49 protein-coding genes, 1 tRNA gene, 4 pseudogenes and 1 riboswitch (1 of these 55 running past the window's edge) are annotated in these 57,671 nt (G+C 38.9%); of the genes and pseudogenes, 41 read left to right on the forward strand and 13 right to left on the reverse strand.

The window, feature by feature from the left end:
• Both J678_RS16500 and J678_RS16505 read left to right on the forward strand, forming a co-directional pair.
• The coding region (locus J678_RS16500) for an integrase core domain-containing protein (RefSeq protein WP_032027404.1) at positions 1-174 on the forward strand (174 nt) is incomplete at its 5' end.
• A 63-nt stretch (positions 175-237) separates the two neighbouring features.
• Positions 238-990, forward strand: a pseudogene (locus J678_RS16505) (pyrroline-5-carboxylate reductase family protein); the annotation flags it as partial.
• Between the two features lie 65 nt (positions 991-1,055).
• Here J678_RS16505 and J678_RS23205 read toward each other — a convergent pair.
• Positions 1,056-1,175, reverse strand: coding sequence for a hypothetical protein (locus J678_RS23205; RefSeq protein ID WP_002048755.1), 120 nt, complete (start codon positions 1,173-1,175; stop codon positions 1,056-1,058).
• 487 nt (positions 1,176-1,662) lie between these two features.
• Here J678_RS23205 and J678_RS16510 point away from each other — a divergent pair, with 487 nt between their 5' ends.
• The 8 genes and pseudogenes from J678_RS16510 to J678_RS16540 all read left to right on the forward strand — a co-directional run bounded on the left by J678_RS16510 (position 1,663) and on the right by J678_RS16540 (position 8,060).
• Positions 1,663-2,121 carry a hypothetical protein gene (locus J678_RS16510; protein ID WP_017393700.1) on the forward strand — a complete coding sequence of 153 codons (459 nt, stop codon included), beginning with the start codon at positions 1,663-1,665 and terminating at the stop codon, positions 2,119-2,121.
• 291 nt (positions 2,122-2,412) lie between these two features.
• Positions 2,413-2,757, forward strand: coding sequence for a hypothetical protein (locus J678_RS16515; protein ID WP_002048765.1), 345 nt, complete (start codon positions 2,413-2,415; stop codon positions 2,755-2,757).
• Positions 2,758-2,842: 85 nt separating this feature from the next.
• Positions 2,843-3,949 carry a minor capsid protein gene (locus tag J678_RS16520; RefSeq protein ID WP_017393701.1) on the forward strand — a complete coding sequence of 369 codons (1,107 nt, stop codon included), beginning with the start codon at positions 2,843-2,845 and terminating at the stop codon, positions 3,947-3,949.
• 48 nt (positions 3,950-3,997) lie between these two features.
• The gene (locus J678_RS16525) at positions 3,998-4,321 is read left to right on the forward strand and encodes a hypothetical protein (RefSeq protein ID WP_004709761.1); all 324 of its coding nucleotides are present in this window, start codon (positions 3,998-4,000) and stop codon (positions 4,319-4,321) included.
• 346 nt (positions 4,322-4,667) lie between these two features.
• A complete protein-coding gene (locus tag J678_RS16530) occupies positions 4,668-5,429 on the forward strand; it encodes a membrane protein (protein WP_017393702.1) in 762 nt (253 codons plus the stop codon).
• A gap of 354 nt (positions 5,430-5,783) precedes the next feature.
• Positions 5,784-5,930 (forward strand): annotated as a pseudogene (locus J678_RS23210) (putative peptidoglycan-binding domain-containing protein); the annotation flags it as partial.
• A gap of 524 nt (positions 5,931-6,454) precedes the next feature.
• A complete protein-coding gene (locus tag J678_RS16535) occupies positions 6,455-7,048 on the forward strand; it encodes a DUF4142 domain-containing protein (protein WP_017393703.1) in 594 nt (197 codons plus the stop codon).
• Between the two features lie 382 nt (positions 7,049-7,430).
• A complete protein-coding gene (locus J678_RS16540; protein ID WP_017393704.1) occupies positions 7,431-8,060 on the forward strand; it encodes a hypothetical protein in 630 nt (209 codons plus the stop codon).
• Positions 8,061-8,346: 286 nt separating this feature from the next.
• Here the strand turns inward: J678_RS16540 and J678_RS23215 are convergent, their stop codons facing one another.
• Positions 8,347-8,496 (reverse strand): integrase, encoded by a 150-nt coding sequence (locus J678_RS23215; RefSeq protein WP_224272863.1) that lies wholly within the window; start codon positions 8,494-8,496, stop codon positions 8,347-8,349.
• 332 nt (positions 8,497-8,828) lie between these two features.
• Here J678_RS23215 and J678_RS16545 point away from each other — a divergent pair, with 332 nt between their 5' ends.
• Positions 8,829-9,068: a hypothetical protein gene (locus J678_RS16545; protein ID WP_000109632.1), complete on the forward strand. Its 240-nt coding sequence runs from the start codon at positions 8,829-8,831 to the stop codon at positions 9,066-9,068.
• A 29-nt stretch (positions 9,069-9,097) separates the two neighbouring features.
• On the opposite strand, the gene J678_RS16550 is transcribed toward J678_RS16545, so the two are convergent.
• Both J678_RS16550 and J678_RS16555 read right to left on the reverse strand, forming a co-directional pair.
• Complete coding sequence (locus J678_RS16550; RefSeq protein ID WP_017393705.1) at positions 9,098-9,394, reverse strand: hypothetical protein; 297 nt, start codon at positions 9,392-9,394, stop codon at positions 9,098-9,100.
• Between the two features lie 61 nt (positions 9,395-9,455).
• The gene (locus tag J678_RS16555; protein ID WP_017393706.1) at positions 9,456-10,853 is read right to left on the reverse strand and encodes a DEAD/DEAH box helicase; all 1,398 of its coding nucleotides are present in this window, start codon (positions 10,851-10,853) and stop codon (positions 9,456-9,458) included.
• On the opposite strand from J678_RS16555, the pseudogene J678_RS16560 reads away from it, so the two are divergent.
• The 11 genes and pseudogenes from J678_RS16560 to J678_RS16605 all read left to right on the forward strand — a co-directional run.
• A pseudogene (locus J678_RS16560) lies at positions 10,852-12,237 on the forward strand (hypothetical protein); the annotation flags it as partial. The gene J678_RS16555 and the pseudogene J678_RS16560 overlap by 2 nt on opposite strands.
• A complete protein-coding gene (locus tag J678_RS16565) occupies positions 12,234-12,704 on the forward strand; it encodes a phage protein Gp13 family protein (protein ID WP_001254054.1) in 471 nt (156 codons plus the stop codon). The pseudogene J678_RS16560 and the gene J678_RS16565, both read left to right, overlap by 4 nt.
• Complete coding sequence (locus tag J678_RS16570; RefSeq protein ID WP_017393708.1) at positions 12,701-13,330, forward strand: hypothetical protein; 630 nt, start codon at positions 12,701-12,703, stop codon at positions 13,328-13,330. The genes J678_RS16565 and J678_RS16570 overlap by 4 nt, the downstream gene beginning before the upstream one ends.
• A complete protein-coding gene (locus J678_RS16575; protein ID WP_017393709.1) occupies positions 13,330-15,582 on the forward strand; it encodes a transglycosylase SLT domain-containing protein in 2,253 nt (750 codons plus the stop codon). The genes J678_RS16570 and J678_RS16575 overlap by 1 nt, the downstream gene beginning before the upstream one ends.
• Positions 15,582-16,271, forward strand: a complete 690-nt coding sequence (locus J678_RS16580; RefSeq protein ID WP_001226878.1) for a hypothetical protein — start codon at positions 15,582-15,584, stop codon at positions 16,269-16,271. The genes J678_RS16575 and J678_RS16580 overlap by 1 nt, the downstream gene beginning before the upstream one ends.
• A gap of 32 nt (positions 16,272-16,303) precedes the next feature.
• On the forward strand, positions 16,304-16,756 hold the full coding sequence (locus J678_RS0104290; RefSeq protein WP_000108139.1) for a hypothetical protein: 453 nt from the start codon (positions 16,304-16,306) through the stop codon (positions 16,754-16,756).
• Between the two features lie 82 nt (positions 16,757-16,838).
• On the forward strand, positions 16,839-23,774 hold the full coding sequence (locus tag J678_RS16585) for a GNAT family N-acetyltransferase (RefSeq protein ID WP_017393710.1): 6,936 nt from the start codon (positions 16,839-16,841) through the stop codon (positions 23,772-23,774).
• A 94-nt stretch (positions 23,775-23,868) separates the two neighbouring features.
• Positions 23,869-26,343 carry a hypothetical protein gene (locus J678_RS23890; protein ID WP_017393711.1) on the forward strand — a complete coding sequence of 825 codons (2,475 nt, stop codon included), beginning with the start codon at positions 23,869-23,871 and terminating at the stop codon, positions 26,341-26,343.
• Between the two features lie 104 nt (positions 26,344-26,447).
• Positions 26,448-26,819 carry a hypothetical protein gene (locus tag J678_RS16595; protein ID WP_017393712.1) on the forward strand — a complete coding sequence of 124 codons (372 nt, stop codon included), beginning with the start codon at positions 26,448-26,450 and terminating at the stop codon, positions 26,817-26,819.
• Between the two features lie 11 nt (positions 26,820-26,830).
• Positions 26,831-27,373 (forward strand): glycoside hydrolase family 108 protein, encoded by a 543-nt coding sequence (locus J678_RS16600; protein ID WP_017393713.1) that lies wholly within the window; start codon positions 26,831-26,833, stop codon positions 27,371-27,373.
• 136 nt (positions 27,374-27,509) lie between these two features.
• Positions 27,510-27,707 carry a hypothetical protein gene (locus J678_RS16605; RefSeq protein ID WP_017393714.1) on the forward strand — a complete coding sequence of 66 codons (198 nt, stop codon included), beginning with the start codon at positions 27,510-27,512 and terminating at the stop codon, positions 27,705-27,707.
• Between the two features lie 28 nt (positions 27,708-27,735).
• Here J678_RS16605 and J678_RS16610 read toward each other — a convergent pair whose 3' ends face one another.
• The 3 genes from J678_RS16610 to cysS all read right to left on the reverse strand — a co-directional run bounded on the left by J678_RS16610 (position 27,736) and on the right by cysS (position 30,524).
• Positions 27,736-28,749, reverse strand: coding sequence for a tyrosine-type recombinase/integrase (locus J678_RS16610; RefSeq protein WP_017393715.1), 1,014 nt, complete (start codon positions 28,747-28,749; stop codon positions 27,736-27,738).
• Between the two features lie 214 nt (positions 28,750-28,963).
• Positions 28,964-29,039: transfer RNA gene (locus J678_RS16615), tRNA-Gly, on the reverse strand.
• Between the two features lie 63 nt (positions 29,040-29,102).
• Positions 29,103-30,524 carry a cysteine--tRNA ligase gene (gene cysS, locus J678_RS16620; protein ID WP_017393716.1) on the reverse strand — a complete coding sequence of 474 codons (1,422 nt, stop codon included), beginning with the start codon at positions 30,522-30,524 and terminating at the stop codon, positions 29,103-29,105.
• Between the two features lie 214 nt (positions 30,525-30,738).
• Here cysS and J678_RS16625 point away from each other — a divergent pair, with 214 nt between their 5' ends.
• The 11 genes and pseudogenes from J678_RS16625 (at position 30,739) to J678_RS16670 (ending at position 41,483) form a co-directional block, all read left to right on the forward strand.
• Positions 30,739-31,716: a KpsF/GutQ family sugar-phosphate isomerase gene (locus J678_RS16625; protein WP_002051059.1), complete on the forward strand. Its 978-nt coding sequence runs from the start codon at positions 30,739-30,741 to the stop codon at positions 31,714-31,716.
• Positions 31,717-31,719: 3 nt separating this feature from the next.
• A complete protein-coding gene (locus tag J678_RS16630; protein WP_004709751.1) occupies positions 31,720-32,259 on the forward strand; it encodes a KdsC family phosphatase in 540 nt (179 codons plus the stop codon).
• A gap of 37 nt (positions 32,260-32,296) precedes the next feature.
• The gene (gene lptC, locus J678_RS16635; protein ID WP_002051045.1) at positions 32,297-32,845 is read left to right on the forward strand and encodes an LPS export ABC transporter periplasmic protein LptC; all 549 of its coding nucleotides are present in this window, start codon (positions 32,297-32,299) and stop codon (positions 32,843-32,845) included.
• A complete protein-coding gene (lptA, locus tag J678_RS16640) occupies positions 32,829-33,377 on the forward strand; it encodes a lipopolysaccharide transport periplasmic protein LptA (protein ID WP_002051027.1) in 549 nt (182 codons plus the stop codon). The genes lptC and lptA overlap by 17 nt, the downstream gene beginning before the upstream one ends.
• A complete protein-coding gene (gene lptB, locus J678_RS16645; protein WP_002051056.1) occupies positions 33,377-34,123 on the forward strand; it encodes an LPS export ABC transporter ATP-binding protein in 747 nt (248 codons plus the stop codon). The genes lptA and lptB overlap by 1 nt, the downstream gene beginning before the upstream one ends.
• 273 nt (positions 34,124-34,396) lie before the next feature.
• Positions 34,397-35,862, forward strand: a pseudogene (locus tag J678_RS24030) (TolC family protein).
• Complete coding sequence (locus tag J678_RS16650) at positions 35,859-37,994, forward strand: type I secretion system permease/ATPase (protein ID WP_002051058.1); 2,136 nt, start codon at positions 35,859-35,861, stop codon at positions 37,992-37,994. Before J678_RS24030 ends, J678_RS16650 begins: the two are co-directional and overlap by 4 nt.
• Before the next feature lie 3 nt (positions 37,995-37,997).
• Positions 37,998-39,188, forward strand: coding sequence for an HlyD family type I secretion periplasmic adaptor subunit (locus J678_RS16655; protein WP_017393718.1), 1,191 nt, complete (start codon positions 37,998-38,000; stop codon positions 39,186-39,188).
• Between the two features lie 93 nt (positions 39,189-39,281).
• Positions 39,282-39,881, forward strand: a complete 600-nt coding sequence (locus J678_RS16660; protein ID WP_004709741.1) for an IMPACT family protein — start codon at positions 39,282-39,284, stop codon at positions 39,879-39,881.
• Complete coding sequence (locus tag J678_RS16665) at positions 39,874-40,485, forward strand: chloramphenicol acetyltransferase CAT (protein WP_017393719.1); 612 nt, start codon at positions 39,874-39,876, stop codon at positions 40,483-40,485. Before J678_RS16660 ends, J678_RS16665 begins: the two co-directional genes overlap by 8 nt.
• A 155-nt stretch (positions 40,486-40,640) precedes the next feature.
• Entirely contained in the window at positions 40,641-41,483 is an 843-nt protein-coding gene (locus tag J678_RS16670) for a universal stress protein (RefSeq protein WP_002051066.1), read from the forward strand.
• Positions 41,484-41,599: 116 nt separating this feature from the next.
• On the opposite strand, the gene J678_RS16675 is transcribed toward J678_RS16670, so the two are convergent.
• The 5 genes from J678_RS16675 to mutS form a co-directional block, all read right to left on the reverse strand.
• Positions 41,600-42,268, reverse strand: coding sequence for an O-methyltransferase (locus J678_RS16675; protein WP_002051063.1), 669 nt, complete (start codon positions 42,266-42,268; stop codon positions 41,600-41,602).
• A 199-nt stretch (positions 42,269-42,467) separates the two neighbouring features.
• Entirely contained in the window at positions 42,468-43,190 is a 723-nt protein-coding gene (locus J678_RS16680) for a D-Ala-D-Ala carboxypeptidase family metallohydrolase (protein WP_174876286.1), read from the reverse strand.
• Between the two features lie 133 nt (positions 43,191-43,323).
• A complete protein-coding gene (gene fdxA, locus J678_RS0104305; RefSeq protein WP_002051033.1) occupies positions 43,324-43,647 on the reverse strand; it encodes a ferredoxin FdxA in 324 nt (107 codons plus the stop codon).
• Positions 43,648-43,992: 345 nt separating this feature from the next.
• Positions 43,993-44,523 (reverse strand): GNAT family N-acetyltransferase, encoded by a 531-nt coding sequence (locus tag J678_RS16685; RefSeq protein WP_079378096.1) that lies wholly within the window; start codon positions 44,521-44,523, stop codon positions 43,993-43,995.
• A 64-nt stretch (positions 44,524-44,587) separates the two neighbouring features.
• On the reverse strand, positions 44,588-47,233 hold the full coding sequence (mutS, locus tag J678_RS16690; protein WP_004709731.1) for a DNA mismatch repair protein MutS: 2,646 nt from the start codon (positions 47,231-47,233) through the stop codon (positions 44,588-44,590).
• 502 nt (positions 47,234-47,735) lie between these two features.
• Between mutS and J678_RS16695 the strand changes: the two genes are divergently transcribed.
• From J678_RS16695 to J678_RS16715, 5 genes are read left to right on the forward strand one after another with little or no spacing between them, the layout of a single operon-like run.
• Entirely contained in the window at positions 47,736-48,500 is a 765-nt protein-coding gene (locus J678_RS16695; RefSeq protein ID WP_017393721.1) for an SDR family oxidoreductase, read from the forward strand.
• Between the two features lie 12 nt (positions 48,501-48,512).
• On the forward strand, positions 48,513-49,268 hold the full coding sequence (locus J678_RS16700) for an SDR family NAD(P)-dependent oxidoreductase (RefSeq protein ID WP_017393722.1): 756 nt from the start codon (positions 48,513-48,515) through the stop codon (positions 49,266-49,268).
• A 47-nt stretch (positions 49,269-49,315) separates the two neighbouring features.
• Positions 49,316-50,224, forward strand: a complete 909-nt coding sequence (locus tag J678_RS16705) for an SDR family NAD(P)-dependent oxidoreductase (RefSeq protein WP_017393723.1) — start codon at positions 49,316-49,318, stop codon at positions 50,222-50,224.
• Position 50,225: 1 nt separating this feature from the next.
• The gene (locus J678_RS16710) at positions 50,226-50,681 is read left to right on the forward strand and encodes a MaoC family dehydratase (protein WP_017398147.1); all 456 of its coding nucleotides are present in this window, start codon (positions 50,226-50,228) and stop codon (positions 50,679-50,681) included.
• Between the two features lie 13 nt (positions 50,682-50,694).
• A complete protein-coding gene (locus J678_RS16715; RefSeq protein WP_017393724.1) occupies positions 50,695-52,518 on the forward strand; it encodes an acyl-CoA dehydrogenase in 1,824 nt (607 codons plus the stop codon).
• Between the two features lie 156 nt (positions 52,519-52,674).
• On the opposite strand, the gene J678_RS16720 is transcribed toward J678_RS16715, so the two are convergent.
• Entirely contained in the window at positions 52,675-53,586 is a 912-nt protein-coding gene (locus tag J678_RS16720; protein ID WP_017393726.1) for a LysR family transcriptional regulator, read from the reverse strand.
• A gap of 102 nt (positions 53,587-53,688) precedes the next feature.
• Here J678_RS16720 and J678_RS16725 point away from each other — a divergent pair, with 102 nt between their 5' ends.
• The 3 genes from J678_RS16725 to J678_RS0104315 form a co-directional block, all read left to right on the forward strand.
• Complete coding sequence (locus J678_RS16725; protein WP_017393727.1) at positions 53,689-54,882, forward strand: MFS transporter; 1,194 nt, start codon at positions 53,689-53,691, stop codon at positions 54,880-54,882.
• A 61-nt stretch (positions 54,883-54,943) separates the two neighbouring features.
• Positions 54,944-55,139: riboswitch (yybP-ykoY riboswitch) on the forward strand.
• A complete protein-coding gene (locus J678_RS16730) occupies positions 55,102-56,148 on the forward strand; it encodes a sodium:calcium antiporter (protein ID WP_224272862.1) in 1,047 nt (348 codons plus the stop codon). (Overlaps the previous riboswitch by 38 nt.)
• A 365-nt stretch (positions 56,149-56,513) precedes the next feature.
• Positions 56,514-57,671: the 5' portion of a putative bifunctional diguanylate cyclase/phosphodiesterase gene (locus tag J678_RS0104315; RefSeq protein WP_031944661.1), read on the forward strand. Its footprint extends 216 nt past the window's final position; the window shows 1,158 of its 1,374 coding nt (coding positions 1-1,158); its start codon is at positions 56,514-56,516; the stop codon falls past the right edge of the window.

Consider the following 57,671-nt stretch of genomic DNA (forward strand, 5'->3'; position numbering starts at 1 on the left):
GTTAAATATGAAGAGGTGTATCTCAAAGCCTACAGCAATGTTTTGGATGCGAAGAAGCAATTAAACGCATATTTTGAATTTTATAATTTGAAACGACCTCATTCGAGTCTGGACAAAATGACTCCAGATGAGTTTTACTATGACCAGCTACCACAACAAAATAAGGTAGCTTAACTAGAGCAGAGTATCACTTATAAATAAGCTTTTAGTTGTTCAAACATGTGGGACCACCTCTGTTTGGTTTTAAAAGGATTTCAAAAAGAAAAAATTAATCTTATAGAGGAAGGAAAGTTTGATAATGAAATCATTCTAAAGCAAAAGCAGCATGAGGTAAAAAAGGCTGATATCGTTGTTCTATTAGTAGACCCAAAAAATCTAAAAGTCATCTTAGCACCATTAAAAAAATGGTTAGCTGATAAAACTATTGTATCGATGATGGCTGGAATTAATATCAAACAACTCATGAATATTACGGGTTCAAAAAAGGTTATAAGAATCATATCTAACCCACCGGTATTAACTTATACAGGTACTCATGTGTTGATTGGTTCAGAATATCTAGAACCTTTAGATAAAGAGTTAGTTGAGACAATTTATTCAGCCACAGGGCAGACCTATTGGGCAAATTCAGAATCAGAAAGTGATGCCATTATTGCGTTATCGGGTTCAGGCCCAGCGTACTTCTTTTATATCCTCGACAGTATGGTAAAAACTGGTGTTTCTATGGGGCTAGATAAGCAGTTTGCTTTAGATCTGGCACTTCAAGCAGCATCAGGTGCTGTAGACATGGTGCGTAAAAGTAATGTTCAGCCAAGTGAGTTATGTGGCAAGGTCACATTAGCTAATGGCATTACTGAATCTGCATTACGAATGTTTGAGCTAGGCAATCTTTCCGATGATATTCGACTGGCTTTAAAAGCAGCTTATCATCGCAGTAAAGAAATAAGTCTAGAGATTAATGCTGAAATTGCCAGACATAGCGTTAACTGATGGCTAAGTACCTTTCAATCTTGAGATAACTTAAATTTTGAAAGGTACTTTTCATGCTTAATAAATCATGGAATTTGTAGGAAATATTCCCAAATAACATAGCCTAAGCCAAACCCTAACATTGAATAGAGAGTGATAATAAATAATACAAAACTAGCTTTATTTTTCTTTCTTAAAAAATTCATGTTAGCTACCTCGTGTCTAGATAGTTGCTATCATGAAGAAATACAATGTGTAATCATAGATACAGAATTTTTTCAAAAAAATATAACAGATAGATCAGTGTTATAAATTTATCTTTAATTAAGTTTTTTTAAATTATCAACTTAAAGAAAGACAATCTCGATATTGAGTTTTATCATAGAAAAAGCAATTTAAAAAATAAGTTTCTCATTGATTTATAAAACTATTGTCTTAGAAGAGTATGTCTAAAAAATAATCATTTACAATTGAAAGAAAACATTTCTAATTAGTTAAAATTATTAAATAAAATTGTGGACCAGTTAACGTAATATGAATTTTTTTGTGGTTCATTCTGGTGCAATTTTACATAATATTGGTAATTTTTACATTGAAAGCTAATTTGATTTCACTCAATTACAATTAATTCTTCATAATCAAAATATGAATTTTTTTATTTTCAATTATTTATAAAAAATTGAGGAGGAAGAAATGCCAAAGTATTTAGCTATAGCGGATAAAGTATATAAGGAAATTAAAAAAGACAATTTATTTACGGATGATATGATTCAAAATTTGAATTGTTTAATTAGCCTGATTCGTAAAGCAATTAAAGGTACTGAGTTCAAACTTAAGTATAATTTTATAAATTTTGAAGAATGCCTAAATCAATTTAATAAAGAAAAATCAGTCCATATAGATTTAAGTTTGATGCCTAAGTTTAAAAATGAAGGCGAGTTTATTTTATGGTTGGCTGGTTTTATTGAACGAATGACGGTAGGCGGAAAGGAAAAGCTGCCTCCAATTTCAAACTATATTCCGAAAGACTTTGAAATGGATAAGACCGAGATTCCAGCTGCTGCTGAGCCAAGTAGAGAAGAAAATGCAGAGATGATTATTAATTACTTTAAATCTGAGGACTATATTAAAAATAGTAAACTGTCTTCATAAAATATAGAAGTATTCATCCACCATACTTCTATATCTCGCTGATAGAATTCAGCTACCGCCTTCTGGGGCGGTTTTTTCTGTTAAAACCGTTAATGGTACATATTTATGCCAATTAAAAATGTCAGAAAATATGGAAATGTTTTATGAGAAAATATTAATGATATAAAAAATAGTAGGTTAAGCAATGAATTGTTATTTTTATTAAAATATTTTTCACATAAAAATACGCTTAAATTACGTATAGAAACATTTACTCGTACATAATTTCCAAAAAAATAGGAAGATAACGAGATGAATGAGAATGCTGAACTCATTAAATATTTAGATATTGCTGAAAATGTATACGCCAATATTTATGAAAAGTACCAGATTACTGATAATCCGGTGACTAATCTTAATAGAGTCATGGCTGAAATTAGAAAAGAAGCTGAGCAAATCAATTTAAAACTAAAATATAGCAAAATTGATTTTGAAGAATGTTTAAGTAAGCCTCTTTCTGAAAGAGAGATAAAAGTTGACTTGAGCTTACTTCCGCGCTTTGAGTATCGTGATGAATTTATTTTATGGTTGGCCAATTTTATTGGAAACATTAGCGTTCAGAAAAAATTTATAAAACAAAATTACCAGTTTAATTAGCTTTTCAAATTTTTAGTTCCTTAAAATTTCTACAGATCAGCGATATAAAAAAAATAATAAAGTGCGCTTTTTAGAGGTAACTTTCATGAAGAATATTACTGAAAAATCGCTTTTTGATGTCTTCACACAACATCAAGCCTATCTTTATCGAGCATCTTCCAGATCGGTAAATGAGCTTTTTAGATTTTTTAATACTGAAACGATAGCTATGCTTGATCGTTTGGAGCATTTAATAAAAGAGCTTAATGATACTGAAAGGGCTGCTTTAGCAGGTGGAGAATACACAACTCGTCACCTTAAAAATATTCAACTTGTGATTTCAGATTGGTTTAATTCAATACGTGCTGTTCTACCAGAAATGTTTGCTCATTCGGCAACTAGTTTGGCTGTTTATGAATCAAATTATGTGGCTAAGTTATTTAGTAAAGTCGTTAAAGATTTAGAGAGAGAGCACCTCTATAAATTAATAAAACGAGTTCCATTAGCGGGGGGTGCCTTAGTTGATGAATCCTTAGCTCAAATTAGTGAGAACGCCTTGCAAAGAATTGAATATGCTATTCGCGATGGAATGAATACAGGTATGACACCTCAGCAAATTATTAGGCGTATTACTGGTACGAAACGCCTTAAGTATGAAGATGGATTGCTCAACAGTACCAGAATTGATATTGAACGTATTGTCAGAACCCTGCGGAGCCATATCTCAAATCAGGTCTATTTATATAACTTCAAAAAATTTAATTTTGAATATGTCAGGTTTGTGAGTGTACTTGATGGGAGGACTTCTAAAGTTTGTGCAGCCATTGACGGTTCAATTTGGAAATTGAATGATCCAGCGAAAAGGGTGCCACCTTTGCATCCCAATTGCCGGAGTATTCTGGTTCCTGTTAGTAAGGACGGAAGGCTTATTGGTAATCGGTCTTTTATTATGGATGAAAGAAGGATGCGAGACATTCCTAAAGATGAACGGGCTCAATTAATGGGTCAAATAGATGCAGATATTTCCTTTAAAGAGTTTTTTAAACTGACCGATAATTTTTTCCAAAAAGAATGGTTAGGCCCTAAACGCTATAAATTATATAAAGAAGGGCAATTTGATTTTGACAAATTCTTTGATCCTAAAGGCCGACTTTATACTTTGGATGAGCTGAGGGAGCTCGATGAGCGAACCTTTAAAATACTTGGGCTGTAATTTTAAAGGATAACTTGTTACCCTTGCGCGTGAAATTAAGGTGAGATTATGAAATTTATATTCCTCTTTATGAGCGCGATCACTCTTCCATGCTATGCTGCATCTGAAACTATGGAAACGCATTATTGTTATCTTGTGAAAAATGCTGCAAAAGGTGTTATGGATGCGAGACAACATGATGTACCAGTGATTGAACTACAAGAGATTGCTAGTCATCTTGAAGAAGCAGAGGCAAAAGAGCTTTATCAACAAATTATAGATACAGCGTATTCTTCTAAGTTATTTGAAGATCCTTTAACCAAAACAAAAGCTGTTGAAGACTTTCAAATGATATGGCATGAAAAATGTTTAGCGAAGAGTTCTATAAGCTGAGCTATATAAGTAAATAAGACCTGCTCATGGAGTAGGTTTTTTATTTAATTCAAGAAAATAACAATAAAAGTATTAGAAAATAAAAACTATAGATGAAGTGAAATGTTATAAAAATGACTACCAAACTTGAGAGTAATAAAGAACAACTTAATATTTATGACATTAAGTTGAAAAAGTTTGTATAACAAAGTGTTTGCAACAAATTAAGAACTCAACCTTTCAATTAACAGGTCAAAGTATTCATTATTGGGGAACTTTGTAGTTTATTTTTACTCTTAATTTCAGGTTAAGGCTTGATCTTTTAGATATTGGCCAATCGGTGAGTATGTTTGGAGAACATACAGTGATGAGTCATGAAAGTTTATCTAAAAGTTTAAGTAAAGTTCCAGAAGTTACGTTACTGTTCTGGATCATTAAAATTGCTGCTACCACCTTAGGTGAAACTGCTGGAGATGCGCTATCTATGTCCCTTAATTTGGGATATGTAATTAGTACAGCTATTTTCGCAGTGATATTTGCAGTTTTTGTTGGCTTGCAAATTAAAGCCAAAAAATACAATTCATTTTTTTATTGGGCGACCATTATTGCCACGACCACATTAGGAACAACAATTGCCGACTTTGTTGACCGAACTTTAGGTGTGGGTTATGCAGGTGGAAGTTTAATATTGCTTATTTTATTAGGTCTCTCTTTGTTTGTCTGGTATTTAAGCTGCGGCACAATTTCGGTAAAAAGTATTCAATCTGCTAAAAGTGAAGCCTTCTATTGGCTAACCATTATGTTCTCTCAAACATTGGGAACAGCATTAGGTGATTGGACTGCGGATACTCAAGGGTTAGGGTATACCAGCGCTGCTTTAATTTTTGGTACTTTGTTATTGGTTTTAGCAATCTGCTATTTCTATACCAAAATCTCAAGAACATTATTATTCTGGCTGGCCTTTGTTCTTACTCGACCGCTCGGAGCGGTTTTAGGTGATTTCCTCGATAAACCTATCGCGCATGGTGGATTAGAGCTAAGCAGATTTAGCGCATCTTTTGTTTTGTTGGCTTTTATTGTGGTCTGTTTAATGGTCTTTAAACCTAAAGCAGCAGAGACATCACATTAACTTAACTATTAAAAGAGGCTGCATTATTCTGTTGGAGGATGTGGTCTTTTTTTATTTGAGCGCAAAAGGTTAAATGAAATCTTGTTAACATTTTATTTTGGACGTAAAAAAGCCCTTGCTCGAAAGCTAAGGGCTTAGTCATTCATTGATCTAGCAATGAACTATATAAGGCTCATCTCATACTGAGGCCAGTATATATGAAATTGAGTCAATAAAGAAGGTGATGTATAGCCTCTTGAAGAGCAACCAAGCCAAACAACTTTATCAAGAGCTTATCAAACCTCATGTTCTTCAAAGCTATTCGAAGGCTCTCTCATTAAGTCCAACGCTATCGAAAATTTCCAAACCACAACACTGGCTAAGCGCGGTAAAGAAGTAGAGAAGGTATTAGTTCGGGTTCTTAATATCATGCAAGGCCAACGTTACATCAAAATTTGTGAGCGAAATCCCACGCAGGAACAATTCTTTTATGGTTGGATCGCTAACCGCGTTTCACTATGAAGTTTCTGATTTCGCTGTGTATTCTACCTTCAGGTTGCACAGCTCATACGATATCTACAAAAGTGCATGTCATTGTTTGTGTGCAGTGTGTGAATTAAAGCCTTTAGGAAAATGCTTTTTTATAGATGGGCGAATAAGTTAAATTGGTTTAAATTTTCTTTAAAATATATTTAATTTTAGCTTTAGTATCTATAAGTTAATATAAAGAGCTTTATTGTTATTTTCGTAAAAATAAAAATTAAAAATTGTTTTTAAGCTAATGTTTTTTAAAATTATATATATTTTATATTTACATTAATAAGATTGGATACAGAGGCATGATTTATTATTAAATTTATATCATCTACTTTAAATAAGCTATTTACCCTTTGCGAAGAATATTCAACGAGCGGTATAAATATGGTTGAGTGAAATAATGAATAAATAACCCCAACCTTGAATTTACAAGTAGGGATATAGATTGGAAATGTGAAAAAGCTACCCATAGGTAGAAATACTCATGAATTAAGTTAAAGGATATTGGTATGAAAGCTATTTTAACGAAGAAAATTATTAGCTGTGTCGCAATTAGTGGTGTTTTAAGCTTCAGTGCATTTGAGATTATGGCAGCGAATCAACAAACTATAAATGATGGTAAGAATCACTCTAAAATATTAAATGAAAACCATGAAAATTTGACTGATAGTCAAATTTTCAAGATATTAAGTACAGCTAATAATGGTGAAATTAAGCAGGCAAAAACTGCACTGCCAAAACTAAAAATGGATGAAGCTAAGAAATATGCTGAAATGATGATTAAAGAACATTCAGCCAATGAAAAAAATGCACAAGCGTTGGCAAGTCGGTTACAGTTGATTTCACAAACCAGTAATCTTAGTGAATCATTGCAAAATGATAGTGATAAAATTGTTAGTAAGCTTAATCAAGTAACATCAGATACTGATAAAAATTACATGATGAGTCAAGTTAAAGTTCACCGTAAAGTTTTGACGATAATTGATAAGCAGTTAATACCAAACACGAAAAATTCTGAATTAAAAAATATGCTCGTACAAACACGTGATGCTGTTGCGAAACACCTAAAAGCAGCTGAAGATATATTTAAAAAGATAAAATAATATACAATTGGTATCTTTAAAAAATACATTTAAAAAGCCTAGTATTAATTAACTAGGCTTTTTTAAATTGCATATACATAAAATCATAATTTCCTTCAGAGCAGTGTAAAACTAGAATGTTATGGGTAATGTTTAATCTAGCGAAATATAATGATTATGGGATAAAGAATGATATAATTGTGAAGACTATTTGAATAAGAATTTTTATTGATGAGAAATACTTTTTATTAATTAATAACATCTCCTTACTTAATAGGGGTATTTGTGAAACATAGCTAAACTAAAGGTGAATTATAATAATTGTCAAGCATATTTCAAAAGTTCTTTTAATATTCTAGCTCTTTTGAAAGATACTAGATTTTAAAATATAGGGAGTAAGAAAATGGTAAATACAAAACAATCAAATTCAATTGGTAATCATACGACTCAAAAAGAGCCATCTTCTAATGGTAATGTATCAAATAGCAAACCATTACAAGACATTTCAACCACAATTGATAATGCCCGTCCAGATTTAAACTCTCCACCGACTAATAACAATCATGTACCCGATATGAATGAAGGTGGAGAGAATTTGGTTGCTACAGGTGCAGGAACCTTGGGAGGAGCGGCGGTAGGTGCTGCATTTGGTGTTGCTGGCGGCCCTCCAGGTGCTGTTGTTGGGGGGATTATTGGTGGTGTGGTGGGAGCAATAGCAGGTAATGATATAGCTCAAACAAATAATCAAAAAGATGATAGTAATGACTGGCAAGAAGAAGATAATTATTGGCGAGAAAACTATAAAAAAATGCCATATTATACTGAAGACAAGAATCTAGAATATGATCGTGATTATCGAGCGGCTTATCGTTTAGGTTATGAAAATCGTGTAGATAATAATGCAGAAATTAATTTTTCCGAGGTTGAATCTAAATTGACAACTAAATGGGAACAAGTTAAAGGCAGTTCACGTTTACAGTGGGAGGAAGCTAAATTTGCTGTAGAAGATGGATTGAAAAAAATTCATCCTTAAGTCATTTAATACTTAGAAAGTCTCCTCAATGGGGGAGACTTTGCGATAATATACTTTTAAGCTAATTTTTAATTTTAAGCCAATTTTTAATTTCAATATCAATAAAAAATTAATGATGGGTTTAATCATAAAATATTAATTATATTTTCATTATTCTTTTTTCTTTAGGCATTTAAGTATTTGAACAATTAAGCGGGCACTCTTCATTTTTCTGCCTTCTTCTTGATAGTACTGTTCAAAAAAGGGCATAGAAGGAGATATGGATTTTTTCAGACTCAGGATTAGCCTATTCAGATTGTAATTCTAATAATTTTTTAGTGGCCCATTGTTCACACTCACTCGCTGTATCTCGAGTAGCCGTATAACGTTTGCCTAGATAACGAATATTGATGCGCCACGCTGTCCCCGCTTTTAACTGGCTTCTGCATAATAACACTCCAAATTTCATGGTGTTGCAACGGAAATATAAAGCGTTTTTTAATGCGAATTTTGACTATTTTGAGTAGTCAAAGCTAACCAATAGAGAATAAAAAAACCACCTAATTCTTTCGAATTAAGTGGTTTTTGAATTTTGGAGCGGGAAACGAGACTCGAACTCGCGACCCCAACCTTGGCAAGGTTGTAATATTTTAATTAAATCAACTGTTTAAAATAGAGTGGTGGCACAGTGGGGGCAGGGCAATTTTATTGTAATAAAATATTTATTTTACACATAATATAAGTTATTTTGTTTACTATTATTAGAATTACTTATAAGGAGCTTTTAAAATGTCTGTAGCTGTTAAAATTCAAGATATTCTTTCCGAAAAATTCTTTCAAAAGAATACGCCTTTTGAAAATCTAAACGATTTATTTTCAAAGGCGGGTGTAACTATTTCTTCAGTAGAAGATTATACATCTCTTTCTGAGAATAATGAATTTAACACTTTTATTCAAAGCACTACTAAATATTCGAGTTTTAATGATATGAAAGGAAAAGCTACCGTTGAATTGCTTCTTGGAAAATGATGTTGAATAAAGGGGCATAAAGCCCCTTGTTAGTTTTTGCGTCTTGCTTGCCTTTGGGCTTTAGCCTTATTTAGATTATCTAAAATCGGCATGACAGTAGCAGGGTTATAAAGGTGCTTTCCGTCTCCGCCTAGATTATAAGCCCTTAATTCATCGATAATGGTTTTTCTCGATAAATTATACCGTTCCATTAACCAAGAAGCCGGCACACGGTTCGGTATCTCCTCCGCTTTAATTTCTAAAACTTTACCGATGTTTGGTACATCGTCATGTATAAAAATCTGTGGTGGTTTCTCTGATTCAACTACAACAATATATTTTCCCATTACGCTACTTCTCCAATACTAATTAAAATTTCTTCTGGTAAATCGTCTGTATCTTTTTCAATTAAACTTCGCATCGCTTTTTCATTGCCTCCATTAATAAATCTTGTACTTCGCGTTTAGACTCACGGCGCTCCATTACGATTTCATCCATCGTGCCTTTTGCAATGATGTGATAGATGTAAACAGGGCGGTCATATCCCGCTTGCGCTTGGCGTGTTGGTCCAATACGTTCGATAATTTGTTGGTATTGTTCTAAATCCCACCAGTGGGAAAAGAACACAAGGATATTTCCACCGTCTTGTAAATTAAGCCCGTGGCCTGCACTTGCAGGATGAGCAAATAACACAGGGATTTTGCCCGCGTTCCAATCGTGAATCGTTTGCGGGTCTTTATCTAAATGGCGACCTTTTGGGAATGCTTTTAATAAACGCTCAAGGTCGCTTTTAAAATGGTATGCAACCAACACAGGCATGCCCGCAGCTTCTTCAATTACTGATTCAAGCGCCTGAATTTTTAAATCATGGATAGGGTGCCAAGTGCCGTTTTCATCGGTGTAAATAGAACCGCTTGCAATCTGCAAACACTTCATTGTTTTTGACGCTGCGTTGAATGCTTCGACTTCAACAGTTTCAGCTAGTTCAATGAACATTTCCTTTTCCATTTCTTCATAGGTTTTACGGGCTTTGCCTGTAAGCTCTACTTCGATTGGGTAGACGATCGGCTCTTTAATATTGAAATAATCTTTAGCCTCAATGCTTAAACATACGTCATTAATTCGTGCATGAATTTCGCCTTGACTATGATCGAATGGAACAAGGTTAACGGCGTTACGATCGTCACCAACTACAACCTTTTGAAACCAACGATCTGTAAAAGCGCTGAAACTGGTGCCTAATCTTTGACCACGATCAATGAACCATAGTTGGCCCCAAAGGTCTTTAAGCCCGTTGGGTGCAGGCGTTCCCGTTAATTCAATGAATCGTTTGACTCGAGTATGCGCGACTTTACCTAAGGCGCGTGCGCGTACCGAACCTTGTCTTAAACGAAAACCTTTTAGCTTTGTGCTTTCATCGGCGACCACTTTTGTAAAGGGCCATTTGCTACCTAGAAAATCAATTAACCATGGTAAATTTTCATAGTTAATTGCGTACGCATTTGCTTTTTGTTTTAAAGCACGTACACGGTCTTCAGGCGAACCGACCACGGCAACAACTTTATAATCTTGTAGATGTTCCCATTTCTTAGCTTCATCGGGCCATGTGGTTGCAGCAACTCGCAAAGGGGCAACGACGAGAGTCGGCCCCGGCTCAAACAATTCGAGAATTTCTAAAGCGGTGAGGGTAGAAGATGTTTTACCTGTACCCATTCCCGCAAACACGGCACAACGTTCATTATCAAGAATGTGATTGATAATTAAATGTTGGTAGTCGTGCGGTATAAATTTACGTGGTTGAGTCATTACATGGGATGCGGTAACAGGTGCGAACCGTTATAACATTTTTAAACTACGATCTGGTTTAGCAAGCTTTATTGGTGAAACAACTGAAACAAGCTTCACAGACGATAATATTGAGACAAACGGTTCAATCACACCGCCATTAATTCGTAATCCTTTTGAATTTTACCCGACCGCAGTTGCATATCACGGGCAGCGAAAAGTGTATGGCGGCGGTTATAAATCGCCCCAATGGATTCGCATGTCGCGTACGGCAACGGATGACAATTTCGGGTACCACATTCCTACTCAAGATACAGATTCAATTCAAATACGGTTTGCTGCCCGCGACGGTAACGGTGTTAAACACCTAGTTACAATGAGTGATTTACTTATTTTGACAAGTGGGGCACTTTGGAAAATGTCAGCGGATGGAGCCGTAACAGCTGCTAGTGTGAATATGAACAAGCAGTACAGTACAGGTGCAAATGATGTGACACCTGTTGAAGTTGACGGCGCTACAATTTTTTCCTCCGATCAAACAGGGCACGTACACGAAATATCATTGGCAAGCGGATACAACGCATCTTTTTATCAAACAATCGACTTATCAATAATGTGCCCACAACTTTTTGATGGGCAAAAAATTATTGATTGTGCATTATTGCGTAACCCTTTGAATATTATATATTTTGTACGTGGCGATGGTGTTTTGCTTTCATTAACATATGAGCCAAAACAACAGGTTTGGGCTTGGGCAGAGCATCACACCAACGGTAAATTTTTATCTATTGCAGAAATACCGGAAGAAGATCAATCTGTTTTATATGCGTTTATTGAGCGTGACGGTTTTTATACCATTGAACGTATGCTTACAAGGCAGCCGTTAGATATGCAGGATAAGTGCTATTTAGATAGCAGCATTCAGTACAAGGGCAATCCTACATCAACTTTAACCGGCTTAGATTGGCTTGAAGGTCAAACAGTATCTGTGTTTGCAGATGGTGGCGTTAAACCCAATGTCAAAGTAGAAAACGGCGCAATTAAACTGCCACGTGAGTTATCTAATATTTGGGTTGGTCTGAATTACGAAGCTGAACTACAAACATTGCCGATTTTTCAAGAACAAAAAAATCCTGTTAAACCTAAAGTCGTGAATAAGGTTCACCTAAGAGTAAGAGAGTCTCAAAACATTTTGGCTGGTGCTAATCAGGATATTGAGGATCGCACACCAATTGATGAGTTTAAACCGCGTAGCAATGAACGCTATGGTAGCCCCCTTAAATTGTATTCGGGTTTGGTAGAAGTACCAGTTGACAGCACTTACGAAAGAGACATTCAAATTACTGTAAAACATGATAAACCTTTACCAATGAAGATATTGGCCCTTGAGGTAGAAATGACATGAGACGAAATAATATTGAAATTCGTAAGCCGACTGAGCGCGATATTCGTATTCTTGTTGAAAACCTGCGTGATGCCGATAAAGACGAAATGAAAGCGTACTTCAATGACAATTTTCATTGGATGATCAAAATGTCTATCAAGCATTCAAGTGATGCTTGGACAGTAGTAGTAAATGGTAAATTGCTTTTTATTTGTGGCGTTGGGATGTCAAGTTTAATTGGCAACGTTGGTTGCCCGTGGTTACTTGGCACGAATTTCATAAAACAATATCCGTTTGAATTTTACAAACAATGCCAAAGTATTTTAAAGGAAATGCGGTCGGAGTATGCCGTTCTTGTAAATCATGTGTATGAAAAAAACGAGAATGCTATACGTTTCTTAAAAAGACTAGGCTTTGATTTAAAAAAAGCAGAACCATACGGCGCGAACAATAAAATGTTCCATCCGTTCGTGATGGGGGCGTTATGACAAATCCATATGCATATGCAGCGGTTAAAGGGGTAGAAGCGCTTTCCAGTTACGCAAAAATGAAGGCGCAAAAACAGGCGTTTAAGCAACAAGAAAAGCTCGCCCTTTACAATGCAACCCTTTCAGATAATCAGGCTCGGCAAGCTATTGAAGATGGTACCAATGCCGTAACTGATTATCAGCGTAACGTTTCGGCCTTTAAATCGAGCCAAATTAACGCCCTTGCGGAGAATGGCATTGATGTAACACAAGGTTCAGCCATTGATTTACTTGCTTCAACAGAGATGCTTGCTCAAGGCGATATTGATTCAATTAAATACAATGCTGCGCTTCAGTCTTGGGGGCACAAGGTTCAAGCCACAAATTACCGCAATCAAGCCGAAAATTATCGTGTTGCTGCGAAGTCCATTAGACCTGTATTAAGCACGATACTAAACCTTAGTGGGGAAGCTGCTGCCGCATTTGGTTCAAGTATGGGTAAAGGCGGTTTAGGGGGCGGGATTGAAAGCGGTTCTGCATCTAGTGGCGGTTCTGACTTTGCTTCAAGCCTTTATGGTATAGGTGGCAGTAATTCGCAAGGCGCGTCATGGCAAAATTATAATTGGAATTGGTTTGGAGCTAGTTAATGCGTATTCCACAATTTAATCGACAAGTTTCTGACAATAGCGTTCCAAATGTACAAGTCAACGGGGGCATGTCAGCAGGCGAAGCGGCAAGCCTAGTTGGTAATAAAACTGATAGCTTAATCGGCGCACTTAATTCAGGTTTGAATGCGTACCAAGCATACCAAGATGAAGCGGACCGCGTACGTGTTATTGATGCCCAAAATAAACTCGCTGAATTAAAACTTCATTTGCAAAATAATGATGTCGATGGGTACGGCAACAAAAAAGGGGTAGATGTAGTAAGTTTTGATGATGGCAACGGTGGAGGGTTTGTAGATTACTATACAAAAGCCTATCAAGACGGTATTGGGCAAATTGCAAATACTTTAGGTAATAGCCGTCAACGTGCCTTGTTTAGAGAAATGTCAGAACGTGACGCGGTGCAGTTCAAAGGCTCATTACAAAATTACTTTGTACGTGAAAATGACGTTTATCAACAAAGCGTTTATTCATCATCAGCAGATCGTTTTATTCGAGAAATAAACGAGAACCCTGGTGACTTCACTAAGATTGATGAAAGCCGTGCTAATCTTAAAGCTTCATTAGGTAAATTAATGAATCTTGAAGGAAAGGCAGCGACTGAAGCAGAAAACATTTATCTTAAAAATGTCTCGGTGGCCCACATCACAAACATTAGCGCCTTTGTCGAAAATGGTGATTTAAAAGCAGCACTTGCCTATAAAAATAAATATAAAGACGAGATTTCATTAGCAGATAGCTTTAAGGTAGATCAGCGTATTCATCAAAAACTTGAAGATCAGCAAGTCGAATCTTTAGTTAATATGGCCACAACCGGAACACAAGAGGGCAGCAACCCTGCTTTAAACGTTCCCCCGCAAGCATCAGCAAAAATTGCTCAGGAGCTTAAAAGTCTTACACCTGATCAGATGAAAAACATCAAATACAATGATCAGCGTTTAGATGTTTACACCGTACATGCAGCAAAAGAAAAAGACATGGATTGGGCCGCACCACTTTTACTTGCTATTCGTTTATCTGGTGAAAAATCAAATAACGATGCCGTATCACCAAAAGGTGCAAAGTCGGTTATGCAATTTATGCCCGAAACATGGAAAGAGTACAGTAATAATGGCAAGCGGGATATTAATAACCCCGCAGATACTATTGATGCTTCATTAGAGTTTATTGACTGGATTAGCAAAAAATATAAAACCAAAGACCCAATGGTTATTGCGGCTTATTATAACGGCGGGGGCAATGCCGCTACTGCTGTTTTAAAAGGGGGACAACCCCCTGCGACTGAAACACGTAAATACATTCAGCGCATTGATAAATGGTTAACTGAAGATTTTGGTAAGTATGCAAATAAGCCTGCAAAAACACGGGAACAAGCTTATGAAGATATTTGGAATAGCAACGTTCCGGTAGATGTTAAGCAAAAGGCCTTGATTGCTACAGATCGGTACTATAGCGGACAAGATAAAGCCAAAGAAGAACGTCAAAACAAAGAATACGACACATTATACAAAAACATCGTGTCTGGAAAATATACGTTTGAACAGATACCCGCAGGGAGCATCACATCATTAGAGCCTAACCAGATCGATAGTTTGCGTTCGGTGAGTAAGTCGATTTACTCGAAAGATGTTAAAACGGATCCTGTTGTTTTAAGCATGATTACGCTTAATCAAGAAGAACTTTTAAAAGGTAAACCAAAATCAGTTTTACATCAGTATGCTGACAAATTGTCGCCTTCAGATTACCAAGAAGTTACTAAAATGTACGCTGAACAAAACGGCCTTAAGGATGGTAAAAAAGAAAAACCAAAGACTTTCTTGATCGATGACAACACTGTATCGAGTGCATTAAAACCTTATCTCGGCACTATTGGTATTACTGATACAAAAGATAAAAAGCAGCTTTTACACTATAACGCAGTTAAAACGGATTTAATGCAAACTCTAAGAGAGGCCGAAGCTAAAAACGGGGGATATCTAAGTTGGGAACAGGTAAACCGTGTTGTTTTGAAAAATATTAATAACCAAGTGCGTGTCACTACTTCACGGCCTTTCTTTGAAGATAAAGTTGAAATGAACCGTGTTTATGCACAAGTAAAAAGTAAAGCTGATATAACTGATTCAATGAAGACAAAAATTGATAATATATTTAAAAAGCAGGGTAGAAATCCTAATAACGTTACGGATTCAGAATATATCAATGCTTACTATTCAATAATGCGAAGGGGTTTTTAATGAGAAAAATTAGTTTAGGGCTTTTATTTTTAATTTCTAGCGCATGTGCTGTTTCTGCCGAAGAGCCTTTGCAGCCGTATCCAGTTACTTTAAAAAAACTACCTCAACAGGAATTTGGTCAATTAGTTTATAAACTGTTGCCGAATAAAAATGAGAAAAAGCTCTATTGGGATTTTCGGTCAAACGATAAATCAATAGTTTGGCTTGACAGCTTTTATGTTGAGAAAAAATTAGAAGATGGAACATTCCATTCAAGTAGAAAGGGTGTTGCGCGTGTAAATGTTCTGGGCACAAAAAGTACTATTGTAGATCACCGTACTTACGAACTTCCTTGGTCGGTAATGATGGAGGGAACTGTAGGTAAATTTGGACCAAATACAATTTCTCTATATCCCGCCACAGTTGCGCGTGAATATGAAAATATTTGTTTTGGTGAAAATTTTGATAATTGTGAATTCTCACCTTTTAAGTCTTTAACCAAAGCAAATATTAAATTTAAAAAAGTATGTGAAAAGAATTTCGGGGCTTTGAATTTTGAAGAAGCATATCTTTTAACTTCGCCAAGTAAAAAAGCAGTTTATGGAATTTGGCAATCAAGTAGTGGTTCTGGCGGTACAAGTAATTTATTTAGAATTGACTATTCAGAAAACCAAAAACAGGTCTGCGATACTTTGATGAGCGGGCTTTAAATTTTAATTGCCATAAAAGGATGTGTAAATAAATGAGCACTACAGAAAAAAGAAAATTAATAAATAGCTTATTTTCATTTTCTTGCAGCGCATTTGTTATAGGCTTTTTCTTTTACTCTTTTGTTAGTTTTGAAAGCTATTACAGATATGAAAATTTAATTAATATTTACAGTATGCTTTTGTTTTTCATAAACATAATTATAGCTTTTTTAACTCTTAAATTTAGTCATATATTATCAGATGAGGAAGTGGATTATTTAGATAATTCTAAAACCATAGGTTTGCAAAATGGAAATATTTTAGGGCTTTTATTTTTAAGTTTTTTCAACATCTTACTTTTCAATCCATTTTTCTCTTTTGTAGAGTTTTTTGATAAAGGTGAAGAAAGCTTGAATCTAGCTTATTTAGCAATGACATGTTCACTTTTTGTTGGTGCAGTTTTATTGTACACATCTCGACAGCAAATCAAATTGTTAAGCGAATAACCAAGCTGTCAACAGCAAAAGGCAGTCTAACCTATAACAGCATTTAAGATTACAAATAACCGTAGTCTTAAGTGCTTTTATTATGTCTGATCAAAATACAAATCTGACAATTGGTCAATTATTCGAATTAAACCAAGGCAAGAACCCAACGCAAATTGCTGATACAGAAGCCCGTGCGCGTAAGGCTGCACGTTCGTTGGGCTTAGACTATAACAAGATAACAGAAACGCCTGAACAGATCGTTTCTGTTGCTGATGAGGTAAACACTCAAAAGCGCGTCAATGAAGTGGTTGCAAGTGACCCTGTATTGGGTAAATATGCACTTAACCCAAATCAAGCCGCTGTTTCACTTGATGACTTTGAAAATCTAAAAGACATAAGCGATAAAGTATCACTATTGGGTTCAAGTTTGAATAAACCGTATGAACCTGTTTCATATCAAGACATACAAAATGTTTTGTCTAAAGGAACATCACCAGAACAAAAAAAGAGACTGAAAGAACTAGGTATTTACGAAGACCCTCAAAAGCAGGTCAAGCCGAATGTAAACCCTAATTTATTGGATACGCTAAGCACATCTTTAGTGCCCCAAACATCTGACCAAGTTTTCAAAGAAAATTACGACCGCATCAAGAAAACAGCAGGCGTAATGTCTGCCGAACGGTTTAAAAAATACTATGAAAACCAAGTCTATTGGATGGAGCACACGGCGACTGCTGAACCTACCAGTCCACAAGAACAAGGCAATCGATATGTAAATGCAGCTATTCGTGCTGTTGCGGCTATTGGTCAGACAGAAGGCGCAGTAATTAGCGCAACAACAGGAAACGATAGCCTTCTTAACTTGGCAACACGAGTAAAAAATAAAGCTGCGCCTTCACAAGAAATGACACAAGCGCTTTACCAAGCACAACTTGCAGCACAGACAAATGATGCAGGTGTGTTGGGTGCGGCACAAGAACTGGTTAGCAATGCTGATGCAGGTGTGTTGGGTGAGTTTTTAATTGAACAAGCACCGCCTGCGTTAGTTGGGTATTATGCAGGCGCGGGGGCAGGCGGTGTTTTAACAAATTCACTTATACGAAATACCGCTAAATATGCCCCTATGGTGATGAACTTAGAAAAAGCGGCTAAGTTAGTACGCGGAGTAACAACCGTAGGTAATGCTGCGCAAGGCGCATTAGGTGCAGGCACGGCGGATGCACTGGTGTCATATGGTCAGAACATGGCAGAAGCCCGTGAGAAGTTTTTAACCCGCCAAGAACAGATTGATTATGCAGCTGCAAAAACATGGGGTTCGGCTAAATATTCAGCATTGGGCGGTGCATTAATGCCCGTAACTTTTGGAGGTCCGTTGCGTACGGTCGGAGGTCAAGCAGTCATTCAGTCCGCTGCGGGCATGTATTCCGTTAAAGGTGCGGCTGATGCTGTTGGTGAAAAAGCCGATCCAGTCGAAACGGCTTTAGAAGGTTTGTTAGAAGTTGCAACAGCTGCGCCTGAAGTAGCAATTACATCTGCGGCCAAAGTTAAAAACCAACGTACAGCACAATTTGCATTAGACCAATTGCGACAAGATCAACAGCAAGATGCTGTTCGTTCAAGTACGTTTGCAGCTGTACTTAACAACCTTATTGATCGCAACAAAGAAAGCAAGACATCTCAACGTGATGACTCTGCAAGCCAAGCATTTATCAAACAGGCAGTTGAAGAACACGGCGCGGTTGAAGAAGTTTATATAGATGGTCAGACCTTCAACCAGTTATTGCGTGACCGTAATATTGAGCCAACCGATTTATTTGAACGAGCACCAAGTCTGCAAGATCAGTTGGGCACAGCGGAAACATTTAATGGCACTGTACAGATACCAGTGAATGAGTTTGTTTCTGCAATGTCGGTTGTTGAGCGTCCAACAGATTTTGTTGAGAACGTTCGTTCAAGCCCGGACATGCCAACTTATCGCGAAGCCCAAGAGAACCTTGCAAAAACAACGGAACAAATGCAGCAAGAAGCCGATACATATATGGCTGAGCAAGCCCGTTTTGAAAGTGCTGAAGATGCAAAAGAGTTGGTTGCAACTGAAGTACAAAACCAATTGGCTAAAGTCGGAACATTTACGGCTAAATACAATCGTGCAGCGGGTGAATTAACTTCGGCTTTCTACTCAACGTTAGGCGATAAACTTGGTATTTCCGCAAAAGAAGCCTTTGACCGTTACCCGATTCGAATTTTTAATGCAGAAGGGGCGTTAGGTAAAAACGGTATTAAGAAAACTGGTTTTATAAAATTAAATGATTTTTTACCTAAGTACGATATTAATAACCCTAAAAGCATGTCAGAGAGATTAACCATTGCTGCAAAAAAAATATTTGATAAAAAATTATATGAAAGCTATGAGTTGAGTTCAGGTGAATTAATCCATTTAGCCAAAACGGATATAGATTCAGATGGTGAGCATGGGTTTCTAGCAATTAATAATTCTGGCGAACTTATTGGCTATCTCTCGTTTCATACTGTCGATGATGGGAACAACGGCAGATTCAATCCAACCATACATGTTGAAGAGGGGTATAGAAGAAAAGGTATTGCTTCAATGCTATACGATGTAGCAGAAGAAAATGGGGGGCTAATACCAGGATTACACGATTCAAGTGGAACATTACGAACAGCTTTAGGCCAGTCTTTTCGTAAAGGGCGCGATGCCAATAAGCAAAAGAAATATCAAAAAATCTTGGAATCCAAGAAATACAATCAGACCAATGGTGGTACACGCGGCTCTATTACTTTCAGCATTGGTCAGGATGGTTCAACAATTGTTCTAAGCAAAAATGCTGACTTCTCTACCTTTGTGCATGAGCTAGGGCATCACTTCTTAGAAATGAATATGCAAATTGCATTAAGTCCTGATGCGCCCGCACAAGTCCGTGAAGATATGGAAACGGTAATGAAGTGGGCTTCACCAGAAACAACTGATCTGGGTGAATGGGATTTTTTCACCGATGCAGAAAAAACAGAAGTACACGAAAAGTTTGCAGAAACTTTTGAACAGTATGTTTTTACGGGTAAAGCACCAAGCGCAGCATTAAAGCAAGTTTTCAACCGATTCAGACAATTCATGATTGCCGTGTACCGGAACATAGAAAAGTTTATGGGCATAAACGACCGTGCAGAATTGAATGCTGATATCACAGGCGTAATGGACCGTATGCTTGCATCATCAAGTGCAATTGCTGAAGCACAAGCCGCATCAAATCTTGAAATGCTAATTCATCAAGATGATGCAATGCGCCTTGGTATTTCGCCAAAAGATTATGACGAAATGCGCCAAGATCATGAAATTGCTACAGAATTATCTATAAATACTTTAGAGCAGAAATCCCTGCGCAATATGATTTGGTACCAAAAGCAGAAGTCTAAGTATCTGAAAACATTGCAAAAAGAAGCTGATAAAAAGCGCGCTGCCGTTCGCGAAGACATGGCAAAAGAAATTGCACAAGAACCTGTATATCAGGCTATGGCATTCCTACGTCAACCGCTTGACCAAGTTGCTAAGCGTGACTCAACCAAGGTTGAGCCTGAACGCGACAATCTATTTGAAGCGATTGCTAAATTCGGCGGGCTTGATGCCAATGAAGTAGAAAGCACATGGGGCATTGATGAAGCTGCCAAAACTAAATCAGGCATTGGCAATAAACCTGTCGTACGTTCTTCAAAATCAAAATTAAAAGGCCTGTCGATTGAATCTATGGCTGAGAAGCTAAGCGAAGAGGGCTATTTAACTTTAGATGAACACGGCAAATTTGATACACGTGAACTTGAAGATAAATTTGCAGACCAGTTACGCGGGATTAACCAATATTCAAATAAAGTTGATCCAGAGTTACTGGACTATGCACAAGACATGGATTTGCTGCAACGCTATGCAGAAGGTCGCACAACTAAAGGCAAGTTATCACTAGATTGGATTGAAGCCAAGTACGGACGAGACAGCGGTATTTACCAAAGCATTTCTAAAGGCGCTTATGGTTTTGCACAGCGCGGTGGAGAAAACCCAGACGTAGTTGCTGAGATGTTCGGATATGAAAGCGGCGATGCATTGATTCGTGACTTGCTTAATTCACCGAGTCCTAAGCAAAAAATTGATGAGCTCACCGATGCGCGTATGGCTGTTCAATATTCTGAATTTTTCGATCAACAAAGCATTATAGAAGCAGTCGAAGCCGCATTACACAATGATGTTCGTGCGCGTATGCTTTCAGCTGAAATGGCTGCACTAAACGGTTTGCTTGGCCGCAAGTCTGCTTTGAATGAAGCAGCAAAGACAGTTGCTCAAGATATTGTTCAACGCCAAAAAATTAAAGATATTCGACCGCATGTACGTGCACAAGATGATGCTCGTTTAGGGCGCATGGCAAATGAAGCATTTAGAAAGGGGGAGACGGTCGAAGCTGCACGCCATAAGCGCAATCAATTGGTTCAGTTCTATGCAACCAAATACAGTTACGATGCAAAAGACCAGATTCAAAAACACCTTGATTTAGTCAAAAAGGTTTTTGGAAATAACGAGAAGTTATCTAAAAACCGTGACTTTGATTTTGTGACCGCTGCCCGCGGCATTTTGGGCAAATATGATCTTGGCCGCGAATCAACAAATTATGAGCATCAACTAGAATTGATTCGTAAATATGACCCGACCACATATGCCGAAATACAGAACATAGGCGCATTGCCTGAAAACCAAAACTATCGCGAATTAACACTTGAACAGTTCAATGCAGTTATGGCCGCAGTCGAAACACTTTGGCATCGATCTAAAGAAAATAAGATTTGGCATACGACCAATGAAGCCTTTGAGCGTGAACAGGTCCGTGAAGAACTAATACAGCAAACAGGTGGTAAGAAAAGTGTTGAAAAGATTCAGCAAACTTTATTGGGTAGAGATAAGACCGCAGAACTTAAAGCTAAGTTCATGGAATTAGGCGCTTCAGCAAAACGTGTCGACCAGGTGGTGACTTGGTTAGACGGCGGCGCAAGTGGCAAATTCCGTACGTATCTAATCAACCCTATGCAAGATGCTTTGGCTAAATATCGTATTGAGAAAGCCAAGATGCTTAAAGATGTGGTCGATATTTTTGAAGGATTTGGCAAACTCGATAATTCAAAAATTGCTGCACCTGAACTTAATAACTTTACTTTCGTGGGCAAGCAATCTTTGCTCCATGCGATTTTGCATACAGGTAACTTAAGCAACAAAGAGCGTCTTGTTTTAGGCTATGGGTGGGGCGCGCGTTTAGAAGATGGTTCGGTTGATTTCAGTGCATGGGATCAATTCTTTAGCCGGATGGTTAAAGAGAGCGTGATTACCAAAAAAGATATGGATAACATCCAAAAGCTCTGGAATCTTTTTGATAAATACAAAGAGCAAGCACAAATCACACATAAAAAAATTAACGGTCGCTATTTTGATGAATTACCACGTACACCTATTAGTACGCCATTTGGTGAGTATGAGGGCGGTTATGTGCCTGCCGCTTATGACCGCATTCGCTCAAATGAGCAAGACCGCATTCAAGATAAAAACTTAGCCGAAAATAACTTAGCTGCATTAGATATCGCCACGACTGGCGCGAACTTTACCAAGTCACGTGCAGATCGATACCACGATCAGCTTGAGCTTGATATGTCTCGGTTACCAAGTCATCTTGATAAAGAATTGCGCTATATCCATCTTGAATTACAGATTCGACAAATCGGGCGTTTATTGTTGAATAAAGATTTTCGAAATGAGATTGAGCGCGTATTGCCATTTGGGGTTAAACAAGTCTTTAACCCATGGTTGAAAGCAATCGCAAATCAGACCGTTGATGAAAGCTCAGGCATTAGTTTGCTAGATAATGTTTTCCGCACACTTCGCCGCAATACGGGTATCGCGATTATGGCAGGGAACTTAAAAAATGCTGTTGAGCAGTTCACAGGCTTTACACAAGTTGCTGTTGCAGTACCGCCGAAACAATTGCTAAAAGCTCAGGCCCATTATTTTGCTTCAGTTGCTACCCGTGAAGACATGGCTAATAACATCATGGAAATGTCTGACTTCATGAAAACCCGTTTCGACCGTGCAGCGGATGAATACCGTTATGCGGTGGATGAGATTGTTTTTCAAAAGGGCGCAATTCAAACAGTGAAAGATTTCACTATGAAGCACGCGTATGTATTGCAAACAACAATACAAAGACCAATGGAAACGATTTCTTGGCAAGCAGCTTTCAATCACTATACAGAACAAGGGATGACACAATACGATGCCGTTCATGCTGCTGATGCGGTTATTCGACAATACATGACAGATATGTCACCAGAAGGTATTTCAAATCTTGAACGTGGTACACCCGCTAAACGAATGTTTTTGATGTTTTACAACTGGTTCAATATGGTTTGGAACACATCAATGTCAGAAGCTAAGTTAGCGTTAGAGGCAAGCAACGGCTCATGGGTGCAAGCATCGCCACGCTTGGCGTATGTGGCGTTAATGATGATCTCTATCCCTTCGATGTTGTCTGAACTGCTCAGCATTATTTTTGCAGGCGGTATAAAGGATGACGATAAAGATGATGAGAAGTGGGACGACCTTTCAGCAAAACTTGCTCTTTCACAAGTTAAAATGCTTGCGGCATTTGTGCCTTATGCTGGTAATGTGGTAAATGCTGCAATTAGCAATACGGACGATACCATTGTGAACGACCGCTACACAGCATCACCAGTATTCAGTATGGGTGAGAGCGGGCTTTCTCTAATTCAACATGCAAGACGTGCTTTGGATGAGGATAAGGAAGTTAATCAAGGTAAAGCTTCAAAAGATTTAATGAATACAGCGACCCTCGTTACGGGCATTCCGTTTGCTGTACTTGGTAAGCCTTCTGGTTATTGGCTTGATGTAGCCCAAGGCAAGAAAGATGCACCAGACAGTATTTACGATGCAACACGCGGTACGATAACAGGGAAACATACACCAGAAAATTAACCTGTTGACAGTGCAGGACTAGTAACCATCTATTTATTAGTTAGCTTACATAAAATTGGCTGTAGAGATTACAGCCTTTTTTATTGGTGCAATTATGACTGTTCAAGTATCGGATCGGTTAAGCCAACTTTATGTTGGTAACGGAGTAAATACGCGTTTTGACTTTATGTTTCGAGCGTATGAGCAAGAAGACGAAACAGGCGTTGGAGTACGGATAAAGGTTGGTAACGAATTTGAGTTTATTGACGAGTCTGAATATACGGTCACAACTAACCCTGACAATATGGGGGGATACGTTACTTTTGTTAACCCGCCTAGCGCTGAAACATTTTTTTATATCGCGGGTAAAACACCCGTAGATCAGCTTCTTGATATTACAAATTACGATAACTTCTATCCAGATGCTTTGGAGAGAGCGTTAGACAAAATCACTGCCATTCTGCAGGAATGGAACCATTTAGTAGATTTCGAAACTAAAGCACGTATTTTAGCTGATATTGCCTATGATGATTTAGCAAAACAGCGTGAAGCAGATTTAAAAGCATATATAGATGGGATAGCAAGTGCGGTTATTGGTAAACCGGTTTTAGGATTACCTTCCGAATTTGTAGTTGATGGGGATGAAACTCAAAAACAGATTAATGACAAATCTGTGCGCATATTTGAGTCTCTGAATGACTTACTTGCCTACACCCCAAGAAAGAATGGTCAGGTTGTATATCTTAAGTCAATCCATTATGGGCTTAATAAAGGTAATGGACTTTTTGAATATAAAGCCGTAAACCAATTAATAAGTGATGGTGGCAACATCTTCAATGGATGGACTAGGCAAGTTCCTCCAAGTTATTTCAATGCTCACAATTTCGGAGCAATTGGCGATGGCTCAGACAATGAATATGACCATGAAGCATTTGTAAAAATTTCTAAAGCAGTAATGGCTTCCGATATTGAGGCAATAAGCATACATATTCCTGATGGTAATTATATTGTAGGTAAACAAAGTTTTGTTGCGGGACAAGGTTTCACATTTGAGCATGTGCTAAGCATTGGATTTTCTCAGATGGTTAATAAAACTATTCTGCTTAAATCAGATGGGGCAAAACTTAAGTTAAGAGATGGACTTTATTTTGGTATTTTCGATAAGAATACGAAAGAGCCTTTTCAAACAACTATGCCATTTTATCCAAGTACATCGTCTTGGGCTAAGGATGGGGCAAAAGTAACAGGAGCGTATACGGGGTATATTGTAAATTTTGAAAATATTAAAAGTTTTGTTTTTTCAGGTAAAATTGATATTGACGGTAATCAGGCAAATCAAGTTATAGGTGGGCAATACGGAGATACAGGTTGGCAATTGATGGCGTACGGCTTTCGTGTTGTAAATATTAAGCAGTTATCTTTAGAAAATATTTATACCCATGATCACTTGCTTGATGGTTTTTATATTGCTGGCTATAACTCATTAACTGAACCAGACAAAGTACTTTCAGATGTGTTTGGCTCAGTTAGAAATGTCGTTTCATATCATAATTCTAGGCAGGCTTGTAGCTTCTGTGGCGGTCAGAATATTTCATTTTATGACTGTTCATTTAGTGACACTGCAACGTCTGATATGAAAGTACGTTCAATGCCGATGTCTGGTTTGGATATTGAAGCAGAAGTATCGCCGATTCGGAATGCTCGTTTTTATAATTTAAAAAGCTTTAATAATGCGGCGACTCAGGTCGTGGCAGATAGTGGTAATACAAAGAATGTTCATTTTTACTCCAGTCGTTTTTTAAGCCCAGCAGGTGGTGTAACGGCATGGGTACGTAAGCCGCAATTCAAATTCTTTAACTGCTATTTTAATGGTTACATGGAGGGGCAGTACGGAACTAATATTGAAGAAGATAGAACATTGTATCAGGGATGTACATTCACAGATGACCCAAGCGAAAATGCGAATGTTGAGGCAACAACATATTTAATTAATGCATCTGGAGCTAATCCAAAATTTGATGACTGTAAATTCAACATTTATAACTCAGGGTGGCTTTATGATTACGGATATTCAGGATCCATAGATCGATTCACAGTTAAGAATAGTGAATTCAATATTTATACTGATTCTGCTACAGCTGCTATGAATGGTATCTATGAAAATGTTGTTATTAACGATTTAAGGGCAGATCCTACAAGAACGATTTATCCAACATTGGACGGTGGTAGATACAACAATGTTGTTGTTAAATCTCCGACCGGGGTAAGTGGAATAGTGCTTTATGGCTCCACAAGCTTGGCTAACAATCGAAATGCTGTCTCTACACGAAGTAGTAATCCCTATGATGTACTTGAAATTACACCTTTTGAACTCAAAGGGTTTCACGTGGCAGGTAATCAGGGAGTCTCAAGTTTAGTTAAAATTGGCTATTCACCATTTCTTAATCTCATGAATATCCAATATAACATCGGTGACATTATTCATTGCACAATGCCGAGTTCTGGTATTGATAAGTGGATTTGCGTAACTGGTGGACTGGGTACTGCTTCAGTCTGGAAAAAAGTACCCCTAACGCTTCAAGCTTTATAGTTTAAAAAGGCCCCGACTATTCGGGGCTTTTTACTGTCAACAGATTTCGATACTTATAAAACGCCAATACCTAAAATAATGAAAACATTAGCTTGGTACCAAAAATGAATGATCCATTAACTATTAAATCTTTACCGTGGGTAATTAAAATCTGGGCGGCAGTAATGGGCGGCATTTTTGCTCTCATGCTTAGCGGGGATATTGATACTGAAGGAAAAATTAAAATCAATTTAAGTGTAATTCTTAAATTATCAATCAGCATCACAATTAGCTTATACGGCGGTTCTGCTTTTATTGAATACCAAGATTTGGGGAGTCTTCACCCGATGACCCACGGTTTCATCATGTTGATTTTTGCAGTTTTCGGAATGCTTTTAATTGGTATCTGGTACCAAGCAATTAGGTTGTGGAAGGGCAAAACAATCAGTGAGTTAATCACTGAAGTTAAAGAATCTTTCAAAGCACTGTTCAAATAGGAGAAAACCCCATGTCAGTAGATAATTATATTGATGAGCTAATCAAACGCGAAGGCGGTTATGTAAATAATCCTAATGACCGTGGTGGTGCAACTAATTATGGAATCACTGAAGCAGTTGCACGTGTAAACGGTTGGAAAGGTCCAATGCGTGATTTGCCATTAGATTTGGCAAAGCAAATTTATAAGCAACAATATTGGATTAATCCTCGTTTTGACCAAGTAAATGGTCTATCGCCATTAATCGCTGAAGAGCTTTTAGATACTGGTGTGAACTGTGGTGTTGCATTTGCAAAGCCTTTATTACAACGGGCTTTGAATCTATTGAATAACCAAGGTAAAGGCGGTTGGCCTGATCTAGCCGTCGATGGTATTTATGGTTCAGCTACATTAGGAGCGTTAAAAATCTTCCTTGCTAAGCGTGGTAAAGACGGCGAGAAAGTGATGCTTAAAGTTCTGAACATTATGCAAGGGCAACGCTATATAGAAATTTGCGAACGCAATCCCACGCAAGAGCAATTCTTTTATGGTTGGATTAACAACCGGATCGCATAAAGTGATTTTTTGTAAGAGAACCAAGCTAGCAACTTTTATCACTATATTGTGCATTCTGTTTTCAGGATGCACAGCGCATTCAATCAATAACAATATTCAAGTATCATTATGCGTAAAGGCAATTTGAGTTTTTAAAATGGCGCAAGTAATGATTATGGTTGTGGAGGCAGGCAAGGCGGAGCACACATGCAACTTGCTTGCTGACATAAATAAAAACGGGGAAGTAACCAAGCTCTATGATTATAACGGCAATGAATTAAAAATTAACTTTTTGCAAAACCAAGTCTATTACAACAAAACTTGGTGGCAATTTACCAAGAAACAAGATACTTAAAATAAAGCCCCTAAATAGGGGCTTCTTATTATGCGGCGTTTAGCATTTTGGCTATTTCTGATGCGGTCGGATTGTAATAGGTATTAACTAATACACTAATAGTTTTGTGCCCTGTAATTTTAGCAAGAATCTCAACAGGCAAACGATAGTCATGAACAAAGCGTGTGATTGCTTCGTGTCTTGAATCGTGAAAAGTAATAACCCCATCTAACCCAACGCGGCGCAAATTGCGCTGCCAAATAAGTCTAAATGCGTTTGATGTTAAAGGGACCATACGACTATCGTTTGGATCGTCTGGCAACCAAGAAAGCATTTCTTTTGCTTTAGCTGTTAGGGGTACGTCACGAGATGAGCCGTTCTTGGTGTCTAATAGTCGGATAAAGTCAGTAAAGATTAGTGACTTTTGTACACTTAGAATTTCGCCTTTACGCATTGCTGTTTCAAGGGCGAACAGAAAAGACCACGCGACACGGTGTCTCGGCTGTGTGGGTGTTTTACCCCATTCATAATCCAAGCCTTTAATTACTTTATTAATATGGTCATCACTAATACGTTGGTGTCTTGGCGGCGGTGCTGAAGGTTTTGTAATTTCTTTGAATGGATTTTCTTTAGTTAAAAATAATTCTTTTCGCGCAAAGTCAAAAACTGAACTGTACATCGCCATTTCTCTAATGACAGTTGCGCCCTTAACCTGTTTCAATCTTTTATCACGCCATTGTTTAACTAGAGCAGGGGTTAAATTGTGTATAGACTCATCTGCTAGTTCGCCCCAATTTTTCTTTAAACATTTGAGCATTTGTACAATTAAACGGACGCTTTTCATTTTGCGACCTTCATCCTGATAATACTTATCAAAAAGGGCTTGAAAAGAAATATGGATTTTTTCAGGTTCTGAGGTTGGCTGTTCAGATTGTAATTCTAATAGTTTGGTTGCTGCCCACTGTTCGCATTCGCTAGCAGTGTCACGAGTGGCAGCGTAGCGCTTGCCCTTAAAACGAACTTCAATACGCCAAGCGTTGCCGCGACGAGTCGGTTTCTGCATTTTTAACACTCCAAATTTCATGGTGGCGCACTGCCGTCAAAAATTGAAGATGTACAAATGACACCCACTTTTTTGGCGGCGGCACGGAAATATAAAGCGTTTTTTAATGTGAAATATGACTATTTTGAATAGTCATAGCTGACCTATCGACAATAAAAAACAAGCCGAAAAGTTACTGGAACCTTTCAGCTTATTGATTTTTAACAACAAATTTTGGAGCGGGAAACGAGACTCGAACTCGCGACCCCAACCTTGGCAAGGTTATGCTCTACCAACTGAGCTATTCCCGCAATGTGAGCACATTATAGAGTGTTTCATTAAAGTGTCAACACTCTTGTGATCTAATTGAACGTTTAATCAGCACGGCGCCAAACTGTACCTTGACGGGTGTCTTCGAGAACTACACCTTGCTCAAGTAAAGACTGACGAATAGCATCTGCCTTCGCAAAGTCTTTAGCTTTTTTAGCATCAACACGTTGTTGAATGAAATCTTCAATTTCAGCATCAGACAAAGCAAGTGCTTCTTGTCCAATATCTGATTTTAAGAAATCATCTACATTGTGTTGTACCAAACCTAAAATGTTGGTGAGGTGACGTAATGTCGAATAAAGCACAGCCGCTTGGTCAGCTTGCTCTTCTTTTACAGCACGGTTTAACTCTTTGTTGAGTTCAAACAATACAGCCATTGCTTCAGCCGTATTGAAATCATCACACATTCCATTGTTAAAACGTTCAATAAAGCTTTGATCAAGCGTTTCAGTTGTCGCTTGACCATATACTTGTTGATAAGCTTTAAATGAATGATAGAAGCGAGTTAAAGAAGTTTTTGCTTCTTTGAGTGCCACATCAGAGAAGTTCACAGGGCTACGATAGTGTGAAGACACAATAAAGTAGCGGATCACTTCAGGGTGGAACTTCTCCATCACGTCACGAATCGTAAAGAAGTTGCCTAAAGACTTAGACATCTTTTCGCCATCAACGTTAATAAAGCCAACATGCATCCAGTAATTCACATACTGCTCACCAGTTGAGGCTTCACTTTGCGCAATTTCATTTTCATGGTGTGGGAACATTAAATCTGAACCACCACCATGAATGTCAAAATGGTTGCCTAGGCAGCAAGTCGACATTGCAGAACATTCAATGTGCCAACCCGGACGGCCATTACCCCAAGGGGACGCCCAAGACGGTTCATTTTCTTTGGCATGTTTCCAAAGCACAAAGTCAAAAGGATGTTTCTTTTCAACTTCTACATCAACACGCTCACTCGCGCCAGCTTGCATGTCATCAAGCTTACGGCCAGAGAGGCGACCATATTTTTCAAATTTGGTGACTTCAAAATAAACATCGCCGTTTGAAGCAGGGTAAGCAGCGCCTTTATTGACCAGATTTCCAATCATGTTTTGCATCTGGTCGATATATTCAGTCGCTTTCGGTGCTTCATCTGGTGCTAAACAGCCTAAGTTCGCTGCATCTTCATTCATAGCGTCGATGAAACGAGTGGTGAGCTGTTGAATCGTTTCACCATTTTCATTCGCACGTTTGATGATTTTGTCGTCAATGTCGGTAATGTTGCGAATGTAGCGAACTTTCCAGCCTTGACTACGCAAAAAACGGATAATGTAGTCAAATGCAACCATAACTCGAGCATGCCCGATATGACAGTAGTCGTAAACGGTCATACCGCAGACGTACATATCGATGTGACCTTCTTTGCGAGGTACAAATTCAACTTTTTTTCGTTGCTCAGAGTTATATAAAACAAACGGTTGCATAAGGGTTTTCAAACACTCAACAAAAATAGTGTTACATCATAACTGATGCATCATTTTTAACAAAGTTTTATGCATGAATTTTATAAGCTTGTGAAATCTTATACATTTAAAAACGTGTAACTGATTGAGTTATGCTAGAATGCCCCCAAATCTTTTGATTAAAATCACCGATCTCAATTGAGAGATCAGATCAATTATTTTGAGTCAAACTCGTATGCCTAATCCTACAGATTTCCAAAGCAGTGCATTAGCTACATTGCGTATTGAGCAACAAGCCATAGATGTATTAGCAACACAAATTGATGACCGTTTTAACCGTGCTTGCGAAGTACTGTTGCAGTGTAAAGGTCGTGTTGTGATTACTGGTATGGGTAAATCTGGGCATATTGGTCGAAAAATGGCGGCAACATTTGCCTCTACAGGTACGCCGTCTTTCTTTATGCATCCTGGTGAAGCGGGCCATGGCGATTTAGGTATGCTGGTTCGCGGTGATGTACTTATTGCAATTTCCAACTCAGGAAAAAGCGATGAAATCATGATGCTTATGCCGCTTATTAAACATCTCGGCGTACCGATGATTACGATTAGTCGTGATGATAAAGGTCCAATGCCGCAAAATGCTGATATCGCTTTAACGTTAGGTGAGTCCGATGAAGCTTGCCCTTTAGGCTTAGCTCCTACTTCAAGTACGACAGCGACTTTGGTTTTAGGCGATGCTTTAGCGGTTGCTTTGCTTGAAGCACGCGGTTTTACTGCTGATGATTTTGCACGTTCGCATCCTGCAGGGGCATTAGGTAAGCGTTTACTTTTACATGTAAAACATTTAATGCATACAGGTGACGAGTTACCAAAAGTTTCACCTGAGACTCCAATGAATCAAGTGCTTTACGAGATTTCAAATAAGCGTTTAGGTTTAACGACAATTGTTGATGAACAAGACCACTTGCTTGGTATTTTTACAGATGGAGACTTACGTCGTCTCATCGATAAACAGCAAGGGTTTGATGTGAATTTACCTGTGTCTGAGGTCATGACCAAAAAACCGTCAACTATTTCTCAAGAAGCACGTGCTGTAGAAGCGTTACAACAACTTAACCAGAAAAAAATCAGTCAGTTTGTAGTGGTCGACGACCAAAATAAAGTGATTGGTGTAATTAGTATGCATGATCTTATTCAGGCAGGGGTGAATTAATCCATGGCATCGTATGCATTGTTAGAACAAGCACGTCATTTGCAGGCATTGGTTCTGGATGTTGATGGTATTTTGAGTGATGGCTTTGTGACGTTAACCAACACGGGCGATGAAATTAAATCATTCGATATCCGTGATGGTTTGGGCATGAAACTTGCGCAACAAGCGGGTATGAAAGTCATCATTATTACTGGTCGAAAAAGTAATATTGTTGATAAACGCATGTCTGATTTGGGGGTAGACCTCGTTTTTCAGGGTCGTGAAGACAAAGGCTCAGCACTTCGTGAAGCATGTGCACAGTTTAATATTTTGCCTTCAGATTGCTTATATATGGGCGATGATTGGCCAGATCTTTCAGCATTTGCGATTGCAGGAATGAGTGTTACCGTTCCAAACGGACATGAAGAAGTGCGCCGCCGTGCGCACTTAGTGACCCAAGCAATGGGTGGTCGTGGAGCTGTTCGTGAAGTCTGTGATATGTTGCTGATCGCAAAAGGCATTTACCAAGAACTTCTTGAAAAATATCTTGCAGTACCGCATTAATAACAAGATTACTTAAAAAGGTAGGCTATTCCTGCTCATGGATACCAGAGTTTTATATATTGTTGCTGTAGTAGTTGCTGCTGTGAGTGGTGGTTATTACTACTATAGTGGCAAGGCAAAAAAACTGGACATTGGTTCGGCGAAGAATATGACGTATTCGGCGCAGGGCGTCCATTTGACTCAAACTGATGACAAAGGCAATTTGTATATTCGTGCTGAAGTTCGTCAGCTTGAGCAGGATATGCAACAAAAAACGTCAAAGTTGGATCAGCTTAACGCCTCTATGTATAAATTAGGTAAAGTTGATGCAACATTCTTTGCTAAACAAGCTTATGGATATGATGATAATCAAAAGGTTGTGTTATCGGGCGATGTGGTCGCAACCAAGATTGCACCTCAAGGAACTATTGAGTTCCAAACCGATGAACTAACAGGTTATCCAAAAACCAGAGACATTGAAACAAACCATCAAGTGGTTGTTCAGTCTCCACAAGGCGAGTTTGTGAGTAAAGGATTAAAAGGCAATTTGAATAACGGTCAGTACGAATTTTTTAATATTCGAGGAAAGTATGCACCAAAGTCTTAATTTAAAACGTTCTTCAGCTTTCCTAAAACAAGCTGCGGTAATTACATTCGTTGCTTTATCATCTGCTTCGACTTTTGCTTTGCCGTCTGACCGTAATCAACAAATTTCATTGGTCGCAGACCGTGCAACTTATAATGACAAAACTGGTTTGACCACTTACACGGGTAATGTTGTGATTGAGCAAGGTACGATGAAGCTTCAAGCTGACTCAATTGTTGCCAATCTAAACTCGAAACGTGAAATTCAAGTGATTACTGCCAAAGGCCGACCAGCTAAGTTCCAACAGCAAATCAATGCCAATAAAGGTGTTGCACGTGGTGAAGGGCAAACGATTGTCTATAATGCAGATACAGGCATTATTACTCTGTCTGGCGGCGCATACTTATACCAAGATGGTTCAAGTATTCGTGGTAACTCTCTGAAATATAGTATGAATAAAGGTGATGTTGAAGCTCAAGGTTCTTCTTCAAACCGTGTACAAATTATTATTCCACCTTCAAGTTCTAAAAGTTTCCCAGGAGCGCGTGACTAATGCAGCAAGCTCTTCAACAACCGCAAACTTTGTGTATTAAGCACTTAGCCAAAAACTATAGTAAGCGTTGGGTTGTCAAAGACGTCTCTTTTAGTATGCAAAGTGGACAGATTGTTGGTTTGCTTGGTCCTAACGGTGCCGGAAAAACGACCAGTTTCTATATGGTCGTTGGGCTTGTGCGTATGGATAAGGGCGAGATTCATCTTGATGACCTCGATATGTCAGACTTAGCGATGCATGAGCGTGCGCGTAAAGGTATTGGTTATTTACCTCAAGAAGCTTCTATCTTTAGAAAGTTGACGATTGCTGAAAATATTATGTCGATCTTAGAGACGCGTAAAGATTTGAATAAGCAACAACGCCAACAACGTCTTCATGAGTTGTTAAACGACTTTAAAATTAGTCATATTAAAGATTCATTAGGAATGAGTGTATCGGGTGGTGAACGCCGCCGTGCGGAAATTGCGCGTGCTTTGGCAGCAGACCCTAAATTTATGCTATTGGATGAGCCATTTGCGGGTGTCGATCCAATTTCAGTGGGCGATATTAAAGATATTATCCAAACATTAAAAGATCGTGGTATTGGTGTACTCATTACCGATCACAACGTTCGTGAAACTTTGGCAATCTGTGAACGTGCTTATATTGTAAGTGAAGGCTCGGTAATTGCTGAAGGCACACCGCAAGAAATTTTAGACAATGAACAGGTACGTAAAGTCTATTTGGGTGATGATTTTACAGTTTAATTAAAGTCATTAATCTAATTGGTTAAAAAGAGGTCAAGGCCTCTTTTTTGTTTTTTGATGTTTTATAAATAAAAACAATTACATATACCACTCATTTAATAAAAAAATAATGTGTGATTTATTCGACCAATTATGCTGTTTTCGTTGAAAAACTATGTAGAATGGAGATGCTTTTAAACGATAACAAACAAGATCAACAAGATAAGCATGATTGGATATAACCAGAAAAGAGTGAAAGGGAAATGTAGAAAGCAGGCTTTCCTGAAAGGGCTGATGCTTTTAAGTACACTACATGTTCCTGTTGTGATATACGCTGCTAAACCAAGTGAGCAATACCACACCCTGAAAGAAAACTTGTCACAACTTTTTGTCCCTAAAAGTAGTAATGATTTTAAAGTTGCCAAGATGCACGAGCTTAGTAATTTCAAGCTAGATCGTTCTATTGTGCAGGAATTTCCAACTGTTCAACTTAATGATAAGTCGGCTTCATCTTTTTCCAACTTGCCATCTCGAACGATGACATTGCAAGATGCGGTAAAAATTGCCATTCAGCGTAGTCCAGATATTTCACAATCTATTGCAACTTTAGCAGGTCAAAATTCAGGAGTTGACGTTGCTAAAGCCGGTTACTATCCCCAGCTGGCTGGAGGAATTTCAACTGGTGATTTAAGCACTGGCGAGCGTGGTAGGCAGCTACTCACTTTAAGTGCTACTCAAATGCTCTATGACTTTGGTAAGGTCAAATCAGGTGTGAATGTTGAACAGGCTAAAGTTCAGGTTGAACAAGCGAATGTTTTAGTCAGTGTTGATACTCTAGCTTTGGATGTTGCGCAAACTATTGTGAATATTCAGCGTTATCTTCAACTTAATAAAATTGCTGAGCAGCAAATTGCCGGTATTCAACGCATTCAAGACATTGCTAATCTACGAGCAAACGCTGGTGTCGCGAGTCAGGCAGATCCAATTCAGGCGCAATCATACTTACAAGCAGCGCAGTCGACCTTAATTGCGCAGCAATCATTGTTACGTCAATATCAACAGCATTTAAGAACGTTATCGGTGCAGATGTTACTCGCACTGGTTGGATTATTTCCGAAGACCTCGTGAAGCAATCTGACCTTTATGGTGAACCTGAGTTTAATACTATTCCTAAAATGATTGCCGCACAGGCAAGTGTAGAGGTTGCTAAAGCACAAAAAGAACAAACCCGTTTAACACGTTATCCGACCTTAGCTGTTAAAGGCTCGGTCAGTCAGGCGATTAATGGTAAAAATCCAAATAATGATAAGGATGATGGCTTATATAGTTCAGTCATGTTGGAAGCAACAAGTCAGTTTTATCAAGGTGGTGCAACCGCTTCACAAGTAAAAATGGCAAGTTATGCTGAAGAAGCGGCTAAATCTAAAGTCAATTCCGTTTATCTGGATGTGCTGGATCAAATTAGAACAAGTCGTGAACAAATTGAAAATAAACAACGTCAAATGCAGGTTTTGGCAAGTCGCCAAGCAACGACGGTTCGTACACGTGAACTCTACCAAGAGCAATATAAGCTCGGTCCCCGTTCACTGGTCGATTTATTAAATGCTGAACAAGCCATTCATAGTGCCAACTCAGAACTCGAATCAGCACGTTATGACATTTATAACAGCATTGTTCAATACATTGCAGCAACAGGACGTTCCCGCCAAGCCTATGGCTTAAATAATATTTCAATTCAGGGGTTCGAAGTACAACCATGATGACAAAAATAAATTACCAGCCTTGGTTACAGGCGGTCTTAACTATTGCCAAACACTACCGAATCGAACCGTCAGAAGAAAGAATTCGTTTACAACTCGACTGGAACCAAAACCAGAATCTAGATGATGTCTTGCAATTAATGACGCGTCAGGTCGGTCTTAATCTTCGTAAAGCACCATTTTCTTTAGACTTATTAAACCCATGGCGTTTACCCGTTATGGTGGAGTTTAATGATGGACAAGTCGGTGTAATCGATAAAGCAGATACACAAGGTAATGTGAGTATTCAGTTCAGTGGAGATCAAGGTCTTTCACAAAACTTATCTTTAGACGTTCTAAAAACGACACTCAAAAATGTCTATATTTTACGCCCTGAAACGTCTATTCCAGATGCCCGTATTGATGAATATATCAAGCCATACGAAGCCAACTGGTTCTGGTCCATCGTTTTAAGAGACTGGAAACGTTATATCGATATTATGTTTGCCTCTTTAATTGCCAATATTTTGGCATTGGCAACCATTATTTTCTCGATGCAAGTCTATGACCGTGTTGTGCCATCTCAGTCAATCCCGACCTTATGGGTGCTGGCAGGTGGGGTACTCATTGCGGCTCTTTTCGAGTTTACCTTACGCGTTTCGAGAGTGTATTTATCCGATATTATTGGTAAGCGTGCCGATTTGCGTGTCTCAGACCGTGTATTTGGCCATGCTTTACGTATCAAAAATAAAGACCGCTCTAAATCTACCGGTAGTTTTATTTCCCAGATTCGTGAACTCGAAGGTGTTCGTGAGTTAGTAACCTCAACTACTATTAGTGCAATTGCCGATTTCCCATTCTTTTTCTTGTTCCTGATTATCTTTGCGATTATTGGAGGAAAATTATTCTGGGTTATGTTGCTTGTTGTGCCGCTTATGATTTTGCCAGGTGTTCTAGTACAAAAGAAATTGGCTCAACTTGCACAAGAAGGTATGAGAGAGTCTTCAATTCGTAACGCAATACTTGTAGAAGCAGTACAGGGTATTGAAGACATCAAGCTATTACGTGCTGAATCACGTTTCCAAAACCAATGGAACCACATGAATGAAGTTTCAGCCGACATTGGTATGAGACAGCGTAAAATTGTGGGTACTTTAATGGCTTGGACCCAAATGGTTCAGGGTTTAACTTACGCTATTGTGGTGTTAGTTGGCTGTTTTGCGGTAATGGATGGGGAAATGACCACGGGTGCGCTCGTTGCGTGTTCAATTCTTTCTTCACGTATGTTGGCACCGATTGCCCAAATTACAGGGGTATTAGGTCGTTTACAGCAAGCAAAAGTTGCTAAACAAAGTCTTGATGAACTCATGCAACGCCCAATTGATCAGGCTGATCGTGCACATTTGGTTCATAAAGCTGTTTTAAACGGTAATTACGAATTAAAAAATGTCATGTTCCAATACGGGGATGATGACCCAAAACCAAGTCTGGCAATTCGCCATTTGCAAATTCGTGCGGGTGAAAAGATTGCAATTTTAGGTCGTAATGGAGCAGGTAAATCGACATTACTTCAACTCTTGTCTGGCATGCAATCTCCGACTCAAGGTGCTGTGCATCTGGACGGTTTAGATCTGTCTTTAATTGACCCATCCGACGTACGTCGTGATATGGGATTACTCAACCAGAATGCTCATTTATTTTACGGAACAATCCGTGAAAACCTGACCTTAGGTGCGCCACTTGCGACCGATGAAGATATTCTTCGTGCTTTGGTCGTGACAGGTGCATTACCTTTCATTCAAGAGAAAAAAGAAGGGCTGGATCACCTCATTTTAGAAGGTGGTGTCGGTTTCTCTGGTGGTCAAAAACAAGCTTTATTACTTGCACGTTTATTAATACGTCAACCGAATATTCTATTACTCGATGAACCAACAGCAGCCATTGATGATGTTGCCGAGAAGCAACTCATTGATCACCTTAAAGGATGGTTGGCGCATCGTACATTGATTGTGGCAACACACCGCCGCGCTGTTTTAGAACTGGTCGATCGTATTATTGTCGTGAATGAGGGCAAGATCGTGATGGATGGACCAAGAGATCAAGTACTTAATCAATCAACAGCCCAACAAAAACAAGTAAGCCAAGGGGGATAATTCATGAGCGAACAACAACAAGAACTCACCCGTTCAATGAATGTATCTTATAGTGAACCACCATTACCACGTGCCAGTTTGGTCATTTGGATTGTGGGGATTGGACTCGTTATTTTCTTTATTTGGGCATGGTTTTTCCAATTAGAAGAAGTGTCTACAGGTACAGGTAAAGTCATTCCATCATCTAAAGAACAGGTTATTCAGTCTTTAGAAGGCGGTATTTTAACTAAATTAAATGTACAAGAAGGTGACATTGTTCAAAAAGGTCAAATCCTTGCTCAGTTGGACCCGACTCGTTTTGCTTCGAATGTAGGTGAATCAAGATCTTTATTAATTGCAGCTCAGGCAACAGCGGCACGTTTGCGTGCAGAAGTGAATGGTACACCGTTAGTTTTTCCTGAAATTGTAGCGAAAGATCCGAAGCTTGCACGCGAAGAGACTGCTTTATATGAGTCTCGCAGAGCGGATTTACAGCAAACGCTTTCTGGCTTGAAGCAAGCATTACAGTTGGTTCAACAAGAATTAGCGATGACTGAACCTTTAGTTGCCAAAGGCGCTGCCAGTGAGGTTGAGGTTTTACGTTTACGCCGTGAAGCAAATGATTTGCAAAATAAAATGAACGATGCACGTAACCAATATTACGTTAAAGCACGTGAAGAGTTATCTAAAGCAAATACTGACACTCAAACTCAACAACAAGTCGTGATGGGCCGTAATGACAGTTTAGAGCGTGCCGTATTTAGAGCACCTGTACGCGGCGTTGTAAAAGAAATTACAGTAACAACTCATGGTGGTGTCGTTCCGCAAAATGGTAAGTTAATGACGATTGTTCCAATTGATGAACAGTTACTGATTGAAGCTCGCATTTTGCCACGTGACATTGCATTCATTCGCCCTGGTCAGGAAGCTTTAGTAAAGATTACAGCTTATGATTACTCAATTTATGGTGGTTTAAAAGGTAAAGTTACCGTTATTTCTCCAGACACGATTCGTGATGAAGTTAAACAGGATCAATTCTATTATCGCGTTTATATCCGAACTGATACAGACAAGCTCTACAATAAACAAGGTAAGGCTTTTGGTATTACACCGGGTATGGTGGCAACGGTAGATATACGTACTGGTGAGAAAACTGTACTCGATTACTTGCTTAAACCATTTAATAAAGCGAAAGAAGCATTACGAGAAAGATAACAGAAGAAGCCCCGAAATTCGGGGCTTTTTTTATAGGTTCGCTTCTATTAAATTCACGTTATAATTTGATTTTTATTATGCTTTATTTAATTTATGGCTTTTACGATTGCAGCACCGGTTACATTTGAAGAAGAAATTAAAAAAAGTAGATTTCAGGCTATTGCTGCGCCAGTAGAAAATGAACAGCAAGTGAAAGAATTTTTAGAATTAAATAAAGATATATCGACCACACATCAATGTTGGGCTTGGAAAATTGGGCATAATGTTCGCTTTAATGATGATGGTGAGCCATCAGGTACAGCAGGGCGTCCAATCCTGGCAACTATTGAAGGCAACGACTTAACTAATATTATCGTCATGGTGAACCGCTGGTATGGGGGTATAAAACTGGGAACTGGTGGTTTAGTACGGGCCTATGGCGGTTGTGCTGGGCAATCCTTATTGTTAGCTGAGCGAATTGAACTTATTGAAAAGAAGACCATTCACTTTTCTTGTCATTTTAATGAATGGGCTATTTTTCAATATGAGCTTACGCAGCAGCAAATTGATTTTCAGGAAACCTATACTGCAACAGGGGTAGATATTGAAGCTAGATTACAAATCCACCAGATTGAGCCACTTGCTTTAAAGCTCCGTGATGTCACTCGTGGCCGAGAAGAATTAAAAGTTGAGGAGGAGTTAGCAGATGACTGATTCCTTACTCAAATACCGTGAGCAACATAAGCACCGTTTAAATTATATGCCATGGCTATATTGGACTTTAAAGCCCAAACACCGTGCCTGGGCAGAAGAATGGCAAAAAGAATATCAGGCTTATTTAATGGATATGGAAACAGTCGAGATCGGGGAGAACTGTTTTATTTCACCGTTAGCCCATATTTTTGCCGAGCCGGGTCGGAAAATTAAGATTGGTGACAATTGTTTTATCGCGGCAGATTGTAGTTTACATGGACCGCTTGAGATTGGTAACGAAGTCGCTATTAACCACCACTGTATTTTAGATGGTGGCCGAGCTGGTATAAAACTACACGATCAAGTTCGTATTGCTGCTTATTGTCATCTATATGCCTTTGACCATGGTATGCAACTAGACCGTCCGCTATATCAACAGCCTGTTCGTTCACAGGGAATCGAAATTGAAAAAGATGTTTGGTTAGGCGCGCATGTGGGAATTAAAGACGGAATTAAAATTGGTAAACATGCTGTAGTTGGTATGAATAGTATGGTGACAAAAGATGTGAAGCCGTACCATATAGTGGGTGGAAACCCAGCAAAATTTATCCGTTTAAGAGAATAATACAGTCTTAAGAATGTAATAAAATGTTTGATCTTTAAACAAAAAAGTGGATTTTAATACATAAACCTTAACATACGGATTTTTATCTATGTTAAGTTAAAGCTAAGTTATAGAAAAATCTCCAAGGCAAATAGACCTGAAGAAGAGAGGCAAAAATGAACCGTGTTATTGCGTGTATTGACTCATCACCTTGTATTAATGCTATTGCAGATGCAGCGGCTTGGGTTGCGAAAGCAACTGGACGAGAGCTTGTGTTATTACAAATTCTAGATTACTACCCAGCAAGTTATCACTTAGGTGAAATAAGTGGTGTAATCGGCTTTGAAAGCAATGCAATGTTGCTTAAAGAGTTGGCTGAATTAGAGCAAAAACAAAGTGAACTCGCTTTGGATTACAGCAATAACTTACTCAGACATATCTCTGATCTAATTAAAGAAAAACACGGAATTACATGCTCCAAAATTCAGGAAAAAGGGGATTTTCTAGAGCAAAGTTTCAATCTCTTGCATGAAAACGATATTGTTATTTTAGGGCGGGTGGGTGAAAGGGCTGCCGAAAAGCATAAACCAATTGGTAGTAATGTTGAAAACTTCATTCGAGGCGCAAATTGCACGGTTCTGACTATTGGTGAAAACTTCAAAGTACCGACACGTTTTATATTTGCTTATGAATATTCTCCTACCTGTCAAAAAATGATGCGCCGTATTGCACAAAGTGATTTATTACGGACTTTACAGTGCCATTTAGTGTATGTGGGCGATCATCCTGAAATATTGAATGAACCAGAACATTTCCTTAAAGAAGCCGGCCTAGATGTCGTCACCGTTTACCGATATGGTGACGTTGCCCAGAATATTCTTGAGTACCAACAAGAACACGGTATTCAGATTATTGTGCTCGGTGCTTTCAGCCATAGCAAAATTCATCAGTTCTTCTTGGGAAGTATTGCAACGACCATATTCCGAAACGCGACTGTGCCATTACTTGTGGCTAAATGATGAGATCAGCATATAGTTATCCGCAAATCTTGTGGATAACTATATGGAAAAGCAGGGGTAATAAAAGTAATTATTTGATTATAAAAAATAAAATATAAAAGATGATTTTTTGATCACTATTTGACAATTGCAATCGCGAAGCCGTCATGACCTTTTGAGCCAACCGTTTGTAAAGCTGTACAAGACAGAATTTGCGGATGGTTTTCTAAAGCTTTAAAGGTTTCACGAATACCTTCAATACTCGGTTTTTTGTTTTCAGGATTCAAAATATCGCCCGCACGGATGACGTTGTCTAGCACGATAATCGTGCCTGATTTTGAGAACTTAAGGCTGAGTTCTAAATATTCCGGATAACCCTGTTTATCTGCATCAATGAAAATAAAATCGAAAGGCTCAATCGACTGTGGATCTATTGCTGAAAGTATATCGGCAGCACGGCCAGCTTTTAGTTCAACTTTTACAGGAAGATTCGCATGGTCGATATTTTTTTGAGCCATTTCTGCATGGGTATCGCGACCTTCAATGGTAAGCAAATAGCCATCTTCAGGCAGGGCACGTCCTAGCCAAATCGTACTGTAGGCAGCAAAAGTTCCAATTTCTAAAACTCGCTTACACTTATTCATCTGAATAAGCATTTGTAAAAACATGCCTTGGTTTGGAGCTACTGCAAGATGATTTGAAAAGCCGTGTTCGTCGGTATTTTTTAATGCAAAGTCGAGTCGGGGATCTTCGGGAATTAAATGTGAGTCGATATATTCGTCAATGTCTGTCCACAACTGCTGCATAGTCAAATTTACCTGTATATTGATAGGCGTATTTTAAACGTTTATGACTAGAGTGCAAAAATCTTCGGATTAAGAAATTTTGGTTGATTATAGAATGAGCAAATTGACAGTTAATTTAAGACGATTTCTTTATAAGGATAGTTAAAAAATTAAGAATAAAAACCCTCTTATACTTGAGTGTATAAGAGGATTTTTTATATTAGAAATTACACATGGAAGTATTACGGGTTAGGTCAGGTCCCCAAGTACGATAGCCTTGAGTATCAATATGGATTTGTCCTGAACTATATAAACCAATACCTAAGTTTAAACTTTGGCCATGTTGGGCCCAGAACTGACACAATTTAAACTTGGTATTTTCAATAAAAGCATAGTCTTGCGGTTGTGGAACTTCTGGTCCAATACGGAAATCGATGGCAGAGTTAAACAAATGTTTAGAAGAACTTGCACCACCAGCACATTGGTTTAAAGGTAAGTCACGATAAACCGAAGTCACTTCAAAGTCGGTTAAAACTTTTGCAGCAATTAAATATTTAAAGACGCGTAAGGTCGATAAAGAGTTATTCCAAAGTTCACGGTTTGGAACAGCATATTCTGAACTGCCACATTTTTGCCAATCGCGAGCTGATCTTAATAATTCAAAACTTGGTACGATGCCAGCAACATCATGACGCGCTAGAAATTTTTCGTATTCGCGTACACGTTCATAATGATCGCCAGTATTTAACCAAGCACGATAAGAAGCAGGCTCAACTTTAGGTGGAATTGGACGTTCGATAATAACGCGTTCTTGAGGAATAAAGATGCGTTTACCACTTGGAGAGGTTTTGCCTGTTGTTGTGTGTTGGGGAGAGCTGGCGCAACCTACCATAACCGCAGGGATTATGCATAGGGGCAGCAGACTCTGCAAAAACTTCCGCATAAGAAAAATCAAAAGCTTAATAAATATTGCGCCTATTTTAATGCAAAACAGTGCACAAATTACGAGGAATTTGCAATGAAATGTTTGAATAGGGTATAAAAAAAGATCAGCGGTTGCTGATCTTTTTTTGAAATTATTTTTCTAGATACTGTAACTTATCTGGTTTGCCGTTCCATTCTTCACGGTCAGCAGGTTGATCGCCAATTTGAGTAATGTTAGGCCATTTTTGAGAAAGTTCAGCATTTAACTCAATAAATACTTCCTGACCTTCTGGTAACTCATCTTCAGAGAAAATTGCATTTGCAGGGCATTCTGGTTCACATAATGCGCAGTCAATACATTCATCCGGATTAATCACTAGGAAATTCGGACCTTCGTAAAAACAGTCTACAGGACAAACTTCTACGCAATCTTGGTATTTACATTTAATACAATTTTCAGTGACAACAAAGGTCATGGCGACAGCTACCTAAAAAATATGGTTTCATTTCGAATAGCTTATTTTAGGCAAAAAAGGGGTAAACAAACAATTGCTTTTATTGATATTGTTTATTTATACATATGAAGATAAGTTAAAACTTTGATATTAAAAGGAATGTTCTGGTCTTAAGATTGGTCGGATTATAAAATTGAGATAAAAATATATTTTTAAAAACAAAAGGTTAAATAAATTTTTTCTGATGGGTTTAAATGTCATTTGAGTCAAGGTATCTATTTGATTAGATACCGTAAATACGACTCTTGCGTTTAAATTCTGCTTTTATGCTGCTTTTATAGCTAAAAAATCCTTGAATTATGGGTCTTAAAGCATACAAAGCAAATGAATGTCTTCGGGTTCTAGCTCCCATAATTCTCGATCTGGATGTTTTAATACTGTCGCACCATGTTTTATATAAAAGTCGACTGTACGTTTACTTGGAGTGGCTGAAATATAAAGTTGATGAGCGCCCAATTGCTTGGTTGACTCTTTGGCTGCTTGCATCAGCTTTGCGCCAATACCTTGGCCTTGTTGATCGGCATCGACATAAAAATATTGCAGTAATTTTGCATTGGGATAGTCAGTAATGATTTGATTCGATACGACACTAATGCCCACTAGCTGTTCAGCCGTATTAAAAGCACCTACAAATGAAGCACCTTGTTGATAGAGTTCTTTTAATTTTGGTGGGTCATTTTCTAAATGATAGGCATCCCAATTTTTAACATCATAAAAACAATCTGTTAATTCGAGTTGATCTTGTTTTTGTATGTAGAGTTGGGTAATCAGTTCACGTCGACTAATGTGTTGCCAAATTAAATCGATCTCTTTGTATTGTAGTGGCCTTAAGAAAATAGAAATTTTATTCTCCTCAAAGTAAGAGCAAACATGCCCATAGACATGTTTGCTCAATCAATAATTATGATTTAAGCGCAGCTTTTAGCTCGTAAAGTTGTTCAAGTGCTTGGCGAGGTGTCAAGTTGTCGACTTCAATTTGCTTAAGTAAGTCTAGGGCAGGTGAAGGCACTTCGATTTCAATCACTTTCTCTATGACTTGAGTATTGGTTTTAGCTTCCGAATCTAAAGTTGCAAACAAATCATCTTGTACACTGGTTTGTAAGTGTTGCTGTTGTTGCTTCTCTAAAATACGTAAACGCTTTTGAGCTTCTTTAATGACATTAGCAGGAATACCCGCTAATTTCGCAACTTGTAAACCATGACTTTGGCTTGCAGGTCCTTGTTGAACTTTATGCAATAAAATCAGGTTGCCATTTAACTCTTGGGCAGTAACGTGGTAGTTATCAATACCTGCTTCACTCCCTAACTCTGTCAATTCGAAATAGTGAGTTGCAAACAAGCACAGACATTTAACACGCTTCGTTAAGTCAACCACGCAAGCCCATGCTAAAGAAAGACCATCGTAGGTACTCGTTCCGCGGCCAACTTCATCCATTAAAACCAAAGACTGATTCGTTGCATGGTGTAAGATTTGTGAAGTTTCAGTCATCTCAACCATAAAGGTCGATTTACCTGTCGATAAGTCATCGGCTGAACCAATACGGGTAAAAATACGGTCAATAGGACCAAGTTTGGCAGCTCGTGCCGGAACGTAACTACCGCAGTAAGCAAGCAAACTGATTAATGCGGTTTGACGCATAAAGGTAGACTTACCGCCCATGTTTGGACCGGTAATAATTGCCATACGGTGCTGGGCATCAAGGAACGTATCATTTGGTGTAAAGGGCGCTTTACTTAATGCTTCAACCACAGGGTGACGGCCACCTTGAATTTTGATACCCGTTTCTGGTGTAAATTCAGGGCGTGCCCAGTTGTTTAAACGCGCTTGATGAGCAAAGTTTGCAATTACATCAATTTGCGCGATTGCTGAACTCATCATTTGTAGATGCGCAATATTTTCACGAAGGTTTTCAAGTAAAGCTTCAAATAACGCTTTTTCACGTGCTAATGCACGAGACTCACTTGATAAAACTTTATCTTCAAAGCTTTTTAGTTCAGGCGTAATGTAGCGCTCGGCATTTTTTAATGTTTGACGGCGAATATAATCGGCAGGGGCTTGTTCAGCTTGAGCGCGAGTAAGTTCAATGTAGTAACCACTCACACGGTTATAACCGATTTTTAAGGTATTGATGCCGGTACGTTCACGTTCTTTTATTTCTAAATCAATCAGGAATTGGCCTGCATGATCACGAATTTGGCGTAATTCATCGAGTTCGGCATCGTAACCTTCTGCAATTACATTGCCATCACGAAGTAATACCGGTGGGTTTTCAACAATGGCTGCCATTAAATGTTGATGAAGCGATTTAAAGTCACCCAATTCTTGATCGAGCTGTCCCAATAACTTGGATTTCTTCGCTTGTACAACAGGTGCTAAAGCATTTCTTAAAAATGGAATTTGTGCACAAGCGTGACGAAGCTGAACTAAGTCACGTGGTCGTGCGCTACCCAGCGCAACACGGCTAAGAACACGCTCAATATCACCAATTTCTTTAAGCACTAAACGAACCGGACTTTCATGGTAGCCCTGAATTAACTGTTCAATTGCATCTAAACGGGCATCAAGCAACGCGGTATCACGAACAGGTTGCATGAGTGTACGGCTGAGTAAACGGCCACCCATTGCGGTTTGGCAGTCGTTCACCAGTTGGAATAAAGAAGTTCCGTGTTCAAACAAAGGTTCAATAATTTCTAAATTACGGCGCGTGATTGGATCGAGCGCAATAAAGTCAGTGCTTTGTTCTAAAAGAATTGAACGAATATGTGGTAACGCCGTTTTTTGGGTTTCTTTGGCATAGTGAATTAAAGCCGCAGCAGCAGCTTTAGCCAAAGGTAACGGGTCTAAACCAAAACCAGAAAGCGTCGATACAGAGAACTGGTCACATAAGGTTTTTTGTGCGTTGTTTAAATTAAAATCGACATTTGGGCGCTTGGTTACTGGGCAATCTAAATGCTTTTTAATTTGTTCGATAATATTTGGGTCAACCAAATCTTCATCAATTAAAATTTCACTTGGCATGAGGCGTGCAAGTTCAATTGGAAGTTGTTCCGGTTTGTAGTCTTGTTGTTGAACTTTAAAAATACCCGCACTTAAGTCGAGTAAAGCAAAACCGATCTGATTTTGATGGATACATAGCGCCACAAGGTTAGAAGACTGATAACTTGTGAGTAGTGCGTCGTCAGTTAATGTACCAGGGGTAAGAATACGAACAACTTTACGCTCAACAGGACCTTTGCCTGTGACTTCACCCACTTGTTCACAAATGGCTACAGTGCGACCTGCTTTTACCAAACGTGCCAGATAACCTTCGGCTGAATGGTAGGGAACGCCCGCCATTGGAATTGGGTTGCCATTTGCTTTACCACGATGGGTTAGGGTAATTCCTAAAAGTTTGGCTGCTAAATGAGCGTCTTCAAAGAACAGTTCGTAAAAGTCGCCCATACGATAAAACAGCAACGCATGTTGATAGTCTTTTTTGACTTTGAGATATTGCTGCATCATTGGAGTGTGGTTAGAGAGATCAGCCATGATTTCAGCGCTATTCATGCGTAAAAAACCCTTAAAAAAACGAAAAATTTACTTTTGGCTAATGAGCCAATTTCAAGTTTTTAAAAAATGAATGTAATTCAAGAAAAGTACAATAACTGGATGAACCTTAGAACCAGCATCCCTAGTATAAAGTGTTTTCAGACCATTCCAGCGGTGCAATGGTAACAAATTTGAGTTATTGAAAAAAAGAGTAGTGAACTATTGAAATAATTGAACATTGTAAAGATGTGTTGAAAACAAAACTTAAGCTTAAAAGACAATTTTTTTGAACATAAGTTTAACCTTATAAGAGAAAAGAAAAATACATATTAATTTTATGCATAGTTGAATATTCAAATAATTCATTTTATTCATTGTTATAGGTTGGGTATGTTTATAAACGTCGTACCAGCAATCTTATATGTTCGATAGCAAATAAAAACTCGTTTCCAAAACTGATAGGCAAACACAAGAATTTAAAAGCCCAACAGTAAAATAGACCAAGCTCAGGAGTAAAAATATGCCAACCAATTTATTTGATTTAACAGGAAAAATCGCATTAATAACTGGTGCAAGTCGTGGGATTGGTGAAGAAATTGCAAAACTTTTAGCTGAGTATGGCGCACATGTCATTGTCTCGAGTAGAAAAATTGATGATTGCCAAGCGGTTGCCGATCAAATTATTCAGGCAGGTGGTAAGGCAGAAGCGTTTGCATGTCATGTAGGTTCAATGGAGGATATTACGGCTATTTTTGATCATATCCGTTCTAAGCATGGGCGTTTGGATATTCTAGTCAATAATGCTGCAGCAAACCCTTACTATGGCCACATTCTTGATACAGACCTTGTGGCATATAACAAAACGGTTGAGGTCAATATTCGTGGTTATTTCTTTATGTCGATTGAAGCTGGAAAACTGATGCGAGCTCAAGGCAGCGGTGCGATTGTCAACACCGCTTCTGTGAATGCATTACAACCAGGCGATCGCCAAGCTATTTATTCAATTACCAAAGCAGCCGTGGTGAATATGACGAAAGCGTTTGCCAAAGAATGCGGTCCTTTAGGGATTCGTGTTAATGCGATACTCCCAGGTCTAACAAAAACCAAATTTGCTGGCGCCCTATTTAGCAATGAAGAGGTATATAACCGTTGGTTGCAAGAAATCCCATTACGCCGTCATGCGGAGCCACGTGAAATGGCTGGAACGGTTTTATATCTTGTCTCTGATGCAGCAAGTTATACCAATGGTGAATGTATTGTGGTTGATGGTGGTTTAACCATTTAAGGACGGGTAGCAATGTACGATCAGTATTCAGATCAAGTGGTCTTAATCACAGGCGCGGCGAGTGGATTTGGTGCACTACTGGCCCAGCAACTGGCAGAACAGGGAGCAAAATTAGTCTTGGGAGACCGCAATATCGCAGGGCTGAATGCAGTGGTTGAACCGTTACAACAAGCGGGTATACAAGTAGTTGCGCAGGCTTGTGATGTTAGTCTTGAAGCAGAAGTACAGGCATTGGTACAAAGTGCGGTGGATCATTTCGGTAGAATTGATGTCAGTATAAATAATGCGGGTATGAGTCCGCCAATGAAAAGCTTTATTGATACCAATGAGGCAGATCTGGACTTGAGTTTTGCTATAAATGCCAAAGGCGTATTTTTTGGAATGAAGCATCAAATTCGACAAATGCTACAACAAGGTGGTGGCGTTATTCTAAATGTTGCTTCTATTGCAGGTTTAGGTGCAGCTCCAAAACTGGCAGCTTATTCGGCAGCAAAACATGCAGTCGTGGGTTTAACCAAAACAGCAGCAGTGGAATATGCAAATAAAGGGATTCGGGTCAATGCGATTTGTCCATTTTATACCACTACACCAATGGTACTCGACAGTGAACTGAACGCGAAACAAGACTTTTTGGCACAGGCTTCTCCGATGAAGCGTCTTGCCCATCCGAGTGAAGTTGTTGCAATGATGCTGATGATGTGCGCTAAAGAAAATTCATATCTCACAGGTCAGGCTATTGCAATTGATGGTGGTGTTACGGCTTATTAAATACTTATTAAGAACAAAATATTAATAAATCTATTTAGGAAAAAACTATGACAATCAATTTAACCAACCGTGTTGCAATTGTTACAGGTGCCGGTGCAGGCTTAGGACGTGAGCATGCGCTATTACTGGCTCGTTTAGGCGCAAAAGTTGTAGTCAATGATTTAGGCAGTGATGTACATGGCAATGGCGGATCAACTTCAGCTGCACAGAAAGTGGTTGATGAAATCATTGCAGCCGGCGGTGAGGCGATCGCCAATGGTGCTTCAGTCACCGATGCTGAGCAAGTCCAACGTATGGTCGATGACACTATGGCTCGTTGGGGACGCATTGATATTTTAGTCAATAATGCGGGCATTTTGCGTGATAAAACCTTTAGCAAAATGACATTGGAAGATTTTCGGCTAGTGATCGATGTGCATTTGATGGGGGCCGTGAACTGCACTAAAGCAGTTTGGGAAATCATGCGCGAGCAAAAATATGGTCGTATTGTCATGACCACATCATCATCGGGTTTATACGGAAACTTTGGTCAGTCTAACTATAGTGCTGCAAAAATGGCTTTAGTAGGATTAATGCAAACCTTAGGCTTAGAAGGTGAAAAATATAACATTCGAGTCAATTGCATTGCTCCAACAGCAGCAACCCGAATGCTGGAAGGCTTGTTACCAGAAACCTCACTCGAAGCACTTGCACCAAGTGCAGTTAGTCCAGCGATTGCTGTATTAGTCAGCGAAGAAGCCCCTAATAAAATGATTATTTGTGCAGGGGCCGGAAGTTTTGAAGCTGCACATATTACCTTAACCCAAGGCATTCATTTAGGAACTGGCGATGAGGTGGCGCATAACTTAGTCCAGCATTTAAGTGAGCTTACTGATCGTACCAATGAAATCGTTCCTACGATGGGCGCAGCGCAAGGCAATTTAGAGTTGCAAAAAGCGGGTTTAAGCGGGGACTAACATGAGCATAGTGACGATTGAGCAACTGTTTGACTTGCAAGATAAAGAACTAGGTGTCTCTGATTGGTTGACCATTGACCAAGCCATGATTAATGCTTTTGCGGATGTTACGCGAGATTGGCAATTCATCCATATTGATACCGAAAAAGCCAAGCAAACTCCATTTGGTGGCACGATTGCTCATGGTTTTTTGACTTTATCTTTACTATCGGCCATGGCGGCAGAAGTATTGCCCTCTGTAGAGGGACAAACCTCATCGGTAAACTATGGCATGAATAATTTACGCTTTCTAAGCCCTGTGCCGAGCGGACATCGTGTACGGGGAAGATTTAGCTTAAAACAAATCATAGAAAAAAGAGCGGGAAGCTATCAGTTGACCTTAGGTGTAACAGTTGAAATCGAAAACCACCCCAAACCAGCGCTCGTTGCCGAATGGTTAACGCTGATGAATTTTTAATTGGGAGAACCCTGTGAATAATGAAATGATTCTTTCTCGACAGGATGTCGATTTCTTACTGTTTGATTGGCTTAACATTGAAGCACTCAATCAGCGCCCTCGTTTTGCAGGGCAAGAGCGTAGTGATTATGTGGCAGTATTGAATGTATATGAAGACTTGGCAACTGATCTTTTTGCGCCCCACAATAAAAAAAATGATAGCCATGAACCTAGCTTTGATGGTGAGCGTGTAACTGTTAACCCAGAGGTAAGTGTCGCCTTAAAAGCCTTTGCAGATGCAGGTTTGATGAGCACAGCTTTTTCTACCGAATGGAACGGAATGAGTTTACCCAATACCATTGAACGAGCAGGTATGGCTTACCTGATGGGGGCAAATCCGGGTACGGCAGGCTACGCTTTTTTAACGATTGGTAATGCAAACTTATTGATGGCTCATGGAGACCCTAAAAAAGTAAAGCCATATATTGATGCCATGATTGCAGGTGACTGCTTTGGTACGATGTGCTTATCTGAACCACAGGCCGGATCTAGTTTGGGAGATATTCGGACACGTGCAGTGCCAACAGCCGACGGACGTTACCGTTTATTTGGCAATAAAATGTGGATTTCAGGTGGTGAGCACGATATTTCAAGCAATATTGTGCATTTGGTTCTAGCCAAAATTCCAGATGAACAAGGGAAGTTACCTGCTGGCGTTCAAGGCATTTCGCTATTTACCGTACCTCGAAAATTAGTTGATGAGCAGGGAAATATAGGTGAGCGCAATGATGTCGCTTTGGCCGGAATCAACCATAAAATGGGCTACCGTGGCACCGTCAACTGTGTATTAAATTTTGGTGAAGGTCGTTATACACCAGAAGGAGAACCAGGCGCTATTGGTGAGCTGGTGGGCGAAGCTGGCAAAGGGCTTTCTTATATGTTCCATATGATGAATGAGGCCCGAATTTCAGTTGGTCTGGGCGCAGCCGCCTTGGGATATACAGGTTATTTGCATGCACTGGACTATGCAAAAAACCGTTTACAAGGCCGCTCTCGTAGTGAACGTGATCCGAGTTCTCCACAAATTCCAATTATCCAACACGCAGATGTGCGCCGTATGCTTTTGGCACAGAAATCATATGCCTCTGGAGCACTTGCACTTTGTTTGTATGCTGCAAAATTAACAGATGATATTCACTCTCTTGAAGATAGCGAGCAACAGAAAAAGGCACAACTACTTCTCGATTTACTTACACCTGTAGTAAAAAGCTGGTCATCAGAATGGGGACTAATGGCAAATGATTTAGCTATTCAAGTACATGGGGGATATGGTTATACCCGTGAATACAATGTAGAGCAGTTCTATCGGGACAACCGACTCAATCCAATTCATGAAGGTACATTTGGCATTCAGGCGATGGATTTACTCGGACGCAAAACACGGATCAACGATGGTCTAGCGATGCACGTTTTGAATGAAAAAATCACAGAAACAATTGCTCAAGCTCAGTCAATAGCAGCATTACAGCGCCATGCCAATACTCTTGCTCAGACATGGCAACGGGTTCAGGAGGTAACGGCAGCATTACATGCTATTAAGGATATGGATATGCAATTGGCAAACGCTGCCAATTATTTAGAAGCATTTGGACATTTGGTGGTTGGCTGGTTATGGCTGGATCAGGCAATAACCCTTCATGAAAATCTAGCCACTTCATCAGCAACAGATTTTTTAAATGGCAAGTTAGCTGCCTGTGATTATTTTTTTGGTTGGGAAATGCCTAAAATTTACAGTTGGCTTGCTGTTCTTGATCCAATTGAAACTACGCCATTAAATATGCCGGAAGCTTGGTTTTAATCACCAAAATTAATCTCATTCATACTTCATTACGCTGAACATAAGCGTAATGAAGTTATGATTTTTAATAACTTTGGTATAACAGTATTAGATAAACAAACTCAAAGCCAGATAGTGAAATATATTGGTTTGGACTTGTTTGTGGAAAGCCCAATTTTATAAAGAAATATGACTCAATTTTTGATGTATGAAGTCAATGAGCGCTCTTGTTTTAGCGGGTAAGTAACGACGATTTGAATACAGTGCGAATAACTGCAAAGGGGCTGCCTTTTGTTCAAACTCAATCTCGACTAGCTGTCCGTCGCTAATGTAGGGTTGGCAAGTTTGTTTCGATAGAATTGCAAAACCGATACCTGCTACAGCAGCTTGTCCTGCCATCTCTCCGCTGTTTACTCGATAATGTCCTTTAACCTTAATGGTCTCGAATTCCCCCTTTTTATTGACAAATTGCCAAGGAGCACCTTTGAGTGCACTGACTGTTGTAATACAGGGTAAATCTTCAAATTGCTCGATACGAGTAGGGGTGCCATAACGCTGAATGAGAGAAGGGGCTGCAACAATCGTGCAAGGGATAGTCACTAGATGACGAGCGATGTAGTCACTGTTATCCATCTGACCGCGGCTAATAATAATAGCTAAATCCAAATCATCTCGCAGAGATTCAAAACCCGACAAATTTGTGACACAGCTGATTTCTAAGTCTGGATACTGACAGGCGAATTCTGCAATCACAGAACCTAGCAGTGCAGGGCCTATTTCATTTGGAATACAAATTCGTAATGGACCTTTAAGCTGCATTTGACGCAACGTTAACTCTGTCTCCGTTTGCTCAAGCGCTTCGAGTAATGGCTTTGCTCTGGTATAGAGTAGTTGCCCTGCTTGAGTGAGTTTCATATGTCGAGTACTACGCTCAATGAGCTGAAGATCGAGTTTTTCTTCTAACTGAGAAATGCAGCGACTCACGTTTGATGTTGGCATTTCAAGCAGTTTCGATGCACCCACAAAACTTTCTTTTTCAACCACAGCAATAAATACTTTCAGGGTATTAAAATCTAGAGCCGGACGCATCAATTGTCCCATATTTGATAATAATAAAAGCCATTTCTACCATATAATCAATACTATTGATAGTAGTTAAACTCGGACATCTTTTATCTATAGGTTACTGCGATGTCCCTAGCCACACAGACGTTTAATTATAAAGTCCTCATGCGGATAGCCACTGTAATTGCTTTCGTCCAGTTCACGAATGCACTGGAATATATGGTGTTCAATCCTATTTTTGTTTTTATGGCGACAGATTTCGCAGTGCCAGTATCATTCTCAGGTTATGTTTCAGGGATGTATACGCTTGGCGCCGTTCTTTCAGGACTTATTGCTTTTTACTGGATTGATCATTTCAATAAAAAGCGGTTTTTGATTATTAATATGGCGCTACTAGGTCTACTCACACTTTTGACTACCTGTACATCCAGTTTTAGTCTGCTACTTGTACTTCGATTTTGTGCAGGGTTGGTCGGCGGTACCACAATGGGAGTGGGTATAAGTATATTAATAAACAACGCACTGCCTAATTTACGGGGGAAAATGTTAGCGACGGTGATTGCATCATTTTCAATAGTAAGTATTGTCGGAATGCCCACCATATTATTTCTATGCACTCACTATGGATGGCATGTGGCTTTGTGGCTCATAAGTGCATTGTGTGTGTTGGTATTGCCATTAATTGTATCCATTATACCCAAAGACCAAGTCTATTTAGATACGCCTCGTGCGCTGCCTCTGGATATGAACACATTATTGTTCGCCTCTGCTAATGCACTCGTACAGTTTAGTCCTATGCTGATTATTCCTATTTTGGCACCCTTAATGATTCAGCAGTTGGGTGCTTCACAAAATCTATTGCCTTGGCTTTTTTTCAGTGGAGGTGTTATAGGTTACCTATCTACAAAAATTACAGGAGTATTAACTTCTCGTTTTTCTGCTTTAGTGCTGGGTACAGGTTCAACCATTGTTTTTATACTGAGTTTGCTAATACCAATACTAGGCTATCAGCATGCAGCGTTATTTATTGGTTTATTTCTCGGTGCATCTTACAGCCGTTTGGTGTCATGTTCAGTGCTTACGATTCAGTTTCCTAACGACCAACAACGAGCTGGATTTTCTTCATTACAGACATCCATCATGTATTTAATGACAACCGTTGCATTTTTCTTATCTGCTTTTTTATTGCCTGAACAGGGTATGACGCCACAAAGTGTAAATACGTTACTAGCGATATGTGCAATTTCAGCAGCAGGGTTCCCAGTTCTTGTGATTGTTCTGCAAAAGAAACTGGCTAAACGTTTTCATGTCTTTTTATAAGCTCTTGTGATTTTGTCTGACTATCTTTGTAGAGTTACGTTTAAATCACTGGTAAACTTCACCCATTGTCATTGGGGAGTAGCCATTCCTAGTACCCAGCTAGGAAGACCACGTCAACAAACTTGAGATGAGTATCTCATGGCGTGTTCAGCCACTGTATATACAGTATGAGCTAGGCGAGACCTTTGGCCGCAACGTGCTTTGCTAGTCGGGCGAGGCGTGTTGACGCGCCAATGGTTTCTTATTCGCCCGGCTGGAACTATTCCTATGCTCCTCACTTTTATCTTATTCTTTGTGTCCGCCGCAGCGATTTATCTCGCCTGTGAATATTTCGTCAATGGTATCGAATGGTTCGGTAAGCGCCTTAATCTAGGTGCAACTGCAGTAGGTTCCGTACTCGCAGCTTTCGGTACAGCCTTACCTGAAAGTGCAGTCACTTTCATGGCGGTCGTATTTGGTAATACCCCAGAGCAAAAAGATCTTGGTGTTGGAGCTGCAATGGGTGGCCCATTGGTTCTAGCGACTTTAGGTTATGCCGTAGTCGGTCTGGTATTAATTCTTCATCGTAAAAAGTTAGCTCGAACTTCACATAAAGTACAAGTTGATTACGTCCGTTTAAGCCGAGACCAAGTCTCTTTTCTTGTCATCTTTGTTTTAAAAGTAGCACTTGGTTTAGTCGCATTTGCCATTAAGCCGTGGTTAGGTGTGCTATTTTTAGCAGCTTATGCAGCTTATGTTTGGCGTGAGATTAAGGAAGCTGACACATCTGCCGATGAAGAAGAACTTGAACCTCTCAAGTTTCGTCCAAATACCGCCGAACCATCTCTAGGGTGGGCTGGTCTGCAAGTACTGCTGGCTTTAGTCGTGATTAGTATCGCTTCACATACTTTTGTTGCTCAGCTTGAAGCGATTGGTACAGCATTAAGTTGGCCACCGCATCTGGTTGCTTTGTTGCTTAGTCCGGTTGCGACCGAATTACCCGAAATTATGAATGCGTTGATTTGGGTGCGCCAAGGTAAAGAACGTTTGGCTTTAGCGAATATTTCTGGTGCCATGATGATTCAGGCCACCATACCAAGTGCATTAGGTATTTTCTTTACGCCGTGGCGCTTTGATACATTGCTATTAGCATCTGGCATTATTACTGCGCTAGCCATTGTGTTCCTGTGGAATTTATTCCGCCGTGGTGCAGTCGATGATCGATCATTGGTTGCAGTCAGTGCGCTGTACGGTGTTTTTGCAATTCTTGTTGTGATTTATCTCTAACACACATTCATGAGCTGGACGGTTTTGCAGCCGATCCAGCTATTTTTATGCCTATATGGCAGGTCAGCTTATGCGCTCACGGTGGGGGATAAAGATGACAATACAGAAAATTCTTTAGAATTCGCCTAATTTTTCACGAGTTAGGGACTGTACCTAACTCGCAGAGGCATGTATCGTTAGATCATGATACTTTAAAATTATAAGGTGTTTAAAAAGCAGTATCGTTCAAGTGACCTAATAGGCTTTACTACTACGATAGAATAATACCTAATATCAAAATAATGATTACAAATAATAAAGGACGAAAATATTACGCTTTATTGGTAAACATTGAAATGGAGTATCAATGACCAAGTTGGGGGTCTTTGAAGAAATATTTTACGGTTGATTTATTTATGATAGCTTCGTCTTACTTTAAAAAACGCAAAAAAAATTACCGTACTGTAAAGGACCAACAGCTTACAATTGCAGCCAAAGCCAATATCTTCATTTGTATTATTTTTTGTTTGTTTTGGACTATTTATTTTGCATTTGCAAACCTATGGCTCATTGTTTACATAGATATCACTTTCACATTAATTTCCATATTTAGTCTTTTTCTCATTTATATAAACCGGATTTCAGCGGGCATACTTTTATCGCAAATGGTTTTACTGGTTTTTCCGGTCATCTTTTGCTTATTTTTTGATATTGCTACACCTCATCGCCCTCAAGTCGCTCACTTGTTTTTACCAGCCGGAGCAATATTGGGGTATTTAAATTACCGCAGAGACCCAAGCTTTTTACAAATTCTTTTAATTTTATTGTCGATTGGATGCTTTATATTTTTTAGCGCGACCTCTTTTACTCTCAATAGTGCAGCACCTTTACCTGAAGATATTCGTAATCATGGCGGATGGATTGCAACTGGTGTTGCTACGCTGATGATTTGTATTTCAATTTATACCATGCAATTAGAGATACAAATCGAAAATAGCATGGTACATGACTTACGTTCGGCACTTGCTAAAGAACAGTTTGAACTTTTTTATCAACCGCAAATCAATTCATCTGAAACGCTAATAGGTGCTGAAGCCCTGTTAAGATGGCACCATCCAACTTTAGGATTTATACCTACTCAAGACTTTATTCCGGCAGCACAAACGTTTGGGTTAATGCCAGAGATAGGAGAATGGGTATTAGTTGAAGCCTGCAAAGTTTTGCAAGACTGGAGCAAAAAAGAAGAAACTAAAGATCTTACACTTTCAATTAATATTAGCGCCGATCATTTTATGCAGCCGCTTTTTGAGCAAACCGTGATAGGTATGGTTCAAAAATATGACATAAATCCATCTCGGCTCATTTTAGAAATTACTGAAAATATTGCCTTAAATAATTGTGCAAGCATGATCGAAAAAATGAATTTCTTGTCTAGACATGGCATTCAGCTTTCACTTGATGATTTTGGTACAGGGTACTCATCTTTAAGCTATTTACAAAAAATGCCTATGAGTCAAATCAAGATTGATCGAAGTTTTGTACAA

The organism is Acinetobacter sp. 1424608 (genome assembly GCF_000588255.1).
GTDB classification, from domain to species: domain Bacteria; phylum Pseudomonadota; class Gammaproteobacteria; order Pseudomonadales; family Moraxellaceae; genus Acinetobacter; species Acinetobacter nosocomialis.

Excerpts from the sequence above, each read along its gene's own strand:
- J678_RS0104290 (WP_000108139.1), top strand. The coding sequence starts at position 16,304 with ATGAGCACTACAGAAAAAAGAAAATTAATAAATAGCTTATTTTCATTT.
- J678_RS16570 (WP_017393708.1), top strand. The coding sequence starts at position 12,701 with ATGACAAATCCATATGCATATGCAGCGGTTAAAGGGGTAGAAGCGCTT.
- J678_RS16605 (WP_017393714.1), top strand. The coding sequence starts at position 27,510 with ATGGCGCAAGTAATGATTATGGTTGTGGAGGCAGGCAAGGCGGAGCAC.
- J678_RS16530 (WP_017393702.1), top strand. The coding sequence starts at position 4,668 with ATGAGTCATGAAAGTTTATCTAAAAGTTTAAGTAAAGTTCCAGAAGTT.
- J678_RS16545 (WP_000109632.1), top strand. The coding sequence starts at position 8,829 with ATGTCTGTAGCTGTTAAAATTCAAGATATTCTTTCCGAAAAATTCTTT.
- J678_RS16665 (WP_017393719.1), top strand. The coding sequence starts at position 39,874 with ATGACTGATTCCTTACTCAAATACCGTGAGCAACATAAGCACCGTTTA.
- J678_RS16575 (WP_017393709.1), top strand. The coding sequence starts at position 13,330 with ATGCGTATTCCACAATTTAATCGACAAGTTTCTGACAATAGCGTTCCA.
- J678_RS16630 (WP_004709751.1), top strand. The coding sequence starts at position 31,720 with ATGGCATCGTATGCATTGTTAGAACAAGCACGTCATTTGCAGGCATTG.
- J678_RS16625 (WP_002051059.1), top strand. The coding sequence starts at position 30,739 with ATGCCTAATCCTACAGATTTCCAAAGCAGTGCATTAGCTACATTGCGT.
- J678_RS16670 (WP_002051066.1), top strand. The coding sequence starts at position 40,641 with ATGAACCGTGTTATTGCGTGTATTGACTCATCACCTTGTATTAATGCT.
- J678_RS16650 (WP_002051058.1), top strand. The coding sequence starts at position 35,859 with ATGATGACAAAAATAAATTACCAGCCTTGGTTACAGGCGGTCTTAACT.
- J678_RS16695 (WP_017393721.1), top strand. The coding sequence starts at position 47,736 with ATGCCAACCAATTTATTTGATTTAACAGGAAAAATCGCATTAATAACT.
- lptA (WP_002051027.1), top strand. The coding sequence starts at position 32,829 with ATGCACCAAAGTCTTAATTTAAAACGTTCTTCAGCTTTCCTAAAACAA.
- J678_RS16725 (WP_017393727.1), top strand. The coding sequence starts at position 53,689 with ATGTCCCTAGCCACACAGACGTTTAATTATAAAGTCCTCATGCGGATA.
- J678_RS16705 (WP_017393723.1), top strand. The coding sequence starts at position 49,316 with ATGACAATCAATTTAACCAACCGTGTTGCAATTGTTACAGGTGCCGGT.
- J678_RS16580 (WP_001226878.1), top strand. The coding sequence starts at position 15,582 with ATGAGAAAAATTAGTTTAGGGCTTTTATTTTTAATTTCTAGCGCATGT.
- J678_RS16540 (WP_017393704.1), top strand. The coding sequence starts at position 7,431 with ATGGTAAATACAAAACAATCAAATTCAATTGGTAATCATACGACTCAA.
- J678_RS16700 (WP_017393722.1), top strand. The coding sequence starts at position 48,513 with ATGTACGATCAGTATTCAGATCAAGTGGTCTTAATCACAGGCGCGGCG.
- J678_RS16555 (WP_017393706.1), bottom strand. The coding sequence starts at position 10,853 with ATGACTCAACCACGTAAATTTATACCGCACGACTACCAACATTTAATT.
- J678_RS16515 (WP_002048765.1), top strand. The coding sequence starts at position 2,413 with ATGAATGAGAATGCTGAACTCATTAAATATTTAGATATTGCTGAAAAT.
- J678_RS16520 (WP_017393701.1), top strand. The coding sequence starts at position 2,843 with ATGAAGAATATTACTGAAAAATCGCTTTTTGATGTCTTCACACAACAT.
- J678_RS23205 (WP_002048755.1), bottom strand. The coding sequence starts at position 1,175 with ATGAATTTTTTAAGAAAGAAAAATAAAGCTAGTTTTGTATTATTTATT.
- J678_RS16535 (WP_017393703.1), top strand. The coding sequence starts at position 6,455 with ATGAAAGCTATTTTAACGAAGAAAATTATTAGCTGTGTCGCAATTAGT.
- J678_RS16565 (WP_001254054.1), top strand. The coding sequence starts at position 12,234 with ATGAGACGAAATAATATTGAAATTCGTAAGCCGACTGAGCGCGATATT.
- fdxA (WP_002051033.1), bottom strand. The coding sequence starts at position 43,647 with ATGACCTTTGTTGTCACTGAAAATTGTATTAAATGTAAATACCAAGAT.
- lptB (WP_002051056.1), top strand. The coding sequence starts at position 33,377 with ATGCAGCAAGCTCTTCAACAACCGCAAACTTTGTGTATTAAGCACTTA.
- J678_RS16595 (WP_017393712.1), top strand. The coding sequence starts at position 26,448 with ATGAATGATCCATTAACTATTAAATCTTTACCGTGGGTAATTAAAATC.
- J678_RS16680 (WP_174876286.1), bottom strand. The coding sequence starts at position 43,190 with ATGCGGAAGTTTTTGCAGAGTCTGCTGCCCCTATGCATAATCCCTGCG.
- J678_RS16660 (WP_004709741.1), top strand. The coding sequence starts at position 39,282 with ATGGCTTTTACGATTGCAGCACCGGTTACATTTGAAGAAGAAATTAAA.
- J678_RS16720 (WP_017393726.1), bottom strand. The coding sequence starts at position 53,586 with ATGCGTCCGGCTCTAGATTTTAATACCCTGAAAGTATTTATTGCTGTG.
- J678_RS16610 (WP_017393715.1), bottom strand. The coding sequence starts at position 28,749 with ATGCAGAAACCGACTCGTCGCGGCAACGCTTGGCGTATTGAAGTTCGT.
- J678_RS23890 (WP_017393711.1), top strand. The coding sequence starts at position 23,869 with ATGACTGTTCAAGTATCGGATCGGTTAAGCCAACTTTATGTTGGTAAC.
- J678_RS16585 (WP_017393710.1), top strand. The coding sequence starts at position 16,839 with ATGTCTGATCAAAATACAAATCTGACAATTGGTCAATTATTCGAATTA.
- cysS (WP_017393716.1), bottom strand. The coding sequence starts at position 30,524 with ATGCAACCGTTTGTTTTATATAACTCTGAGCAACGAAAAAAAGTTGAA.
- J678_RS16710 (WP_017398147.1), top strand. The coding sequence starts at position 50,226 with ATGAGCATAGTGACGATTGAGCAACTGTTTGACTTGCAAGATAAAGAA.
- J678_RS16525 (WP_004709761.1), top strand. The coding sequence starts at position 3,998 with ATGAAATTTATATTCCTCTTTATGAGCGCGATCACTCTTCCATGCTAT.
- mutS (WP_004709731.1), bottom strand. The coding sequence starts at position 47,233 with ATGAATAGCGCTGAAATCATGGCTGATCTCTCTAACCACACTCCAATG.
- J678_RS16550 (WP_017393705.1), bottom strand. The coding sequence starts at position 9,394 with ATGGGAAAATATATTGTTGTAGTTGAATCAGAGAAACCACCACAGATT.
- lptC (WP_002051045.1), top strand. The coding sequence starts at position 32,297 with ATGGATACCAGAGTTTTATATATTGTTGCTGTAGTAGTTGCTGCTGTG.
- J678_RS16655 (WP_017393718.1), top strand. The coding sequence starts at position 37,998 with ATGAGCGAACAACAACAAGAACTCACCCGTTCAATGAATGTATCTTAT.
- J678_RS16600 (WP_017393713.1), top strand. The coding sequence starts at position 26,831 with ATGTCAGTAGATAATTATATTGATGAGCTAATCAAACGCGAAGGCGGT.
- J678_RS16675 (WP_002051063.1), bottom strand. The coding sequence starts at position 42,268 with ATGCAGCAGTTGTGGACAGACATTGACGAATATATCGACTCACATTTA.
- J678_RS16510 (WP_017393700.1), top strand. The coding sequence starts at position 1,663 with ATGCCAAAGTATTTAGCTATAGCGGATAAAGTATATAAGGAAATTAAA.